33 protein-coding genes (2 of these 33 only partly in view) are annotated in these 57,671 nt (G+C 41.9%); 16 read left to right on the forward strand and 17 right to left on the reverse strand.

Annotation, left to right across the window (positions count from 1 at the left end; genetic code table 11):
* The 3 genes in view from ACWU4D_RS03120 to ACWU4D_RS03130 are tightly spaced (at most 36 nt apart) and all read left to right on the forward strand, a layout consistent with a single transcriptional unit that may run on beyond the window.
* Positions 1-705: the 3' portion of a TonB-dependent receptor plug domain-containing protein gene (locus ACWU4D_RS03120; protein WP_456049914.1), read on the forward strand. It extends 1,362 nt beyond the left edge of the window; 705 of the gene's 2,067 nt are visible here — the last part of the coding sequence; its start codon lies off the left edge, out of view; it ends in the stop codon at positions 703-705.
* A 36-nt stretch (positions 706-741) separates the two neighbouring features.
* Positions 742-1,257: a YfiR family protein gene (locus ACWU4D_RS03125; protein WP_456049915.1), complete on the forward strand. Its 516-nt coding sequence runs from the start codon at positions 742-744 to the stop codon at positions 1,255-1,257.
* Positions 1,254-3,305 carry an EAL domain-containing protein gene (locus ACWU4D_RS03130; RefSeq protein ID WP_456049916.1) on the forward strand — a complete coding sequence of 684 codons (2,052 nt, stop codon included), beginning with the start codon at positions 1,254-1,256 and terminating at the stop codon, positions 3,303-3,305. Before ACWU4D_RS03125 ends, ACWU4D_RS03130 begins: the two co-directional genes overlap by 4 nt.
* Positions 3,306-3,682: 377 nt before the next feature.
* Here the strand turns inward: ACWU4D_RS03130 and ACWU4D_RS03135 are convergent, their stop codons facing one another.
* The 10 genes from ACWU4D_RS03135 to ACWU4D_RS03180 form a co-directional block, all read right to left on the reverse strand.
* Entirely contained in the window at positions 3,683-5,158 is a 1,476-nt protein-coding gene (locus tag ACWU4D_RS03135; RefSeq protein ID WP_456049917.1) for a sodium:solute symporter family protein, read from the reverse strand.
* Positions 5,159-5,388: 230 nt separating this feature from the next.
* A complete protein-coding gene (locus tag ACWU4D_RS03140; protein WP_456049918.1) occupies positions 5,389-6,372 on the reverse strand; it encodes a LysR family transcriptional regulator in 984 nt (327 codons plus the stop codon).
* A gap of 158 nt (positions 6,373-6,530) precedes the next feature.
* Complete coding sequence (locus ACWU4D_RS03145; protein WP_456049919.1) at positions 6,531-7,451, reverse strand: 3-keto-5-aminohexanoate cleavage protein; 921 nt, start codon at positions 7,449-7,451, stop codon at positions 6,531-6,533.
* Between the two features lie 43 nt (positions 7,452-7,494).
* Positions 7,495-8,673, reverse strand: coding sequence for an acetyl-CoA C-acetyltransferase (locus tag ACWU4D_RS03150; RefSeq protein WP_456049920.1), 1,179 nt, complete (start codon positions 8,671-8,673; stop codon positions 7,495-7,497).
* Positions 8,674-8,821: 148 nt separating this feature from the next.
* Positions 8,822-9,793, reverse strand: a complete 972-nt coding sequence (locus ACWU4D_RS03155) for a cyclase family protein (protein WP_456049921.1) — start codon at positions 9,791-9,793, stop codon at positions 8,822-8,824.
* Between the two features lie 79 nt (positions 9,794-9,872).
* A complete protein-coding gene (locus tag ACWU4D_RS03160) occupies positions 9,873-10,826 on the reverse strand; it encodes a 3-hydroxyacyl-CoA dehydrogenase family protein (protein WP_456049922.1) in 954 nt (317 codons plus the stop codon).
* Between the two features lie 42 nt (positions 10,827-10,868).
* Positions 10,869-11,684, reverse strand: a complete 816-nt coding sequence (locus tag ACWU4D_RS03165) for an SDR family NAD(P)-dependent oxidoreductase (protein WP_456049923.1) — start codon at positions 11,682-11,684, stop codon at positions 10,869-10,871.
* Positions 11,685-11,747: 63 nt separating this feature from the next.
* Positions 11,748-12,101 carry a hypothetical protein gene (locus ACWU4D_RS03170; protein WP_456049924.1) on the reverse strand — a complete coding sequence of 118 codons (354 nt, stop codon included), beginning with the start codon at positions 12,099-12,101 and terminating at the stop codon, positions 11,748-11,750.
* Entirely contained in the window at positions 12,101-12,757 is a 657-nt protein-coding gene (locus tag ACWU4D_RS03175; RefSeq protein WP_456049925.1) for a 3-oxoacid CoA-transferase subunit B, read from the reverse strand. The genes ACWU4D_RS03170 and ACWU4D_RS03175 overlap by 1 nt, the downstream gene beginning before the upstream one ends.
* Before the next feature lie 5 nt (positions 12,758-12,762).
* Entirely contained in the window at positions 12,763-13,413 is a 651-nt protein-coding gene (locus tag ACWU4D_RS03180) for a CoA transferase subunit A (protein ID WP_456049926.1), read from the reverse strand.
* 506 nt (positions 13,414-13,919) lie between these two features.
* Here ACWU4D_RS03180 and ACWU4D_RS03185 point away from each other — a divergent pair.
* The 6 genes from ACWU4D_RS03185 (at position 13,920) to ACWU4D_RS03210 (ending at position 21,158) form a co-directional block, all read left to right on the forward strand.
* Entirely contained in the window at positions 13,920-14,735 is an 816-nt protein-coding gene (locus tag ACWU4D_RS03185; RefSeq protein ID WP_456049927.1) for a fumarylacetoacetate hydrolase family protein, read from the forward strand.
* A gap of 202 nt (positions 14,736-14,937) precedes the next feature.
* Positions 14,938-15,375 carry a MarR family winged helix-turn-helix transcriptional regulator gene (locus ACWU4D_RS03190; RefSeq protein WP_456049928.1) on the forward strand — a complete coding sequence of 146 codons (438 nt, stop codon included), beginning with the start codon at positions 14,938-14,940 and terminating at the stop codon, positions 15,373-15,375.
* A 67-nt stretch (positions 15,376-15,442) separates the two neighbouring features.
* Positions 15,443-17,107, forward strand: coding sequence for an FAD-dependent oxidoreductase (locus ACWU4D_RS03195; RefSeq protein WP_456049929.1), 1,665 nt, complete (start codon positions 15,443-15,445; stop codon positions 17,105-17,107).
* A gap of 11 nt (positions 17,108-17,118) precedes the next feature.
* Complete coding sequence (locus ACWU4D_RS03200) at positions 17,119-18,861, forward strand: FAD-binding protein (RefSeq protein ID WP_456049930.1); 1,743 nt, start codon at positions 17,119-17,121, stop codon at positions 18,859-18,861.
* 589 nt (positions 18,862-19,450) lie between these two features.
* Complete coding sequence (locus ACWU4D_RS03205; RefSeq protein WP_456049931.1) at positions 19,451-20,776, forward strand: MFS transporter; 1,326 nt, start codon at positions 19,451-19,453, stop codon at positions 20,774-20,776.
* Positions 20,777-20,945: 169 nt separating this feature from the next.
* Positions 20,946-21,158, forward strand: a complete 213-nt coding sequence (locus ACWU4D_RS03210; RefSeq protein ID WP_456049932.1) for a hypothetical protein — start codon at positions 20,946-20,948, stop codon at positions 21,156-21,158.
* Between the two features lie 128 nt (positions 21,159-21,286).
* Here the strand turns inward: ACWU4D_RS03210 and ACWU4D_RS03215 are convergent, their stop codons facing one another.
* The 3 genes from ACWU4D_RS03215 to ACWU4D_RS03225 form a co-directional block, all read right to left on the reverse strand.
* Entirely contained in the window at positions 21,287-21,475 is a 189-nt protein-coding gene (locus ACWU4D_RS03215) for a hypothetical protein (protein WP_456049933.1), read from the reverse strand.
* A gap of 361 nt (positions 21,476-21,836) precedes the next feature.
* The gene (locus ACWU4D_RS03220; protein ID WP_456049934.1) at positions 21,837-22,694 is read right to left on the reverse strand and encodes a 4Fe-4S dicluster domain-containing protein; all 858 of its coding nucleotides are present in this window, start codon (positions 22,692-22,694) and stop codon (positions 21,837-21,839) included.
* Positions 22,695-22,696: 2 nt separating this feature from the next.
* On the reverse strand, positions 22,697-25,660 hold the full coding sequence (locus ACWU4D_RS03225; protein WP_456049935.1) for a molybdopterin-dependent oxidoreductase: 2,964 nt from the start codon (positions 25,658-25,660) through the stop codon (positions 22,697-22,699).
* Positions 25,661-25,933: 273 nt separating this feature from the next.
* On the opposite strand from ACWU4D_RS03225, the gene ACWU4D_RS03230 reads away from it, so the two are divergent.
* Both ACWU4D_RS03230 and mobB read left to right on the forward strand, forming a co-directional pair.
* A complete protein-coding gene (locus ACWU4D_RS03230; protein ID WP_456049936.1) occupies positions 25,934-27,466 on the forward strand; it encodes a sigma-54 interaction domain-containing protein in 1,533 nt (510 codons plus the stop codon).
* 125 nt (positions 27,467-27,591) lie between these two features.
* The gene (gene mobB / locus ACWU4D_RS03235; protein ID WP_456049937.1) at positions 27,592-28,092 is read left to right on the forward strand and encodes a molybdopterin-guanine dinucleotide biosynthesis protein B; all 501 of its coding nucleotides are present in this window, start codon (positions 27,592-27,594) and stop codon (positions 28,090-28,092) included.
* Positions 28,093-28,205: 113 nt separating this feature from the next.
* Here mobB and ACWU4D_RS03240 read toward each other — a convergent pair whose 3' ends face one another.
* The 3 genes from ACWU4D_RS03240 to ACWU4D_RS03250 form a co-directional block, all read right to left on the reverse strand.
* Entirely contained in the window at positions 28,206-28,943 is a 738-nt protein-coding gene (locus ACWU4D_RS03240; RefSeq protein WP_456049938.1) for a sulfite exporter TauE/SafE family protein, read from the reverse strand.
* A gap of 235 nt (positions 28,944-29,178) precedes the next feature.
* Complete coding sequence (locus tag ACWU4D_RS03245) at positions 29,179-30,396, reverse strand: MFS transporter (RefSeq protein ID WP_456049939.1); 1,218 nt, start codon at positions 30,394-30,396, stop codon at positions 29,179-29,181.
* Between the two features lie 131 nt (positions 30,397-30,527).
* Complete coding sequence (locus ACWU4D_RS03250) at positions 30,528-31,613, reverse strand: ABC transporter ATP-binding protein (RefSeq protein WP_456049940.1); 1,086 nt, start codon at positions 31,611-31,613, stop codon at positions 30,528-30,530.
* A gap of 317 nt (positions 31,614-31,930) precedes the next feature.
* Here ACWU4D_RS03250 and ACWU4D_RS03255 point away from each other — a divergent pair, with 317 nt between their 5' ends.
* The 5 genes from ACWU4D_RS03255 to ACWU4D_RS03275 all read left to right on the forward strand — a co-directional run bounded on the left by ACWU4D_RS03255 (position 31,931) and on the right by ACWU4D_RS03275 (position 39,629).
* Positions 31,931-32,851: a carbohydrate ABC transporter permease gene (locus tag ACWU4D_RS03255; RefSeq protein WP_456049941.1), complete on the forward strand. Its 921-nt coding sequence runs from the start codon at positions 31,931-31,933 to the stop codon at positions 32,849-32,851.
* The gene (locus ACWU4D_RS03260) at positions 32,851-33,702 is read left to right on the forward strand and encodes a carbohydrate ABC transporter permease (protein WP_456049942.1); all 852 of its coding nucleotides are present in this window, start codon (positions 32,851-32,853) and stop codon (positions 33,700-33,702) included. The genes ACWU4D_RS03255 and ACWU4D_RS03260 overlap by 1 nt, the downstream gene beginning before the upstream one ends.
* 180 nt (positions 33,703-33,882) lie before the next feature.
* Positions 33,883-35,109: an ABC transporter substrate-binding protein gene (locus tag ACWU4D_RS03265; RefSeq protein ID WP_456049943.1), complete on the forward strand. Its 1,227-nt coding sequence runs from the start codon at positions 33,883-33,885 to the stop codon at positions 35,107-35,109.
* Between the two features lie 108 nt (positions 35,110-35,217).
* The gene (locus ACWU4D_RS03270; RefSeq protein ID WP_456049944.1) at positions 35,218-37,332 is read left to right on the forward strand and encodes an alpha-galactosidase; all 2,115 of its coding nucleotides are present in this window, start codon (positions 35,218-35,220) and stop codon (positions 37,330-37,332) included.
* Between the two features lie 350 nt (positions 37,333-37,682).
* Positions 37,683-39,629, forward strand: a complete 1,947-nt coding sequence (locus ACWU4D_RS03275; RefSeq protein ID WP_456049945.1) for an ATP-binding cassette domain-containing protein — start codon at positions 37,683-37,685, stop codon at positions 39,627-39,629.
* Between the two features lie 72 nt (positions 39,630-39,701).
* Here ACWU4D_RS03275 and ACWU4D_RS03280 read toward each other — a convergent pair whose 3' ends face one another.
* Positions 39,702-57,671, reverse strand: the 3' portion of a protein-coding gene (locus tag ACWU4D_RS03280) for an Ig-like domain-containing protein (RefSeq protein WP_456049946.1). The gene runs 5,676 nt beyond the window's last position; only the last 17,970 of its 23,646 coding nucleotides appear in the window; its start codon lies beyond the right edge, outside the window — the gene reads right to left on this strand; the stop codon is at positions 39,702-39,704.

Here is a 57,671-nt window from a genome sequence, read left to right on the forward strand (position 1 = left end):
GAAGATATGTATGTGACGCAAATGCTTAAAGGCAATGAAGATGTCGAGGCTGAAACATCGGTGTCCAAAGAAATCGGTTATCGCTACAACAGCACTGACTGGACGGCAGATATTTCTTTGTTTCATACCAATTCAAATAATGTTACCGCACTAGAATCGTCATTTGACTCTGATTCGAGTTACTCGTTAGCAGACGTGTTTGTTGGTTTAGCTATAAATGATCCTACTGCACTACTCGACTACATAAACAATGCCTACGTGAATCAAACCTTCATCACCGATGTTGAGCTTGAAACTTACGGCGGTGAGCTTGTGCTGACTAAGCAGTTTACCGACAATATCAAGTCTGAGCTCGGATACTCTTATATATCAATCGATTATACCCTGCCGAACAGTAACGTTGCTACTCTGAGTAACGATTCGATAATTAGACAATGGCTATTTAAGACCTCAGCACGAATTAATGATAATCATATGATTTATAGTGTTTTGCGTTACGAAGATGGCGAAGCCTATGAAACCGACGATTTTTATGCGTTAGACTTAAATTGGAATTGGCTGATGTCACAACAAATTATGATTGGATTGTCGGCGAATAACTTATTAAATAATTCGTATATAGAATATGCTGACACCAATATGACGTTTACGATTCCAAGTTACATCGAACCAACAGTTACAGCAAAATTACTACTCACATTTTAATCGGCTAAGTAAAGCATGTTAAGACGCGCGCTGTTCATGATCCTATTACTGGTAACACTGTTGCCAGGGTTTTCGCGTGCCGATGATCGCGAAAAAGCGCTAAAAGCCGGATTTATCTACAATTTTGCCCGATACAGTGAGGGAGAATGGTTTAATAGCGATAAAGAAAAGCAGTACATAATTTGCACTACTGACCCAGTTTTTCAGCAGGTAGCAACTGACGTATTGAAAGAACATAAAGTAAAAAGCAAGTCCGTTTTAATAGACTATATCGGTACACCTGATTCACTCCAGAAAGCACATTGTCATTCGATATTTATTAGTTTAAATACACCCAATACTAAGCAATATCTACAAAGCTCTCAATTAAAGCGAACAATGGTTGTCGGAGAATCGAGAGATTTTATCAAACAAGGTGGCCATATTAACTTTTTCATTGCTGGTGGTAAGGTTCGTTTTGAAGTCGCTCCTAATTCATTGGAAGAGAATGGCATTAAATTAAGTTCGAAGGTTTTGAGAATGGGTCGAGTTATTGAGGATGTCTCGAAATGATAAGACTATGGCCAAAGATTAAGCAAACACTTCAAACGCAGCTTACGATACGTTTGATGATGATTGCTGTAATTTCAACCACGATATCGTCTCTTGTTTTCTCGGTTTATGAATACAATACAGCTGAAAGCTCTGAAACACTTCGCTTACAATCTATTGCAGACATACTAGCGCCAAATTTGACTGCCTCTCTGATATTCGATGACAAAGACACTGCCAATGAACTCATCCAGCCATTAAATGATCAGCCCAGTATCGTAGAGGTAACAGTTCACGATTCGAATGGTGACATTTTTGTTGCTCAAACGAACATCGAACTGCCGCAACAATCACAAATAAAATTAAAGCAAATTAGTGCTCCTCTTGTTATGGAGGGCACCTATTACGGTGAATTGATCATTCAAGCGGATGACAGTTTAATTGATCAGCATGTGCAATTTTTTGTGATTTTTATATCCATAATACTAGGGATAACCCTTTTTATCAGCTTTGGTGTATCGGTCGCCGTCAGCCGTCACTTTACCACACCGATAAGCCGGCTTGCGTTTACTGCTAATCAAGTGACACAAAGTAATAACTACTCTCTGCGAGCGGAGCACTCTCGTGAAGATGAAATTGGCGATTTAACACGATGCTTCAATTCAATGCTTGCCACCATTGAGCAACGAGACCAAACACTAGAATGGCAAGTATCAAAACGAACAAAACAATTGAAAGTTGCCAATATTCGTCTCAAGGATCAAGCCTATAAAGATATTTTATGCGATCTCCCAAATAGGCGTTATCTGATTGAGTTAATGAGCGAATTAATTAACGACTTTATTGACCATACTTTCACTTTAATGTTCATCGACCTGGATGGATTCAAAGAGGTCAATGATACCATGGGGCATGATGCTGGTGACCTGCTCATTATTTCAGCGGCAAATCGAATTAAAGCCAGTTTACGCTCTAAAGATACACTCGCCCGCCTAGGTGGCGACGAGTTTACGCTTCTAGTAAACGAAACTTGCGATCGCACCGCAATATCTCATATCGCCGAAAAAACTCGAGAAGCATTATCAATGCCCTTTGAAATTCTTGGTGAAGAAGTCAACATAACAGCAAGTATCGGAATCTGTTCCTACCCTACTTCAGGGACGACGGTTGAAGCGATCATGAAGAAAGCCGATCTAGCAATGTACGCTGCAAAAGACGCGGGCAGAAACTGTTACCGCTTTTTCGAACAACCTATGCTTGACAAAATGCAACTCAAAAGACGTATGCTATACGATTTGAGGACTGCCATCGAAAATGATGAGTTCGAGTTATTCTTCCAACCAATAGTTAATATTCGTAATGGACGAATTGAAAAAGCGGAAGCCCTAATACGTTGGAATCACCCAGAAAAAGGACTAGTTTCACCTGATGATTTCATTCCACATGCAGAAGATAATGGATTAGTGAACAATATCGGATGTTGGATCACGGATCAGGCTATAGCTGCGGCGAAACGATTCCGTCAAGTGTACGATCCTAATTTTACCATTTCAATCAATGCGTCACCTGTGCAATTCCGTAAGGATAGCCTCTGGTTTGATGATCTTATTTACAAACTAAAACGGGCGAATCTCGGCAAGCATGCCATTGCTGTTGAAATTACCGAAAACACATTAATGGAGAATGATCAGTCTGCTCTGGATAAAGTATTTGCACTGAACAAAATGGGGATTGAAATAGCTATCGACGATTTTGGAGTTGGTTATTCGTCGCTTTCATACCTGCAGAAACTTGACGTCGACATAATTAAAATCGACCGTAGTTTTGTCAGTCAACTCAATCAAGATATTGCAAGCAACACCCTTTGTAAAACGATGGTGAGTATGGCAAATAATCTAAATATTAAAGTGGTAGCAGAAGGTGTAGAAGAACATCAACAGCTTGCCTTGTTAGCTCAATATGGATGCGAATATGGCCAAGGCTTCCTTTTCTCTAGTCCTCTCAATATGGACCGCTTTGAAGAGCTACTTTCTAGCGATACATCACCATCCTTCCGATACAATATTTAGCGCTTGGTTATGGGGTATGTAACTGCCCTACAGGGTAAACTCAATATAAGCTCCAACGACTTAGCGTATTGGTAGTATTAAAACACACGCACTAAAAAAGCAGCTCATCAAAGTGAGCTGCTTTCAGACGTTTTATTCGGTAATGCTTAAGCATTATATGTGTTGATAGTCGTTGTTAGTCACGTCCGAAGTAGATTGTGCAAATGTAAAACACAACACCTGAAACTATAACACCAATCATCCATACATCTGTCTGGTCCATTACTTATCACCCCAAATTGAAGTTAATATTCGTGAGACAATATATCCCGTTACGACAATCGCTATCATCATTGCGAATGCATTTAAAAATAGTTCTCCGGCAAAGTTCATATTCATTAACCTCCAACAGTTGCGTTTTTTTGTTTACTTAGCATTGCTGATTTAGCTTCGCCAGTTACCGCCAGTAATACAATGGTAAGCACGCAACCCACTACCGCGGTGATGTGTGCATTCTGTAAAGGAGCACTTGCTGGTATTACAGAAATGATCGCTTCTTTAACAGGGCGAATAGTCCATGCTAAGTTACAAGCCCATGAAATTAGGAGAACGGTAGTAGCAACGGTAGCATTTCGTTTCCAGAACAAGCCTGCGATAGTCACAAAGAATAGTGGTGCTAACCAAGCAAATAGCCAGTTAATCGAAGGTACGATTGCTGGTTGATTAAAGAAGGTAAGAATCGCACCCACAACACCAAAAATAAGAATCATACGACGAATAGTTTGTTTTTCTTCAACTGGCGTCATAGGCGTTTTACGGTTGGCTTGAATGATATCTTTAGTAAATATTGTCGCTGGCGCTAAAACGGTCATCGCGTACGTTGATAATAGCGCACCAAGGAAGCCAGCTTGTAATAATACTACTAACCAGGTAGGTAAAAGTTTAGTAACCAACGTTGCACCGGCTAATTTCGGTCCTAACTCTGCAAACTCAGGAATAGTAAATGCCGCTAGACCAACTAAAACTGGGAACACACCGAATAAGCCGTTGATTGGTGCAGCGATCCATAATGAGCGACGTATAACTTTTTCGTCTCTCGCCGACATTGCAGCGGCCATACCTTGTTGGTTGACTGATTGCGAGAAAACAACCGAAAATACTGTAGCAATACCGAAGCCAAATAACAGGTCAGAGTTACCAAAAATGCTGAGTTTAAATTCCTGACCATTATTAACATAAAACTCTCTAACGCCGTTCCAACCTTCTGGTAATACGAACGCTAAATAGAATCCTGCAATAATAATAGAGCCATACATCACAACTGCATTGACTAAGTTAACCCACATGGTTTGCTTAATACCGCCCATACTAACGTAAGCAAGACCAAGAATCGCACCGACAACAACTGATACAGGAAGTGTCCAGCCACTGGTTGCCGATAAAGCAATACCAAGAGCTTGTGTTTCAAGAGACACTAGACCAAATACAACCATACCACCAATACATGCAGTTAGGTTTCTCATTTGTTTTCCAAACATTTGGCCTTGTAGTTCTGGGATTGTTGTACAACCAAACCTACGAACCCAAGGGCCCGTTCCAAGACAAATAACACACATTAAAATAGTGTGAGCAAAACAGAACCAAAGTGCGACCGCACCCATTCCATATGCCACTTCCATTAATCCATATACGTGCGCAGAGCCGAGATAAGTAATAGCTAATGTTACAGAGAACATAGCCATATTTGCATCAGCTCCCCCGCGTGCCATATCTGTTACTTGTCCAGACGCCTTTTCTCTCTGATTTAAGTACCACCCAATCCCACCAATAACGATGACATTATAAATGAGTACCATTAATAACACCGAGTTCATAGTAAACCTCTTATTTTATTTGTCTCAATCGAGCCCAATTTGCTTCAATTTCACCGCAATTGTGCCTCATATATATCGATAAAAAATAAGGTCTGGTCACCATTTCGATTTAATTAGAATGCATATATAGGAACCCCATTCCCATTAATAAAAAATGTTACAATAGAGTAATTTAAATGAAAAAAAGTCAGAACCTTTGTTCTGACCTAGTATTATTATATGAATTTTAATTAGAGAGGATTTGTAAATTTATTCGTTTTATCTCTGTGATGTTCTAAGAAAAAATCTTTGAATGATTTTATACAATGAGTCATAAACCGTTGTGGTAAATAATATACATTTAAGAACCAATCATCGGTTTCATATTCATCTAATAGAGAAACTAAAGAACCGTCTTGAATATATTTAGAAACAATAAATTCTGGAACATATGTAATACCAATAGAATTTAACGCAGCAGCCACTTCCATTTTACCATCAGATAACTCTATGAATTTCACTATCTTAACTGGCATGACTTCACCATCTTTTTTATACAACCACTCATTTTGGTTTTGCAGTGCTTTAGAGTACAAGCATCGATGGTCAATTAAATCAGAAGGAACTAATGGTTCACCATGTTTACGGATATATTCAGGTGATGCGACAGTAATAAATTTTTGAGATAATAAATTTCGCCTAACTAGTAATAATTCAGCATCTTTATTAGAGGCAGAGCCCGCAATTGCAGAAATAATAAAATCATGGTCTTTGTAATAGTCCATTGATCTTGGCGTGACCATCATTTGAATATTAACCAAGGGGTTTTCATCAAGAAATTCACCCACGATTGGTAATACAACATTTTCAGCATAAATAGGTGTGCAACAGACACGAATATTACCACGAGTTTCTTTGGTAAATTGGGTCAATTCATTAATCATTAAATGAATATCACCTGTTATATCGGAGAATTTATTATATAAAAATGAACCCGCTTCAGTTAAACGCTCATTGGGATTATTTCGTTGATAGATACTTAATCCAAGTTCATGCTCAAGATCATTTAACCAACGAGAGCCTGTGCTGGTGGAAACATTAAGTGCCTCAGCCGCTTTAGTGATTGAACCAGCATTGATTAACTCAATAAAAAATAACATTCTTACTAGTTGCTGCGGATCAATCGCGTTTGGATTTGTGACTATATTCATTTTTTTTAAATCGTCGTTAAACATTGTAAAGCCCAAACTACGTACATTTACGAATAGCGCTCATAGTAATACCATTTGGCGTTCTATATGAAAAAATTCGACAGTTATGAGACATCGCACAAATGAAAAAGGGATTATATATAATAATCCCTTTTTAAACTTAATAATCAACTAATTGATTATTAATATGATTTCCACGATGGGAAGTTTGCTTTGTTAAGATTTAGAATTTGACGAGCTTCATCAGGCGTCGCAATTTCCATGTCACAACAAGCCAACATTTCTTTAGTACGGTTTACAAATTCGACATTGGATTTCGCTAACTGACCACGACGGTAGTAAACGTTATCTTCCATACCAACACGGATGTGGCCATCAAGTGCAATACAAGCATTGATAATAGGTAAGTGACCGCGACCAATACCTAAACCACCCCAAGTAAAGTTGTCACCCCAATGACGACGAACTTCATCTAACATTTGTAAAAGGATATGAACTTCAGCTGGAGAACCGCCTGGTGCACCTAATACAAACTGGAAGTGTGGACGAGTGAATGGGTTATGAACTTCTGCTTCACCAGCATCACGTGCTTTTGCATTCGCTTTATCGATAAACTTACGATAGAACAGTACGTTATGAATCATACCGATATCGAAAATTTCAATTTCTGGGGTAACGTTTACTAGAGGCATTTCTTTAGCAAGTTTACCCAAGAACACAGGCGTATTTTCAAATACAGTTGAGTGTGCCCAGTTCATAGTACCAGCGTCAAACGTTGCGATTTCAGGGCGCAACTCTTGGAAAGGCATCATGCGGATTTCATCAGCAAGTCCTAGCCCACCAGACGTGGTTAAGTTAAGAACGATGTCACACTTCGCTTCACGGATATACCCAACAGTTTCAACGAATTTTTCAAGATCCATTGTTGCATTTTGGTTGTCATCACGTACGTGGATGTGAGCAATTGAAGCACCAGCCGCATGACATGCAATGATTTCATCAGCTTCTTCGCGAGGAGTTACCGGTACATCCGGAAACTGTTCTTTCTTAGGCCATGCACCAGTACAAGCAACGGTTACAATTCTTTTGTTTGCCAAAGACATAAATATTACCTCTAAGTAAATTTTAAATGGTTAGAAACTCAGCTTAGCTGCGCTCAACGATAAGTGCGGCCGCTTGGCCACCACCGATACACAACGTTGCTAGTCCATATTGAGATTCACGCTTTTGCATCTCATGAAGCAGTGTTACAAGTACGCGAGCACCAGAACAACCGATTGGGTGTCCTATAGCGATTGCGCCGCCATTGACGTTTGTTTTTTCAGAATCAAGGCCTAGATCTGCACAAACAGACATTGCTTGAGCAGCAAATGCTTCGTTCGCTTCGATAAGGTCTAAATCGCTAACTGACAGTTCAGCACGCTTAAGGGCCAATTCAGTTGCGGGAACAGGAGCGTATCCCATAATTTCTGGAGCACAACCTGCTGTCGCTTGAGCTTTAATCGTTGCCATTGGTGTGAGACCAAGCTCTTGCGCTTTTTCTTTGGTCATCAGAACAACTGCCGCTGCACCATCATTGATACCAGAAGCATTTGCAGCTGTGACTGTACCGTCTTTCTTAAACGCTGGACGTGGTTTAGAAACCGTCTCCATTGAAGCTCCAAATTTCGGAAATTCATCGGTATCTACTACTGTATCGCCACGGCGAGTGCTGATTGTATGTGGAGCGATTTCTGCCTTAAAGCGACCTGATGTGATAGCAGCTTCTGCACGATTTTGAGATTGAACCGCGAACGTATCTTGAGCTTCGCGAGTAAACCCAAATTTCTCCGCCAAGTTTTCAGCCGTAATACCCATATGGTATCCACCAAAAGCATCGGTCAATCCGTCACGTAACATGGTATCAACCATCTTACCGTCGCCCATTTTAGTCCCGGCACGCATCCCTGACACAATGTGACCCGACTGAGACATTGACTCAGTCCCACCCGCTACGGCAATTTCAGCTTCGCCACAACGAATTTGGTTTGCTGCATCCATTACGGCTTTAAGTCCTGAACCACAAACCATAGAAACGACGTTTGCAGTACGGTCTGCTGGAATACCAGCATTAATAGCAACTTGACGAGCTGGGTTTTGGCCTAAACCAGCGTTTAACACATTACCAAAAACCAAAGTGTCAACTTGCTCTGGTTTAACACCAGCGTCTTCAAGCGCTGCTGTTACCGCTGTTACACCTAAATCGACAGCGGACACACTGTTAAATGCGCCAAGAAATGCACCAACAGCTGTACGTTTTGCGCTGACAATGACTATGTCTTTCATTTTACGCCTCATTTCATTAAACCAACCCGAATTCGCTTTACTCCGATTCGATTGGCCATAAAAAGAGAAACTTCATCGCTTAATTATTAAGTAGGTAGGCAACTATCAAATACAGCAAAGAAGTTTCAAATTTAAATTAACTATCTAATTAGTGATCGCCGTATGGGTATACGCGGTCTGTAACATCGTTTACATCGTCTTTATCAATAACAGCCATTAGACGAGTCATAGAACCATCGCCACAGTAAAGGTTCAGTGGAGCACCGATGATTGTGCAACGCTTACCAGCGATCTTAGCAACATTACCACCAACGTTTTCCCAGCCTACTTTACCGTTACCTAATAACAGTTTGTGACATGGTTCCCAAACACCGTTACACATACCTTTTTCTTCTACTAAACCGTAAAGCTCTTGGTACGCTTCTTCGCCGTGAACTTCTTTATATAGTTCGCGATCAAAGTGAGCAAACTCTTCAATACCAAATTTCTCGATATATTCGTGACGTAGAGGAAGACCTGAGTAACCTTCTAGACCCATAGACAATTTACCAGCAAGTTTTTCGCCGATAGATGTATGTAGAGGGTGGTCAAGTGCTTGTTGGTCAACGCCCAATGCTTTGATGTCGTGCTTCATACACCAGTGGCCAACAGATGCGCCTACACCAGTTGCGTAGTGGTAGTACTGTTTGCTGTCGTCCCAGATTTCACACATACCAGTGTAAATAATCACGATCATGTCTTTTAGTTCAGCGTGAGTTACACCTGTTTTAGCAAGTGCAGCATCCATGTGTTCTGCTTTGATTAGTGTCCACTGTTCAAGATCAGAAAGGTCTAAACATACCGCTGGACCACAATAAGCATTCAGATCCATTTCATGAGTATAACGAGCGCGGCGGCCGTCAAATTCAGTTTCAATTACGTGACGTGGAGAATCTGCGTGAGTACCACAGTGCATTGGCATTTTGAAGAACTGAGTTAATACGCCAGATTTCGCTAGACCGTGTGCACGAGTCACTTCTGGTTGTGGGAAGTAAGGCCACTGAGGTGACTGAGAACCAACAGGGTGAGAAAGGTCGACAATCACTTTACCTTCGAACGGGTTAACGTAGTTGTTACTCATTTTATTGCTCCAATGAATTATTCTTAATTAGATTTTACGTAGAATCAACGTACCCAAAAATTGGGTACGTCATAGCGTGTTAAGCTTTCGCTTGTTTACGATATTTAGTTTGATCAATTAGGTACTTAAATAGATCATCTTTAGACTGTTTTGCTTCAGCTTCGGTCCACTTCTGGAAACCTTCACCTGTTTTAAAGCCTGATTTGCCTTCTTCAACAAGACGTTGCAATGTTTCACTAGGCTCTGTGCCTGAATACAAGTATTCAAACATATACTTATGGATGTTCAGGCTAAGTTCCGTTGACACCATGTCCGCATTTTCAAATGGGGCAAGTTGAGGAACACGGAACCCAAATGAATTTTTAATACATTCATCGATGGTTTTTGCATCAGCAATGCCGGCATCTAACATATAGAAAGCTTCACGCCACAACGCATGCTGCAGACGGTTAGCTAAGAAACCAGGTACATCTTTTTTACATTCTGCTGGTGCTTTACCACAATCGGTGAGCAAGTCCATACAAACATCAATAGCTTCATCACTCGTCGCTTCAGTACGAATAACTTCAACTAATGGAATAAGTACCGCTGGGTTCCAAAAGTGCATACCCACAACGCGATCTTTTTTCTCTACAACTTCAGCTATCTCAGTAATAGATTTCACAGATGTACCCGATGCAAAAATACACTCTGGGCTTGCGTGCGCTTCCATTTCTTTGAACGTTGCGTGCTTGATATCCATAACTTCTGGTACAGATTCAAAAATAAGATCAGCGTTAGAATATGCTTCAATCGCATCAGCTGTAATCGTAACTTTATCAAGAATGTTATGTTTTTGGTCAGCATCAAGCAGGCCTTCACGAATGAACATATCTAATTGAGATGCCATATCTTCGTGAACAGAACAATTTGCAACGTTACGTGTTTTAATCGTGACATTACGGCCGCCCGCTGCAAAGATTTGCGCAATTCCCACGCCCATCATTCCAGATCCGCCAGCTATCGTAATATTTTTAATGTCAGTGTGTTTCATAATTCACCTTTCGTAAATTTCAGGAGGACAACCAGCAAGCAATTAACCCGCTGTACAGCCACCGTCTACGTAGACAATTTGACCGTTAATAAAGTCAGATGCATCAGATGCGAGGAAAAGAACCAAACCAAACATGTCTTTAGTTTCAGCAACACGTCCCATTGGTAAGCGAGCTAGGAAAGGAGCAATACGCGCTGGATCTTCACAGATTTCTTGAGTTAATGGGGACTTAATCAATGTTGGTGCGATTGCGTTTACATTGATGCGGAAACCTTCTTTCACACCTTTGATTGACCATTCTGTAGACAATTGCTTAGTGATTGAATCAACAGCGGCTTTAGATGCAGAGTACGCAGAGTATCCATCTGGGTGACCACAGAATCCACGAACACTTGATGTGTTGATGATTTTGCCTTGGCCTTTTTTCATGAAGTACTTACCAAAAACTTGGCAAGGAACAAGAGTACCAGTAACATTCACGCTCAATACTTGTTCGAATTTGTCTGCAGGCATTTCTCCAGCTGGAGCACGGAATGCCATGCCAGCATTGTTAATTAAAATATCGATACGGCCGTACATTTCATCAACTTGATCTACGATAGCTTGCTGTGCTTCAACACTTGTTACGTCACCAGAAATAGCAGTACATACACCACCTACTTCTTCAACTGACTTTACAGTTTCTAGCAGTGTTTCCATTTTACGAGCAGTTACAACAACTTTCGCGCCATGTAAAGCAAATGCTTGAGCGTATGCTGCGCCTAATGTGCCGTTACCACCAGTAATAACAACAACGCGGTCGGTAAGATCGAAACAGTTTTTTGCGAAGTCGTTATCCCATGTTTTTGTCATGACCATTATTCTGTACCTTCTAATATTTTTAAATTTAATTTATTAATCTGTTGTGTTGCTTAATAACTTTTACGCTGCGGTAATTGTGACGAGAACCTTAGCAACAGTGCCACCACTCACCCACATTTTGCGCTGTTCATTTGGCAGCATGGAGATTGAATCAAGTGGCCCTGCAACAAAGGTTTCACCCGCTTCGTTTTCCACTGTGATTTCACCTTCGATAACAAAATAGGTTTTTTCAGTCTCACATCCGAATGTGCCTTCGGCGTATTGCCACTCAGCGCCACCATCAGCTTCAAAAATTGAAAGACCTTGCCAAAACTTAGCTAGGCCAGTTTCTGGACCCTGAATTTTTTGACAAGCAACATTAAAATGCGCTGGTGGTTGATATTCAGATACGTCTTTAGCTTGAACGAGTTTCATTATTCTTCTCCAAATATTTCAATTGATTCAGGTATGATTAATTCAGTACCTGTTCGGTCAATAACTTCTTCAACGGTTGTGTTGTAAGCAATCTCTTTAAGTACTAGGCCAGCTTCAGTTGGTTCGATAACTGCCAGCTCGGTAACAATTAGATGAACACACTTGGCTGCAGTGAGTGGTAAGGTGCACTCTTCAAGAATTTTAGGCTCGCCATTTTTGTTGCAGTGAGTCATCATAATAATGACGCGCTTAGCCCCGCTTACTAAATCCATCGCGCCGCCCATTCCAGCGACCATCTTTTTAGGAATCATGTAGTTTGCAAGGTTGCCTTCGCGGTCAACTTCCATCGCGCCAAGAACGGTTGCATCAACATGACCACCGCGAATTAAAGTAAATGAGAATGTTGAGTCAAAATAAGCAGCACCTTCAACAGCGGTCACAGGTGTTCCACCAGCATTAGTCAGGTCCCAATCTTCTTCACCTTCAGCAGGCGTCGCATCGAGGCCGACCATACCGTTTTCAGATTGGAAGACTACGTGTTTATCAGCGGGTACAAAATCCGCAACTGATGTTGGCATTCCGATGCCTAAATTTACTAAATCACCAATGTTCAGCTCTTGAGCAACACGTTTAGCAATCATATCTTTCATGGACATATCAATTACCTCACGATGAAATCAATTAAAACTGAAGGAAGAGAGAAGTTATTTGGATCAACTTCGTTAGGTTCTGCGATTTGGTCAGGTTCAACCATGACAAGCTCGGCAGCGGTTGCCATTACTGGATTAAAGTTCGCAGTTGTTTTATTAAATGACGTGTTTCCATAAACATCAGTCAAACTTGACTTTAGAAGCGCCACATCGGCTTTAATTGGCTCTTCAAGTAAATATTCTTGACCATTAACCGTAACTTTTTGCTTACCTTCTTCGACAAGAGTATGAAGGCCTGTTTTGGTCAAAACACCACCAAGGCCCGCTCCAGCAGATCGTATTTGCTCGGCGAGCGTACCTTGTGGGACCAGATCAACTTCCATTTCACCAGCATTCATTTTCTGACCAGCAATACGGTTCAGTCCAATATGAGAAGCAACCAAGCGCGACACTTGACCATTTTCAATTAACTTACCAACGCCTTTACCAGGCAAGCCTGCATCGTTGCAAATAATCGTTAGGTTTTTCACGCCAGAGTCAGCAACGGCATTGACTAACGCTTCTGGAGTACCTATTGTCATAAATCCGCCGACCATAACAGTCATGCCATCTTCGACTTTTGCAGCGGCTTCTTTGGGGGATAAAATATCTTTCCTGAGCATTGTAAGAATTCTCTTCTTGTTTCAACTGCAACAAACTCTACTCCGATTGAAACAACTCAGAACAGCAAAAATAAGATCGAACATCCTATTTATGAAATGAAGCTCATGATATTGGTCACAAAAATCATTCTCAGTGACGAAATATCACGATATGAAGACTGTTTTTCCCACCAGTGAAACGAGCAGCTGTCATTTATGAAATATTGATCGAATTATTCGTGCGCTAGGTCAACTTTCATTACCTGATTACAATTTCACCTATATACACATATAAACAAAGGTTTAAAAATTCTTAGGGAAATTATGAAAAGTTGGCTGTTTGTGTAGTTAAATACGAAATTCGGGATAGGAATTAATCAAGCAACAATGTATTTTTTGCGTTGCTGGGTTTAGCACTCAACCAAAAAAGACATCTATTTATTATTCATATCTGATAAGTTAACAGTTATATGGTCGATGCGCGCTCACACCGAAGAGCTTCAAAAATTCTTAGCAAGGAGAACTCCATGGCAAGATATCTGTTCTTTATTACATTATTACTCGCTGGTACTGTCCAAGCGGCACCAGAGCAATATGTTCGCTACCAATACCAACAAAACACTTATTATGGAAAAGTAGAAGGGATTTCAATCCAACCGATAATCGGTGATATTTTTTCTGAATATACTTTGAGTAGTAAACCACTATCGTTCCAAGACGTTGAACTTTTACTTCCAACAGAGCCAGAAAAAGTCTTTGCCGTAGGTATGAACTTCGCCAGCCACCTCTCCTCTCCTTCTGAACAAGCACCGCCACTGTTTCTCAAGTTGCCTTCATCGCTGATTTTATCGGGTAAAACTATCGACGTGCCTAAAGACGCTCACAACTTACATTTCGAAGGTGAGCTTGTTTTGGTTATCGGCCGAGAAGCTAGAAATGTCTCAGAAGCCAATGCAAAAGATTATGTATTTGGCGTAACGGTAGGTAACGATTTAACCGAACGGAGTTGGCAATCTCAAGACTTGCAGTGGATGAGAGCGAAAGCCAGTGATGGTTTTGGGCCACTGGCGAATACGATTACCCGCGGGATCGACTATGAAAATGTCGTATTAACCACACGTTTAAACAATGAAGTGGTTCAACAAGAGAGTACTCGATTTATGATTCACAGCGTAAGTAAAGTCGTCAGCTATCTTAGTCACTATTTTACCCTAAAGCCCGGAGACTTAATATTTATGGGGACACCGGGACGAACGCAAGCTCTTTCTGATGGCGATATAGTATCAGTCGCTATTGAAGATGTGGGGATAGTGGAAAACCAGATTCACTTTACTTCTGATTAAACGTTAACAATCGTTCCAGATTGTTAAAATTCACTCATCACTTAAAACACAATTACCACAGAAGTAAAACGCCATTAACATTATGGAAATAGCAAATTTGATCTAAAGCTCATAACAACCACAAAGAGTAAGTATTTGATTGTAATTGCTTCTTAATTTTAGTTTCCTAGGGAAACGAAATTTACCAAATTTAAGATTGATGATGAAAAAGTGTTACACAAGCGATTGCCCTCTCAACCTCACAGGTGTCGTTCATAAGCATTTAAAAGAAGGTTTGGCAAAACGAGTTCGTGAGCAAGGCCTTAATGTTTCAAGCCAACAGCTTCACTTACTGTTGTACTTGTTTGAAGAAGACGGACTGAGTCAAAAACGTTTATCCGAACTGACAAAAATGAATAAAATTTCGGTCGTCAAAGCTCTGAATTTACTCGAGATGAACAACCTAGCAATACGAGTCCAACGCAGTGATGACCAGCGAAATAAGGACGTATTTTTAACACCTGAAGGTCACAAAATACGAGCCATAGTCCACAGAACCATTGATGAACATAAAGATAGCGTATTTAAAGGCATCAGCGCAGAAGAAGCTGAAGCCTTTAAATCAACATTAAAAAAGATGATTAACAACGTAACAAACTAAAAATTTTGCCCAATTAGTTACCCTGGGCAACTAAATTACAAATATAAATAGTATTGGAGCACGAGCAATGCCTGTAAGAAAGATATATACGGAAGATTGCATAGGTTGCGGAACCTGTGTTGAATCTTGCCCAATGGATGTATTTCGGCTTGACACCTCAGAGAATCAACCGGAAATTTCACCATGCAGTAGTGATTGTCCACTAGGACTAAATCAACGTGAATATCACTATCTCATCAAATTAAACCAAATAAACGATGCCGCTGCTGCATTGCAATCGCGCCATCCAATGCCTTCTATTACTGGTCGTGTTTGCCCTCACCCTTGTGAGACAGAATGTAGCCGTGCTCAAGTCGATACCGCCATCAACATTAACGGGATTGAACAATATTTAGGTGATATCGTTTTAGATAATGGTGTTGTGCCACCTTGTAACAGTGGTGATAAAGTCGCCGTTATTGGTTCTGGGCCAGCAGGCCTAAGTGCAGCCTATACGCTGACTCAAAAAGGTTATCAAGTTACCGTATTCGAAAAAGATGAAAAACCGGGCGGTCTTCTTCAATATTCAATTCCCGCTTTCCGCTTGTCTAACGAAATTATCGCCCAACAGATTGATTTTTATAAAAAAATGGGCATCCAGTTTAAGACTGGTGTTGCGGTGGGTAAAGACATAACTAAAACTGAATTAGAAGCGCAGGGGTTTAAAGCGTTTATTGCGGCAACCGGTGCAGCAAAACCAATGCTGTTAAAGGTACCTGGTGCTGACTCTAAAGGAATAACTACAGCAATTGAATTCCTAAAAGGTGTGCGTACGGGTAACGTTGACTCTATTGACCAACGTGTTGCTGTAATCGGTGGTGGTAGTGTGGCGTTAGATGCAGCTCGTACCGCTGTTCGTTTAGGTGCAAAAGAAGTGCATGTAGTTTGCTTAGAGCGTATAGAGCCTGGACACAAAGATAACATGCTTGCACTCGCAGAAGAGATCAAAGAAGCAAAAGAAGAAGGTGTAATTTTCCATACTCAGCGTAGTGTTCAGTCATTCAGTCAAACAGATGGAACATTGTCAGGCGTCTCACTACTAGAATGTGAAAGCGTTCGAAATGCCGATCTTTCATTTAACCCTTCAATTGGTAGTGAGGTTGTTGGACAACTTCAAATTACAACAGTAATCATGGCCATCGGCCAAACTGCTGAAGCAGAATTGGTACCATCTGAAGTTGCAACTAACAAACGAGGGTATATTCAAGCTGATAAGCAAACTCTACAAGTTGAATCAGATATATTTGGCGCTGGTGACGGTGTAACAGGACCAACAACCGTCGTCGTGGCTCTTGCCTCCGGTAAACGTGCTGCTGTAATGGTTGACCGCTACTTAAAAGGTGAAGAGTTGGCACAACCGGAAGTAGAACAAGAGATTGCAAAACCTGTTCCACAAGGCAACAACTTATACATTGAAGAGCGCCAAGAGCGTACGTCTACCGATGCACAAGTTCGCGTCGCGAATTTCGACGAAACTATGCAATCATTCACTAGAGCGCAAGCTCAAAGAGAAGCTGAACGCTGCTTAACCTGTGGTAGCCGCTCAAAAATTGCTTACGTTGATGACTGTCAAGTATGTCGGCTTTGTGCACACTTCTGCCCTGCAGATTGTATTGAAATCTCAGAAGGCGCATACATGACATCGTTACATAACTTCGATGTCGTCAATCTTGGCAAAGACCTAAACCAATAAGGAGTTCAGTTATGAGTAACAAAAAGAATATGAAGCTTAACGTTATTGAGACCGAAATCTTTGTTATCGGTGGTGGTTTTGCTGGCTGCTTTGCTGCAGTAAAAGCAGCTGAAGCAGGCGCTAAAGTTACGATGGCAGTGAAAGGTCGTACTGGTCGGTCTGGCCTTACACCTTGGGCAAACTCTTGGTTTGTTTACGATGAATTCCACGGAAAGATCACCCGAGATGATTACCTAACTCAGTTTAAATTATCAGGTGAATATTTAAACAACTTAGACTTCTCTAATCTTTTAATGGATGAAGCGCGTGATCGTTTTGATGAACTTCGGGAATGGGGTGCAACTACCGCATTAGATTATCCAGAAGAAGGTCGCCCGTATTACTATCAACACGGTACAGTTTCCCGGTCTATAGAATACTGTGCCGCAGGCGACCCTATGCGTCGCAAAGCAGTATCAGTCGGTGTCGAAATGGTTGAGCGTGTGATGATTGTCGAGCTTATCAAAGAAGGTGAAAAAGTGGTTGGCGGCATGGGTTTCCATATGGAAACAGGTGAACCGTATGCAATTCTAGCAAAAGCCACCATTCTTTGTTCAGGCCCATCTTCACTTAAACCCGTTGGTATGGGATACCCATGTTCGTCTACCACAGCCGACGGTGATGCGATGGCTATACGTGCTGGTGCACAAATTTCTGGCAAAGAGTTCAACGATGCCCACCCTTCTCGTCCATTTAGCTATCTAGATGAAAAAGGCTTGAAACGAGCATCGGGTGATGCAACGAGTAAGAAAACGGTATTAGGTTTAGGTGGCGGTCCACCGAGTCAAGACGGTCCACTTGATCCTAAAGATTTCAATGGCGGACAAATGGGCTTACGCATCGATACCGCAATTGGTATCAACATTGGCGGACAGCCGATGGATCCTCAATACTTAAAAGGCCCGGGCGGAACTTGCCATATAACAAGTGGCTCAGGTACAGCCGAACGCATGAAAACCGGGTATTCAACCACGGGTATGGGAAACCATAAAGGTGAAGGAGTCTTTCCACAAGATATCAACGGCCGCTCAAACCTCGAAGGCTTATGGGCAGCTGGTGATGCAATGTGTTCAATGCAAAATGGCGCCGGATATGCCGGTTTTGGTTCATCATCTTCAGGGTCTGCAGTACAAGGAGCTCGCTCTGGTTGGGCTGCAGCTGAATATGTAAAAGATCAACCAACGCCAAGTGTCGATGTTTTAATTCTTGAGGAAATGAAAGAGCAAATTTTATTCCCTATTAACAATGAACAAGGATTCAACCCAAATTGGGTAACTCGAATAATGCAAGGCATCATGTACCCTTACTATGTTATGTACACCAAAGAGCAAGATCGCTTGGAAATCGCGCTAAAGCAAATCAAATACTTGCAGAAAAAGTTCGCAAATAACCTGCGCGTCGAGGATTTTCACGAACTGCGCAATGCTCATGAATGTCGCAATATGCTACTTAACGCCGAAATGAAGCTTGTCGCTGGCATGGAGCGTAAAGAAAGTCGTGGTACTCACTACCGTGAAGATTATCCATATCGTGATGATTCTAAGTATCTCGCATGGGTTAAACTGACGCTAAACGACGAGGGTCATGTTCACCCTGAACTACACCCAATTCCTCAGGAGTGGCACCCAGATTCATCGTTAAGCTATCGAGAAAAATACGCATATGTATATCCAGGTGAAGATGAGGCACGTGAAAAAGCAGGGATACTTGATTAATTTAATCAAGCTTTAGAATTAATCACGTTATTTTAATATCAAAGACAGGTCAAAATAATTATATTATTTTGACCTGTCTTTTAATAATATATAAAAATAGAATTAGAAATTAATTAATATTCCTTATTTGAATATATTAACATTGTATTATCACACTATACCCATCTTTTAAAACTTCATTTCAATACAACTTATTTCAAAAATATATGTCATTTATTTGTTTTAAATCAATAAACAAAAACCGCATGTTAATACAAATAAATCTTATTTCCATATAGCCGAAAAGCCTTAATACAAAAGGCACCACCATAAATGGGAAATGCATTCTCATAATTAGAAAATGTATCAATATAACCGTGATGTGACTCTTATTATTATTTACTCTGTGAACCAGATCTCGATCAATATTGTTATTAAATATCTAGAGTGATTTTTTAATACTTTAATTAATACCTGAAAAGAGTATGGTTAATAATATATTAAAAAGTTTTATTTATTGATTGTAATATAATTACCTATTTACATATTAAACATTTTGTTCAACTAATCTAATTTAAATCACTACAATTTAACTTATAAGAGAGGAAACATGGAAAAGGTGCTGCAAAAAGGCTTTAAAGCTAAGGCACTCGGTGTGATCATCTATGTATTTGTCACAATGTACTTGCAATTAACTATCGCAGGTCCAGACAGTATGAACATACTAATGCCTGCGCTCGTAGAAAAGTTTGGGATGGCCCCTGGTGAGATTATGGGTGGCATTTCAGCGGTTCGTTTACTTGGTGTTGTTGCGGGGGTTGTTACCGGTGCGCTCATCATGAAGATGGGTTTCAAAAAGATTGGGGTACCTTCAATTGTAATCGCAGGTCTTTCCGTGACGATGATGGGACGAGTGGACTCTTGGATGGGGATCATGATAATCCAAACTATCCTCACCATCATCACTCCTGTACTCATGTTCATACAAGGTGGTCTAATTGCGAATTGGTTCATGCGCTATAAGGGTGTTATCTTTGGTATTGTAACCATTTCTGCACCATTAAGTACGGCAACATTCACCCCAATTGGCTTGCCCATTTTTATGGAAGTGGGCTTTGTAACTTTTTATACAGGTCTCGGCGCCATCATTGCATTTTGGGGTATTCTCGGTATCTGGGCGATGAAAGAAAAACCAGAAGACCATGGGTTTGATCCAGATGGAATCCCATTTACGGCTGAAGAAAAAGCCGAAGTAGAAGCGATACGCCACAAAGAAAATAATCAAATTACACAGTGGACACTTAAACGCCTATTAGTGTGTAAGGAGTTTTGGTATGTCACCATTCCGTGGGGTCTTATCGGCGGGATGATGATGGCTGGAATTATGAGTCAAGTTATTCCTATTCTAACAAGTTCTGGTATGCAGTTAGAAACCGCTCTTACTCTAATGTCAATTATGGCCATCGCAGGTATGCCACTCAGTTATTTCTGGGGGTGGTTAGACGATAAAATTGGTACTCCTAAAACCAATGCTGTCTTCTCTCTTGCTTATGTCATTGGATCCGCTGGATTTGCGTTTGGTGGACCGGACAGCATGTACTTGATCTACCTAGCCTTGTTCTGTATCTCTCTCGGCGTCGGTGGTATGCCTAACTTAATGCCATCACTGATCGCATATGTATTTGGTCGTGATGAGTTTGTTAACGTTAACCGATGGTTATATGGCTTCCAGATGATATGTATGAGTGCAGGTATGACTTACCTAGCAGTGATGAATGATATTACCGGATCGTACACGTTATCTTTCATGACCTTCATTCCTATTGCAGCGGTTTGTTGCTTCATGTTCTTATCGATTAAGAAAACCTATGACCCAGAGCGTATTGCACTTGAAGAAAAAGAAAAGCTTGCTTCTACTCGTGAATCGTTAAGCTGATAACGACATCCCCTGTAAGTGTACGCTTACAGGGGTTTCTTATTTTTTATACTCAGTAATTAACTTAATTTCTTCTGATTCACGCACTTCCACACAACCTACTCATCCAACTCGGATAACATTCATTTTTTCTCAACCTCTAAAATGCTAAACATCAAATAGTGTTGGTGTGGAACCTAAGCTGCCTACTCAACCGCTCGGCTTCTTTTTTGCGTTTAATGTGCTATTTGACGCTCTCGTTGCGCCAACTACGGTTATGCTGATGACTCTAAGTCTTTCAGGAACGCAATTTCGCTTTAGCAACAGAAACAGGCTTGTGTCGGCATTAATTCGATTTACCGCAATGAAGATGGGATCGTGTGGATGTATCTCGTATCTTTAGACCCAGAGAACACGATTCGTCACTTGGCGATACTTCCAATATCTGTGGGATTTTCTGAAAGTGTATGATGGTATTGAGATCGTCGTCGCCCTTTCGCTATCAAATAAATAGTCGATTAGACGATGATACTAAGCTTCGAAATCAAATTGAGTTGCGGCATTTCGAGAGGCTGCTGAATTATTTTTAGCAGTAACAAACCATAACTCATGAAATTGAGTTTCTCTTTCTCGGCGAGAATTTGAATAAAGATTTATAGCAACACATATGCAACAAACAACAACCGCTAGCAATAGCATAATAATATTAACAATGACCATAACCACTCCAAAGATTTTCATTTATTGATTTATATCAATAAATATAGCATATGCAATGTGATCTACCTAACAATTTTTAAGCATAATGAGCTAAATAGGAATGATTTTCTTTTAATAGGATGGTTAGTCTCTGATTCTCCAGTAATAAACTAAAAGTCATACAATTATCAAATAAAGTCGTCGGAAGGCAATTAGAAGAGTTAATTTGAAGAAGTTTGCAAAGAAAACTAGCGACGATCGAGGCAATTAAAGATTATTACAAGATAAAAGTGCAGGTAATAAAAAGACCCATAACTCCTTATACTATGAAGTTATGGGTCTTATCTTAAGTTATAGAGACTTAGTACTTAAGCGTTAGACACTAAGCCAGTGCAATGACACCTAAGTTAACGCTCTCTTTTAATTCAAATGATACGCTACCTGACAATGCATCTTTCGTTGCAGTTATCGTGTATTCACCTGAATTTGCATCTAGTGCATCAAATTTAAAGTCACCAAAGAAATCCGTTGTTAATTCTTGGATAACTTCGTCACCTTTAGACAGCACAACCTGAGCAGCTTCAGCACACTCTTCGATACCGTCGATAGTCATTACCACTGAACCAGCAACGTGCTCTTTAGTGTAGCGATATAAGTTCTTATACCAAACTCGTGGTTGAGTTTCATGTTCTTCACCCAACACGTCAAGGCCATCTTTCGCCGCTTTCGCTTTCATCTCTTCATCAGAGATTTTCATCGATTGCATCGCGCCTGTACCACATGACTGAACACAACGAGGTTGTTTCCAACCTGCATCTAGTAAATGTGCGTCGAAGAACCATTTTTGCGGTAATTCTAACTCTTCATTCCACCAGATATGACCATGTGGACATGATTTAACTAGACGTTTTTGACCCTTAGCTTTGACTGGGTCAATAATAACAATGCCGTCCTCACGCTGGTAGATTTCACCATCTTTACATGATTGAACACATGGAGCGTCAGTACATTGACCACACATCGTTGGGACGTAAGCCATATCGACTAAAGATCCAGTACCACGTTCGCGTTTTAGGATATTAATCCAGCGATGTCCATGACGAGGTTGAGACTCTGAGTAACCAGGGAAAGTATTACCACAGTACTCATCTTTATCTGCTAGAAAACAGTTATTGCAGTTTTCACATTTCTCTACATCAATAACCAGATTCCACTTAGCGATAACTTGTTGATTTTCCATGATTACTCTCCCTCCCAAACTCTAATATTAACCAGACATGAGTTACACGCTGTGGAGTGTGATTTTTTGATAATTGGTCTGCTTGGTGTCAATGTGTTCATAGAGCCACCTTTATCTGGAGATTTTCCAGGTATACCAATTGGTTCATAAAGCGCTGACGATTCATATGAGTGAACGGTACCTGCAGGCACACGACCAGTAATATCCGCCGCACAAAGAACAGAACCACGATCATTGAATACTTCAACAATCTGATGATGTTTGATACCACGAGCTTCAGCATCGGCACCATTAATACGGATAACCCAGTAGTAGTAACCATCGATTTCTACGCGGTGATCAACGATATCATTGATATGTGAATCTTTACCGTCAGCCATTGTGTGGAAACTATAACGGCTGTGTGGTGTGATCATCTGTAGTGGGTATTTCTCATATAGCTCACCAGAATGTGGACCTTCCCAAGATGGGATGTACTTAGTCATTACTGGACGCTCAGGATCATCAGGAGCAAAGCGTTTCAAGCTGTTACACACAAATTCAATCTTGCCACTTTGGGTCTGCAACCCACTTCTGAATGAATCACTGTATTCTGCTGGTAATGGGTTCATTTCAGGCACATCTTTCTTTCTGCCTTCGTAATACCAATTCCAAGAAACTGGATCGCGATCTTCCTCTTTCGGTGGCGGAACGATGTAATATCCTTTCTTAAGGAATTTCGTCCAAGAAATTTTCTCAGGTAGATCGGTACCGTTATACAGCCTTCTTACCCATTCAAGTTCAGACGAACCTTCAGAGAAGTACGCACCAACACCTAACTTAGTCGCAATCATACGGAAGATTTCGTAATCCGATTTCGACTCGCCCAGAGGTTCAATACACTTGTGTTGAAGCGTAATAACACGGTGGTTACATTGGTTATAGTTATGGTGGATATAACCGCCACTACTTGCGAACTCACCGATATCCCAACGTTCAAAGTTGGTACACGCTGGTAGGATAATATCCGCAAACTTCGCTTCACCTTCCAGCCAAATTGATTGGTTTACCACAACTTCCAACTTGTCACTGCGATACATATTCGCGAAACGGTTGGTGTCATTCATGGTACCAAAGTGAGAGCCACCATATTTGTAGTACATCTTAATTTGCGAGTGACCAGGTGCTGGATATTTGAAATCACAGAACTGTCCCTCAATGTGCTTGGTATCCGTTAAGTAACCTTCTGCTTTACCTTCCATAACCGCTTCAGGGATACGTAAACGAGGCACTTTCTGTTTGACCGGGTTCATCGTCATAACTTGTGGCATACGTTGGTACATGTTTACACCAACACCTGTACCTTCAAAGTCACCAGATAAACCACCTTCTGAGTATCCAGGGAAGTAGAAGCGAGTATCAACTGGCGTACCTTGTTGTAGGTTACCCATGTTGACACCAGGCTTACCAATTCCTTGCATCGCCATTAGACAAACCATTGAACGTGCCCACTCAGCACCGGTTGCACTGCGACATGCAGAACCAAAGCCTTGAACACCACCCGCTGCAAGATACACTTTCTTATTACCCCATTTACGGGCTAATGCACGCACATCACGTGCTGGGATACCTGTCTCTTCTTCTTGCCATTCAGGTGTTTTTGGAATGCCGTCTTCGTTACCGATAACGTACTCTTTCCATTCTGCAAATCCTTCGGTCTTATCTTCAACGAAGTCTTTGTCGTATAACCCTTCTTGCATCCAAACGTAAGCAATTGCTAATGCCATTGCGTTACTTGTACCCGGGTTAGTACCAAACCATTTACCACCAAGCAATGCTGCTGTGTGGTTATAGAATGGGTCAATGTGAACAAATTCAATACCCAACTGCTTCGCCCATAGACGACGCTGTGTACCTTCCATCGCACCGTATACACCAGAAGTAGATTCTGGATCACTCGACCAGAACACGATCATCTCTGCGTGTTTTAGTGCATCTTCAACGGTTGAATAGGTATCTGGTGAACCTAGACGAATCGAGTTTCCCCAGTGGTGCATTGCACCCCAGTAGAAGCCTTCCCAACTATCTGGGTTATGGGCAACATAAGAGGTACCAATGATGTTAAAGAAACGCATACGACAAGATAACCAATAACCCAAGTTACCCCATAAGTGGTGCGAACCCGTACCATTCATTATTGCGCCTGGACCATGTTCAGTTTTAACACGTCCAATTTCTTTCGCGACAAGATCCGTTGCTTCATCCCAACTAATACGTTCATAGCCAGAAATACCACGGTTTTGTGGATTACGTTCACCATCTGGATCAAAATCGACACGCTTCATAGGGTAAAGAATTCGGTCTTTTGAGTAGATAGTAGATTTGATCGCTTGTGTATGTGGGCTAACGGTTACCTTTTTCGTTGGAGTAAACTCTCTACCGCGTGCTTTGATAGTCCATGGTTCTGGATCGTCATCAGCCAAATCGATCGGAGTTATACGAATAATTTTGTCGTCTTTAACATACACGAAGACTGGACCACCATTGGTATTGCTGACAAAACGCATCGTACCGTCAGGCATTGGTGTACCATATTTAGCTTGATTGTCGACAATTGCACCTAGAATATCGGTGAACTGGACAATCAGTTTCTCATCACCAATGGCTTCAACTTTGAACAGTTTCGCCATATCGATAACATCTTGATAGTCGCGCCATGGCACCATCATTTTCATTGCATCTGCTGCAGTGTTAAACATCATTACAACATCAGCATCAAGATCTTTACCTGATTTGGAAGACATTTTCCCATCAGTAATCTTAAAAATACGTCCTGTTTTTGAGGTACGAACACAGATACAAGCGGTAAGATTTTCTTTAGCGACAAGCGCTTTGAATTTTCTATCCGTCTTACACAATAACTTTACTGCTTGGGCTAAACCGAGCAGAGTTACCTTCAATTGCTTCTCTGAAGCTATATTGGCCATTTTCAAAATTATGCTCCCAGTTACTACTCTTTATTTTTTCTGATCTATTAAGAGCAATAAACGAGCCAAACCTTTAAAAATTAATTAGTTAGAAATCCATGATCAATGTCATACAGAATATTAAACTAATCATGATCCACATCAATTCAGAGCCTTTAGTCACTTTTTATATCCTATGATATTTCCTACTCTGTGATATATCACTATGATATATCATAACTAAACAGGTATAATTTCGGCTTCAAAACAGCACAGTATTTAGCATGGAAACGAATGGATAATAACCTATTTTATCGCCAGGCCGTTGAGGCATTAACTGGAAGTTTAAACATTGAAGAAAGCTTGAAAAATTGTATTAATTTCTTGCGTGATGTTATCCCTGCAGATGTGTTGTCTGTCCATTTATGGGACGAGAATTTATGTTCCCTACGGATATTAGCCACAGCCGATAAACACCATGGGCACCTATGCAGTATTATCATTCCTGTCGAACAAGAAATGCGTCATATCACGCGCTGGGAATATGGTTTGGGTGTCAAAATCATCAATGACTTTGTCGATGATCCCATCAGTTCATTAGTCGAAGATCATATGGCGACTATCTACGGTGATGAGCACTACTCTCACTTGATTTCTCGAGTTAAAATTGGTGACGAGAGAATCTGTGACCTCGTTCTTTTAGCGAAAGGTAGAGGACAGTTTAAGCCAGAGCATGCACAACTGTTCTCGACTCTCGATTCCCCGTTCGGTATCGCGGTTTCTAACAGCTTAAAGCATATCGCGATTAAAGATATGCACTCCAAGCTACTTGATGAACATGAACAACTGAAATCAAAATATAACCAGATTAATCATTACGACGTTATTGGTAGCAATAGTGGTTTAAAGCGTACTATTCAAAAGGTCGATGAAGTTTCTAATACTGATGCTCCTGTACTCATTCTTGGTGAAACGGGCGTAGGTAAAGATGTGATTGCCAATATGATCCAACACAATTCATCTCGAAAATCCCAGCCTTATATCAGAGTGAATTGCGGAGCTATACCAGAATCGCTCGTTGACAGTGAGCTATTTGGTCATGAAAAAGGTGCATTTACCGGCGCTTCGGAACAAAAGATTGGCCGCTTTGAACGAGCGAACAAAGGAACAATATTTCTCGACGAAGTCGGTGAATTATCGAAAGCAGCTCAGGTTCGCCTACTTCGAGTACTGCAAAATGGTGAGATAGAGAGAGTCGGTGGAAAGAAAACACTTAAGCTTGATATTCGTGTTATTGCCGCAACAAACCGCTCACTAGAAGATATGGTTGCGAGCAATGAGTTTCGTCCAGATTTATACTATCGTTTGTGCTTGTTCCCAATTAAGATCCCACCTCTGCGTGAACGCCTCGAAGATATTCCATTGTTTGCCAATTATTTTATCCAGCAATGCCGCAAGAAGTTTAATCTTCCGCCCTCAGAAGTTGCGATTGGTGAAATCGAAAAGTTGCAAAGTCATTCTTGGCCAGGAAATATTCGCGAACTCACCAATGTTATCGAACGCTCAGTGATTGCGGCACACGGTAGGCCAATAATTTTCAATCTAAATCGACATTCAGACGTGGTTGACTTTACACCAGCGGTTAATATCAATCCAAATACCGCTATGTTAACTCTCGAAGAAATTAATCGTGAACATATAAAACGGGCGTTAGCAGTGGCAAATGGAAAGATACAAGGACCAGATGGCGCAGCACAATTGCTCAATATTAATCCACATACTTTACGCAGCCGAATTAAAAAATTAGGCATCTCATATAACGAATAATCCACACTTGCTTTATCAGTATTACTCGTTACTCTAGCGAGGCTAAATTATTCACATTGAGTAACCTTAGTTTTGCGTTACTCAAGTTTCTCATCTCCTATTCTCAAGCAAAAAAGGATAGTTTCATGAATCCGATCTCGATTGCTTTTACCGGCCCATCTGGCAGCGGTAAAACCACCACAATATTACGCATCGCTGAACAACTGACCAAAGATTATCGCTTAGCCATTGTCAAACACGACCCAAGTGATAAGGCTCAGTTCGACAAAGAAGGTAAAGATAGCTGGAAATTTAGTCAAACCGGCGCTGAAATTGTTGTGACATCGCCAACTCGAACAACCTATTTATCACAGCGACCTAGAGAAATTGAGAATATTATCGAGATGTTAGCCGAGTTTGATATTTTGATTGTCGAAGGCTTGAAAACCTTGCCTTTACCGCGAATCGCGATCTTTAGAAATGAGATTGATATTAGTTATTTTTCTTGCTCAGATGCTATTGCCATCGATGACACAATTAACATTGCCGATTATGACGTACCGCAGTCACTAAAGATATTAGATTTGAATAATACGCAACAGCTAATTGATTGGTTATTAGAAAATGGGCAAGCTGTTGTTCGATAAAGGATTTGTTGTTTAAGACGTTATTTATTGATGCACGTTTAGTAAGAATAATCATGCAGCCAGAGAGATTCTACATCGTCACTGGCTGTCAGGTTCAATGGGATGAAATAGGACTAACCCGTCAGGCCTGTATAAAACAACTTCCCACCGGAAATCAGCAAGAAAAAATAGCAAACTTGATAAACTCGCTCTTGGCTGATCACTTTAAGTAACATCGTCCCGATTTTAACGCCAATGGGAGCCAATGGAATCAAAACTAAAGACGTCATTAAGTTTTGATGATCAAAATTACCTAGGTAGGTGTAAGGAATCAGTTTAATCAAATTCATTAAACCGAAAAACACTGCCATCGTACCGACCATCACCATTTTATCGAGCTTTTTCGGCAGCAAATACATACTTATTGGACCACCACCAGCATGAATCATGGCACTCGACAATCCAGATAATGCACTCCAAAACTGTCCTGAGTATTTGTAAGTTTTAAATGTCGCCCCTTTTAGATAGTACTGTGCGCAAAACAACAGTGAGATAGTACCGACAACAAGTTCAACAGCTTGATCGGAGACAAACCCCATAATAAATGATGCCACAATGATTCCCACAATCGCCGGCGGTATCATCATTTTGATTTCACTAAAATCACAATTTTTATAGTGATAACGAATAGCAAATGCATCCATTACACATAGAATTGGCAACAACACAGAAGCAGCTTGCACTGGTGACGTCGTAAAGGCCATCAAAGGCACCGCAATAACGCCTAGTGCGCCACCAAACCCACCTTTACTGATTCCATAAATTAATACAGCCGGTATAGCAGTTAAATAGAAAAGATAATCTGTAATCATAATGAATATTCTTATATAAACTTACATTTACGTATATCAAGTCAATGCTTAAAACACGTTCGCCGCCAGAATCGAATACTGGGGAAGGATTGAGTACTGTGGCGCTAGATTAAATGACTTCAAGTTGGAATACTTATATATGCAACACATTATGATGTAAAAAATATTCGATCAGCAGAAATTAGTTTTTGATATATAGAAGATTGCTGAACACCCTACTCTATGATCAGAGCAATTAATCAAGGTTCTGGTTGTATCGACCACGCGTTAACACCATACGATCTCTCGCGGCCAGATTAATGAATACACCACAGATAGAAGCAACAACGGTGATCATTACCAACGAGGCTGTCCATGAGTCCGTAGCACCATGCAAATAACCAATAATTGATGGGCCTGTTGCCGCTAAACCATAGCCGATACTTTGCGACATGCCTGATAAAGCCGCAGCTTGAAGGGGTGTTTCTGTTCTTAAACCAATAAACGATATTCCGATGATAAAAGTAGAACAATTCGCTAGACCAAATACCCCAACCCATAGAATGGCAAACTGTGGTAACAATATCATCCCAACTGCTCCCAAAACACTTAAGATTGCGGTTAGTGAAACAAGTTGTCGTTGACTACGAACACGAGACAAAATCGGCACCAGTAATAGCCCAGGAACCATGGTTGAAAACTGAAGGAAGCCGTAGATATAGCCTGATGTTATTTCATCATAACCAAAGTCATGTAAAATCTTGGGTAACCAACCGGCAAAAGAGTAAAAGATAAAAGAGTTTAATCCTACACCTAGAGTAAGATGCCAAGCGACAGGACATTTCAGCATTTTAAACATCAACCCGCTAGAATCTGACGTTGTTGTATCTGATGAAGAGGCACCACTCATCTTTTGCGGAATCCATATCATCAAGGCGATAATAGGAAAAAGTAGATTTAAAAACAGCGCTAATTGCCATCCCGTGAATCCATACAACTCTATCCCAGAAATCGGTACCATTAAACTCGAGCTTAATGTTGAACTTACGCCCATAGCGAAAATATAAAGTGACGTTATAACGGCAATTTTGGTCGGAAAATTAACCTTGACGACCACAGGAAGCAGTACGTTACCCACGGCGATTCCCGCACCAAGCATGACCGTTCCAAGGTATAAAAATGACTGAAAACCTAATGAGCGCAGTGTGATGCCAAGTCCAATCAAGACCAAGGCAATGGTAAGTGAAGGGTATAATCCGATACGACGAGAAAGAGACGCAGACATCGGAGAGAAAATAGCAAATGACAACAGCGGTAATGCCGTAAGAAACCCCGCCGCTGAAGAACTTAACGATAATCCTTCCATAATTTGACCAAGCACAGGCGCAACGGCAGTAAATGGAGCACGTAGGTTTAACGCGACAAACAAGATACCTAAAAATGCTAAAATTCTTACTTTATTGCTATTTGACATCGTTGTTTCCGTTATGGGTGGTCGAGTGAATCTGCACATTGTGATTAAATTGCCGACACTCTAACACTGAAATAGAAAAACCCACATAAATGCGGGCTTTTAACGTCAATTAATTTTAATTGATTTGATATCTAGCGTTCGATAGCGATGCCATTTTCATCGAATAGATAGACTTCAGAATCATTGCAACTCAAGGTTAAAGTTTCCATACTCTTAACTTCTTTGTCACCCGCTAGGTGAACTTTAAACCCTTCAACTCCTGAAGATTGACCAAACATGTATGTGCTATTGCCTAAACGCTCTACCACATCACTTTGGAATGTAAGTTTGATTTGGGCTTCGTCGCCAACCAATAGATGCTCTGGTCTAACTCCAAACGTCACTTTATCACCAACAGAGAATGATTTATTTGAACACGAGACAATGAACTCACTATTATCACCCGCACTTAAAGTAACGGAGTCTGACGTCAAAGATTTTACCGTCGTCGGTATAAAGTTCATTTTAGGCGACCCAATAAATCCCGCTACGAACAGGTTTGCTGGCTTGTGATACAGATCCAAAGGTGAACCAACCTGCTCTACTCTGCCATCCCTTAAAACAACAATTTTATCGGCGAGAGTCATCGCTTCAACTTGATCATGAGTCACGTAGACCATAGTATTCTTTAATTTTTGATGCAATTTAGCGATCTGCAAGCGCATCTCGACACGGAGCTCTGCATCCAAATTCGAAAGAGGTTCATCAAATAGAAAGACTTTAGGATCACGAACTATGGCACGTCCAATCGCTACCCGTTGACGCTGTCCACCGGACAACTCTTTCGGCTTACGCTTACGTAACTGGTCAAGTTGCAATGTTTTAGCGGCGGCATCAACCTTAGCCGCAATTTCATCAGCAGGGACGCCGTTCATTTTTAGACCGAAGCCCATATTTTCTTCAACCGTCATATGCGGGTATAAGGCGTAAGATTGAAACACCATTGCCACGCCACGTTCAGCAGGGTCAACATCATTCACTAGCGTATTATCAATATTAATCTCGCCTTCAGTGATTTCCTCTAAACCAGCGATCAAACGTAACAAGGTTGATTTTCCGCAACCAGAGGGACCGACAAACACGACAAACTCACCATCATCTATTTGTAAATCAATACCATGGATTGTCTGAACGCTATCAAAACGTTTAATGACTTTTTTTAACGTAATGTCTGCCATTACAGGCTCCTTTACCCACTTCTACTAAATGGAATGTTTGTAAATGTTCGTTGATGAGCAAAACATACTCTTTTTGCTCGTTGTTGTGAGAAATCAAATTGAAATTGTTGATCGTCATCATACTTCCGAAGCCAACTTGTACGATATCTGTGGAAACGTTTACAAAACGTGAATTCTTCGGTATTAATTTTTTCGTCAATCTCTATGATTTGGATCATACCAGTGCTAATACGTACTGGTTTATATCGCCTTTTTCAGCTCACCAAACACGTCGAAAGACAGGAATTAACATTACCTATTCGATGAAGCGGCAATAAATGGAGCATTCTGTGACAGTTAGCTACCCAAAAAACAATATGCCTTCAGCGCGCAATAAAAAGCTGGTGGGCATCAAATTAGCGCCTTGGCTGTTTTTAACTCCCGCGATGATTATATTTGCGGTCTATGTGATTTATCCGATTATCAGCAGTATTTCATTGAGCTTTTATCAGTGGGATGGATTAGGTGAAAAAACCTGGGTTGGATTTGAAAATTACATCGAGTTGTTCGATTCCGAAGCTTTTTATACGTCGCTTGGCAACAACATCCGTTGGTTAATATTTTATATGTTAGCTCCGCCAATTGGTCTCGCGATTGCCCTATTCCTTAATCAACAAGTTAAAGGAATCCGCGTTGTTAAGTCTCTCTTTTTCTTTCCATTTGTTATCTCTCAAGTGGTAGTGGGTCTTGTGTTCGCATGGTTTTACGACCCAAGTTTCGGTTTACTCAATATCGCGCTCGGTTGGTTTGGTGTTGAACCAATCGCGATACTCGCAAATGAAGATTATGTTACTTACGGAATTATCGCCGCCGGACTTTGGCCACAAATTTCCTATTGTATGATTTTGTATCTTACTGGCTTGAATAATCTCGACCCCGAGCAACTCGAAGCCGCCCGTTTGGACGGTGCTAAGAAATTGAGAATGCTTTGGTATATTGTAATTCCACAACTTAGACCTGCTACGTTTATTGCCATAGTTGTTACCATTATTGGCGCACTACGTTCATTCGATCTAGTCGCCACGATGACCGCCGGTGGCCCGTGGGGCAGCTCATCCGTTCTTGCTTATCAAATGTATGAAGAGTCAATTTTTAACTATCGTATGGGCTATGGCGCAGCGGTATCCGTTGTACTGTTCTTAATTATGGATATCTATATCGCTTACTTCTTGTGGCGTATGTTGAGGAGTGAAAAATAATGTATCCCCAGCCAATTGAAAAAGCCGGTCGCTTCACCAATATTAGCTACCGCGTTGCATTACCGATTTCCATTGTGATGTGGCTATTGCCTCTCCTTGCCGTAATGATGACCTCAATTCGTTCAATCGATGACATCAATAAAGGCAATTACTGGGGCTGGCCAACTGATATTCAGTTTATTGAAAACTATTCGCAAATATTTACTGCGACACCTATGGGTCAATATTTAATTAATAGTTTGTTTATTACATTACCCGCTGTTGCTGGTGCCGTCGCACTTTCCACCTTGGCCGGATTCGCCCTTGCGAAATACAAATTTAAAGCCAATATTTGGATTTTTGCAGCTTTTATCGCGGGTAACTTTGTTCCATTCCAAATACTAATGATTCCAGTACGCGACCTCACCATCGCATTTGGTTTATACGATACCCATTGGGCGTTAATCTTGTTTCACGTCGCATTTCAAGCTGGGTTCTGTACCTTGTTTATGCGTAACTTTATCGTCGGGATTCCAGATGCTCTTATTGAAGCGGCACGAGTTGAAGGCGTGAGAGAATGGAAAATATTCTGGCACATCGTATTGCCACTTGTCCGCCCTGCTCTAGCGGCATTGTCGGTACTCGTGTTCACCTTCATCTGGAATGACTATTTCTGGGCATTGGTATTAGTACAGAGTGACGAAGTTCGCCCAGTAACCGCTGGCTTAAGTGCATTACAAGGTCAATGGTTGGCATCGTGGCAGTTTATGTCTGCAGGCGCTATCGTCGCCGCGATTCCACCAGTAATCTTGTTCTTTACCATGCAGCGCCACTTTATTACCGGATTAACCTTGGGCGCAACCAAAGGATAATTGGCTTTGTGTGACAATACCGGGTATTTGGAATGCCTAAAAAAGAGTATTGTCATGCAGCCTAATCAAAATAGCTATGTGTATTTATTACACCTTAATAACGCTATAAACAACTGAAATAAAAATAAAAACTCTAACGGAAAAACGTGAATCAAAGAACCGGAATAAGGGACTTCTAATATGAAATACATCAAACATATCACGCAAACCATGATGCTTAGCGCTGCATTAACAACAACAGCATTTGCAGGGGAATTGGTGATAAACTCTGACCAATCAGATCCAGCGCCAAAAGCGGCATGGGCTGAAGTCGTTAAACGTTTTGAAGCTGAAAATCCAGATATCACGATCAAATATAATCTATACGATAAAGAAGCCTACAAAACTACGATTCGTAACTGGCTTGCGACGTCACCGCCAGATGTGGTCTTTTGGTATGCTGGTAACCGTATGAAAACCTTTGTTGAACGTGGGCTGTTCGAAGATGTTAGTGACATCTGGCAAGACCAAAACATGTACGATGATTACAAACCGGCCACACCAGCAATGACGGTTGATGACAAGCAATACGGCGTTCCATACACCTACTACCAGTGGGGCGTGTATTATCGTAAAGACCTGTTTGAGCAAAATGGTATTAGCGAACCTAAAACGTGGGAAGATCTAAAATCAGCGGCAGCAACCCTTAAAGCAAAAGATATTGCACCGTTTGCCATTGGCACCAAATACCTATGGACCGCAGCTGGTTGGTTTGATTATCTCAATCTTCGTACCAACGGTTTGGACTTCCACATTGATCTAATGGATGGAAAAATCCCTTACACTGATGAGCGCGTTAAGAAAACCTTCGAGAACTGGAAAGAGTTAATTGAACCAGGCTACTTCCTCGATAACCATGCGTCTTATTCATGGCAGGAAGCGCAACCGTTCCTATACAACGGCAAAGCGGCGATGTACCTTATCGGCAACTTCATTACACCTAGCTTCCCTGAAGAATTAGATGGCAAAATGGGCTTCTTCCAGTTCCCAATTATTGACCCAGCCGTTGCGGTCGCGGAAGACGCTCCAATGGATACTATCCATATTCCATCTAAAGCGAAGAATAAAGAAGATGCACGTAAATTCCTGGAATTTGTCGCTCGTACCGAGAATCAACAATTGATCAACGAACAGTTGTTGCAAATTCCAACCAATACCAAAGCAGAAGCAAAAGACAACGAATTCTTGAATAAAGGCGTTGAAATGCTAAGTAATGCAAGCGGTACTGCACAGTTTTATGACCGTGATACTTCTCCCGCTATGGCGAAAGAAGGTATGAAAGGTTTCCAAGAGTTTATGGTAAAACCTGAACGTTTAGATGCGATCTTAAAACGTCTAGAAAAAGTACGCCAAAGAGAGTTTAAATAAGTCTTAAGCGCTTCTTCGGAGAAAAGAAACCGCAGTCGAATTGGCTGCGGTTTCTTTCTAAATACAATCTGTCCTTCCGTTTTAGTTTTACAAGTTAGGGTTATCAATATGGGAATAATTCATCTATCTAACGCACAAACCAGTCTCGTCATTCTAATTAACCCAATGCCTCAAGTTCTCTATTGGGGTGCAAGACTTGCTCATGTTGATCACACAATCGAACAACTCACTCAACGCGCTATTCCTCAAGCTCGTTTAGACAAAGATATTCCTATAACCCTCTGTCCTGAATTTGGTCGTGGCCTTTATAGCTCTCCCGGTATTGAAGGTTTTCGCACCGATAAAACCGGAAACAATATCGATTGGGCACCGATTTTTTCAGTCCAGAGTGTTGAACATGATGATCACTCAGCAAGGTTTGAATGTAACGATGAGCTTGCGCAGCTTAGTTTAACCATTAACCTTATACTCGATGATGCGGGTGTATTAACGAAGAAAATAACCATAAAAAATGATGGCGAACAAAGCTATCAGCTTGCGCAACTACACAATACTCTTCCCCTACCACACCGTGCCAACGAATTAATGAGTTTTCATGGTCGTTGGAGCCGAGAATTTCAAACCCAACGCGTTTCCCTAGATCACGGTGCGTTTAACCAAACCAATCGCCGTGGCAGAACCTCGCACGAATACTTCCCCGGAGCCATGGTAGGCTGTAAAGGATTTTCTGAACAAACTGGCGAAGTGTGGGGGTTTCACCTAGGTTGGAGCGGCAACCATCAATTGCGCTGTGAAACCAAAAGCGATGGACGCCGTTTTATTCAAATGAGTGAATGGTTAGCGTCCGGTGAAATTACCCTAGAACAGGGTCAATCGTACTCAACACCGACACTGTATGCTTGCTATAGCCAAGATGGTCTCAATGGGATTCGCAAGCAGTTTCATCGCACGGTTCGTGAACATATATTGCGCTTTCCAACACAGAACAAGCGCCCTGTTCATTTAAATACATGGGAAGGAATCTATTTCGACCACGATCCAGATTATATTCAGAATATGGCGCAACAAGCCGCACACATGGGTGTTGAACGCTTTATAATCGACGACGGCTGGTTTGTTGGTCGCAACGACGATCACGCCGCCCTTGGGGACTGGTTTCTAGATCAAACCAAATACCCTAATGGACTTGAACCCGTTATTGAACAGGTTAATAAACTCGGTATGGAGTTTGGTTTATGGGTTGAACCGGAAATGGTCAATCCCGACTCCAATTTGTTCCGTGAACACCCCGATTGGGTACTTGGGATTGAAGGTTACGATCAGCCTAGCGGTCGTAATCAATTTGTGCTTAACCTGCAAAACCCTGCCTGTTTCGACTATTTGTTCGAACGGCTCGATGATCTTCTTTCGACCTACAATATCGGTTATTTAAAATGGGACATGAACCGAGAATTGGTGCAAGCAGCGCATCAAGGTCAATCGGCAACTCGTGGTCAAACTCTCGCCTTTTATCGACTGATTGATCTTCTTCTACGTAAACACCCTAAAGTTGAAATTGAATCCTGTTCATCAGGCGGTGGCCGTATTGATTTCGAAGTCCTTAAGCGCACTCACCGATTCTGGACCTCAGACTGCAACGACGCTCTAGAACGCCAAACCATTCAAAAAGGCATGAGTTATTTCTTCCCACCTGAAGTAATGGGCAGCCATATAGGCCCCGCGAGCAGCCATACAACTCGACGCCAGCACAATATCAATTTACGCGGTATCACCGCACTCAGCGGACATATGGGCGTTGAGCTCGACCCTGTTAAAGAGAGCGACAAAGAAAAAGCCGCATTCTCTCGCTATATCGCACTGCACAAACGTTTTCGGCCTTTACTTCATTCTGGCGAGGTGTTTTATTTGGATTGCTGCGACAACACTCGCAACGTCTATGGAGTTAAAAATGCCAATGAAATGCTGATCACAGTCTGCCAGTTGACGATGCCAGACCATGCTATCCCTGAGCCGTTGCGACTGGATTACCTAGATCCTAATAAGCAATATTCGTTAGAGCTTGTTGATTTTCCAGAAGCAAGCTGGCAACTGATGAAACAAGTGCCACCGTGGATGAAAACGTCAATGAAGGTTAGCGGTGATGTATTAACTAAGATTGGTTTAACCATGCCAGTGCAAGACCCAGAATCGGCTATGATGATTTCTATTAAAGAAATTTCCTGAGTTTATTTATTCAACTTATTTTCATTCCGACAAGTCTTTCATTCACGATATTTACCATAAATCGTATTCGGAACAACCAATTCGTATCAATTAAACGGTTGTTCCTTTACTTTGCCACTTTACTTTCATTCTTTTAACAAAAAATTACTAATTAAATCCACAAGTTATCAATTCTTATCCTATACTCATAAAATACTAGATAAAACTTTGTCGTTCGCAAAATAACTATCCAATGTATTTAAGTGTCCCGCTCCAGGGTTATATAAGTCATTTCACTCATCGAGTGGGTTGGATTGCAACGTCTACAGTTAGCACAGAATATAAGTTGACGTATTCTCTTTGAGGTTTGCATGAAATCAATTATTTCTTTACTGATCAAACAGTCTCAAGCGAAATTCGATTGGAAAGCGTTTCGCCATATAGAAGCTGAAACTCTTGATCAGTATGTATCTCAATTAACCCCTTTCTTTAACGATTCATTGTTTGAATATTCGATTGAGAAAAGAGAAGTCAAATCGGTTAATGACTTACCCGAAGCATTCATTATATCGGACTTAAAGCCCTGCTACGTACAGCGAATTGGGGTTAAGTTGGTTAGCGACGAACATGAAGAAGTGGACGAAGAAACCTTAATTGGTAAAGAGATCGTTTTCATTGAAAGCTATCCAAAAGTCCTTAAGACTAAATCATTCGTCGAAGTCATTTATCAACTTTTTCCCAAAATCAACTTATTGCTGCTCGTCGCGGTACCCTTTATTCTTATTCCAGCATTTTACAGTAACTTATTTAATACTCGTCTAATTTACAACTCACAAATTGCCACCTTGGTATTTGTTACCGCTGCCTTCTTGATCTTGTGGGGTTGTGAATACGGTTTGAAATACTATATAAAACATGTGCACTTGAGAAAGATTGAACATAACTCATTAAAATTCGAGCGTTATCTGCTCGCGCTAATGCCGGGGTTCAAACAAAAAGACAGCCTAACAAAGGTTAGAATGGTCGAGTCAAACCGTAAAGTGATTTGGGACAACCTCCCTGGTCTAATTATGGATGTGACCAGTTTTCTATTAGTCATGGCTCTGCTTTTTCTGTTTATTGGTAGTTATACGTTTGGCTTATTGCTTTTCTATGTGGTTATTATTGCCGCCTCTACGTTTATGCGCTATCGCAACTACAAAGTCTACCTAGAAGTTGAAGCCGCGCAGCAAGATTTATTAAATGAACGCATTTCCTACTACCGAAATAATAAGCAACTTCGCTTTTTAAACACTCAAGCTCTACTGGATAACTTTGAAAAGTCGTGTAAGAAATCCTTTTCAGGGGACCACAGCCTTGCGAGTTTTAACTTCAACTGGGAAGAGTTCGTCCGTGTTAGTTCTTTCTTGGCGAGCTTTTGCTTATTCACCGTGCTGTTTTATACCTCTAAGTTTGATACCAGTGTATTTAATGTGCTGTTCGCACTTCTTATTTTGAATGGCCGAGCTGCTTCAAGTGTAATTAACTTAGTCACTAAAACCTTTTTCATTCTAATTTCGGGACATCATCTAAGGCTTGCGGTCGATGATTTATTCGAAAATCTAGAGCCTAAATTAGTCTCAAAAGGGCTGTATGTTGATGGAATTAGCAGCATCACATTAAAAAACGTTGATATCACCACAGAGCAATCTCCATTATTGTCAAACGTAAACTTAGAGCTAACTAAAGGGAATACTTACGGATTCTTTGGCAATATTGGCAGTGGAAAATCGACATTAGTGTCTACGATTGTCCAATCTCATTCCGAATATAGTGGCACCATTTTATATAATAACTTTTACAACGGCGTCGATATCGACCCGAACGTGTTCTCAAAACAAGTGGTTTTTATTGAACCGGCTACCGACTTTATTCGCGGCACCATTTACGCTAATTTCTATTTACGCGGTGTTACTGATGTCAACAAAATCGCAAAGATATGCAGCCTAGTGTTTCCTCATGCCAACATCGATTATGAGTTCATCTTCCAAAAAGACATTACTCAGATTCCTATGTCGACGGGGCAGAAACGTAAATTGCTTATTTTAACCAGTATCGACACAAACAAGAGTTTGATTGTACTCGACGAAGCTATGTCTAACCTATCGAATGCCGATGTTACCGTCTTACTACAGTACATAAAAAAAGAAGCGCCTCACGCGATTTTAATTGTTATATCACACGATAAAGCGGTGCTGAATTTACTGCCTAATTTGTTTGAAATTAAAGATCAGAAAGTGATATCAGTAAAAAGTTCAATTGTAAAAGTGTCTCAATAACACATAGTTTTTAATTAAAAAAGCCAGTCACATTAGTCATGTGACTGGCTTTTTCTATCTCACCAGATGAGTTTAGATATCAGTATCTATCTGAGTTTCATTTCCGGCAACGTCAGTGATGGTGATAACAACATCCGATGTCGTACCCGTATCATTATCACTCACTGTTACTGTTCCCTCATTATTAACAAGACTACTCATGTCAACAGTCAATGCTGTATCATCGCTCAAAATAGCACTAATCGAACTAATACCACTACCTACTTCACTAACGTCAAAACTCACCGCACCAGTACCAGAATCAGTCGCTAAATTCTCGTACGTTGGAGCCGTAGTATCAATATTTAATGTTCCTGATGCTGCATTACTCAAGCTATTGCCAGCATCGTCAGTAATCGAAACCGAGTAAGAATAACTGCCATCATCAAGTGGAGTGCCAAGGGTGATACTCCATGAACCATCACTTGATGCGGTAGCTTCGTAGACATCGGAACCAATCGTTAATGACACAGTTGCACCACTTTCAGTTTCTCCCTCAAAGGTTGGCTGGCTGTCATTGGTCCAAGAACCGTTCGAAAGGAAGCCAGTATCATCCGTGTCACCACTGGTTACATCATCGTAAATGGTGAAGTTAGTTAAAGTCGGGTCAACCGTATCTACATTTAACAGAACATCGAGATTATCCAGGCTGTTTCCTGCACTGTCGGTCGCTGTTATATCAACGGTATACGCAGCATCATTATTAGTGAGGCCTAAATCATCAGCACTAACACTCCAATTACTATTCGCCGCAACATCAATTGAGTGGTCTACACTTCCGTTGTTGTCGTAGTCGAAATCCAAGGTCACCGCTTCGTTTGTGTGGCCAGAGATTTCATTGAGTGCGCTCGACAATGACACAATAGGTGTTGATGTGTCGATGGTGTACGATCCACTTAATGATGCTGTTCCCAATGTTTCACCGCTCGCACTGACTTCCTTAACCTGTATGGCTCCCGAACTGTAACTTCCATCTGATAACTCAAAACTTGAGCCACTACCAATAAACCAAGTTGATCCATTGTCAATTGAGTACATCCAATTGTTTCCAGAAGTCACATTAGACACATTCACAGTTGCATCTGACGTCACACCATCACTGTTGCTTTCGCCCGTATCGCTATTTAACGCAATCGCAATGGTTGAAGAACTCGCGGTTACTGTTACATTTGAAAGCGTACTTGTGGTCGAATTGCCAGCGCTATCCGTTACGCGAGCGTATATGGATGAATACGTACCCGTACCTAACGTGAAATTATAGGTTGTGCTTGAACTCGCGTTGCTTGTAAGCGGTGTCCAAGTAGAGCCATTGGTTGAATATTCTAACGTCGCACCATTTTCAACACTTGTAATATTAATCTGCCCATCGGAGGTAATGCTATCTCCTACAGTTCCAGTATCATTATCTAGTGCTAAAGACACTGAATCCGGTGCTTGAGTATCGACTGTAACATCCGATGTTGATGAAGTTACTGCGCTCTCATTATTGCTGCTATCGATCTGTTTGACTTGGATATCACCAGTCGAATAATCGCCATCGCTTAACTCAAAACTGGTACCAGAGCCAAGATACCAAGTTGCCCCGTTATCTACCGAATACATCCAACTGTTGCCACTACTTATACCTGAAATAGTTACGGTAGTGTCGTTGGTTGCATCAACACCTGTATTAGACGGTAAAGTAAGAGTTGGAGCCGAAATCGTACCTGTAACGGTAATATCAGATAATGAGGTCGTCGTTGAGTTACCCGCGCTGTCCGTCACCGTCACGGTCACACTGGTGTACACCTCTGGGTCAAGTTCAAAACTCGTCACTGTTGATGCGAAGCTGCTCGAGGTGACCGTGCCACCTGATGTGGTGTAAGAATACGTCCACGTTGCACCACCTTCGATGCCCGAAACATTTATCGTACCGTCAGAAGTAATACTGTCGCCCACTGTGCCAGTATCATTGTCTAATGTTAGCGACACCGCATTTGGCGCTGAATTATCAATCGTAATATCCGATATTGATGAGGTTTCGGAACTTTCATTGCCGTTATCATCAACTTGTTTTACTACTATATCGCCGGCAGTATAAACACCATCACCAAGCGCAAAGGTTGCACTGTAAGTACCATCGCCTTCATCGGTTAAGCTGGTTGAACCTGCATACCACGTACTCCCACCATCAATCGAATACAACCACCCATTTTCGCTAGACGAAATTCCGGATATTGTTACGGTCGAATCGCTAGTTACGCCATCACTATCGCTTGCGCCAGTATCACTCGGTAATTCTATCGATAACGTAGATACTGTCGATGAGTATTCCACTGTCATGTATTCAGTTGTGGTATTACCGTAGATATCGGTAATAACCGTTTCAACTTGATACGTACCATCACCTGAAGCATCAACAGAGGCAAAATTAATCGTTTGAGACCCACTATCATCAACAGTTATTTCCACAGGTGTTGATATAGCCACACCACTTTGGAATAAGGTAGCGACCACTGTAACTCCCGTTGTGCTTGAAGAACTAAACTCAACATCAAAGGTGTCATCAGTCGTCGTATAGGCATTAGTTCCATCTTCTGTTCCACCTATTAAGCTGTAGCTGATTTCACTATCACTTATCGAAGTCTTAACCGTGAAACTACCGTCATCGGCAGTCTGCTGGGTTTCGTTTCCAGCTGAATCTTCGATATACACGGCATAGCTATAGTCGCCATCAGTTAGATTGTCTAACGTTAAAGACCACTCTCCAGTACTTGAATTAAATGAAACACCATCGGAAGTAGAAGATCCATCATCAGACCTAATCACATAACTTGACTCAGAGCCCAACGTATCGGTTACAACCAAAGTCACTTTGTTATAGTCGTCATCAGATAAGTTAATTGTACCGCTGAATTGAACACTGTCCTCTGCTGTAGTAGAACCAGAGGAAATGGTCGTTTCTACATTAGAGTCATCGACTTCACTCAAAGTCACAATATTGCCAATCGCGATATCTGGGGCTTCAGTGTCGATAACAAACGTACCGGTTTCGGTAGCCACATTCCCAGAACTATCTGTTGTTGTAATCGTAAACTCATAAGATCCATCGGAAAGCGCGCCACCGCTGTTACTTATGGTAAAATCGCCATTTGCATCGACAATAACGGACACATCAGCTTCGGTAAACTCTGTAATACCCGACGTTGCTGTCGTATTGGTCAGAGCAATAGTTACCGTCGCGCCTGGATCGGTTGTACCGCTAATAATATCGCCAGTGACATTAGCAGCGTTAAAGTATTCACTTCCTGACTCTTCTTGACCTAGTACTTGAATATCCGTCAATTCAACATCAGTATCAGCGACAATTTCTATCGTGTCAGTACGCCCTGATGATTCGATAATAATTTGATAACCATCGACTAAATCATCCAAATCTAAGCCAGTGTTGTTAATTTCCCATACACCGTTGCTATCAGCTGTGCCCTCGAACTCATATACGCTATTTGAATCAACATCAGTCACGATATTGCCATCAGCATCAGCAAGATACACTATATAGGTTGCTCCTGCTGCTGTTGTGCCACTTAGCGCTAAGGTCAATCCAGTGGTGACATCACCATTGATAACCAATTGTTCCTGACCATTCTCATCGGTTGTTACAGTAAGTGAATCAGTCGAAAGATCGTCAACGTCGATGGTAACCGTACTCGGCTCAATCGTTACGGTACTTTCAGTTAACGTTTCATTTCCAGAAATATCGGTCGCTTTAATTTGGTAGGTATAGGCATCGTCAGACGCGGCAAGGGTAATATTGAAGCTATATGCGCCACTTCCGTCAACATCCACATCATGCCATTGCCCACCAATGAATACTTCAACGGTCGCGGTAATATCGTCAACAGCCCCTTCAATCAAGACCGTATTATATTTCGTCGTTAAGATAGGTGCCGAATCACCATTGCCGGTACTTGAATCGGCAACATCGTAAATACTACCATCATCACCATCAACGACACCGTCGCTATCAGCAAGCCCATCACTGTCAGCGGTTAATGATGAAATGGTTATGGTTGACAACACGGGCGCCGTTGCATCGACTTCGAAACTAACACTCACTCCAGCAGTTTCATTGCTTCCACTGACATCCTCTGCCGCCGTAACGATGTAGGTATAGTCTCCCGAAACAAGCTCACTAAACGTATAACTCCATGCACCATTGTTATCTGCGGTAGTTGTTCCAATTACCGTTGTACCATTACTGCCATAAATGGTCACAAATGCATTGTCTGTGGTTACACCAACTAAGGTTGGAGTCGTGTCATTGGTAATATCATCTGAATTACTGTCCGAAGTCGCAGAGAGTGATGCTGTAATACTTATCGTTTCATCGTAATTTAGTATTTTTTCAAAACGAGTTTCATTGCCGTGTGTATCCGTCGCGGTAAATACCAATGAGTATTGGTCAAATTGTTCGGATTCTACGGCATTTATTGCATCTAGCAAGGCATCGAAGTCAACGGTAAATGAACCACCAACCAATGAAATATATTCAGAATAATCGGTACCATTAACAGTTAGCGTTAGAGAATCTAAATTACTTCCCGTATCGGTGATTTCACCAGAAATAATCATCTCTTCTTGTGCACCGACTACCCACCAGTCATCGTCGAGAGCAAATGTATCAGCGCTATCACCATCACTGGTATTTTCGTCTGCGCTAAACGAAACTGTACTGAATATAGGAGCAGTAGAGTCGAAATTGACTAGATAAGGAGTGCTCGCCGCGCTTTCATTACCCGCGAGATCTGTTGCTGTAAAGCTGTAGTAATACTCACCATCTAGCTCATCGGTATAATCAGTGGTCGCAGTATTAGCAGAATCGATGTCCAAGACCCAATTACCACTACTATCTGCAACCGTAGTAATAGAGTAATCGGTCCCTCCACCAGAATTGGTTGCACTAAAGTAAAGCGTAACGGTCGCATAAGGTTCCGTCGTCCCAGAGAATGTCGCTTCGTCATTAATTAAATATGTTTGATCTACAACCGACTCACCGTTGATAGACACTAATGTCGGTGCTGTTGGAATTGCGTTATCAACAGTGACACTGTTAGACAACGAGTTCGTTAACCCATTCTCATCACTGACGTTAATAGTATAGGTGTATGTACCATCGGATAAACCACCAAAGTTGAGCGTCCATGTTTGCACGCCATCATCAGCTGTGGCGTCGTTTAACGAGAAGCTGTATAGGCTCGACGAAATTGGGTCGCCATTTTCATCCACTACAGTGATGCTGACATCATCTGTATCTATATTATCAGCCAATTGACCGACTGCATTAAAAGTAGACAATTGAGTATAGAAATAGGATGTACTACTACCTTGATATTGACCATCAATTTCAGCGCCTGAACTCACATCTTCATATTCAGTAAACGTCAGTTCAACAGGTGTGATTGTGAAGGTCTGTAAACCATCCGTTTCGGTCGAAATGGTCGAACTACTTTGGTTTCCTGCCAAGTCTGTAATTGACACAGAGTAACCAAAGTGAGTTGTATCATTTACATTTAGAGTGGCTTCAGCAGCCCATGTATTATTGCTTAATACCGTTGCAGTTGCGATTGTACTTACGCCGCCAGATACGATATTTCCATCAACATCAATTTCGTATACCGTTATCGTAATGATTGAACCTTCTTCAACTTCACTAGAAATATCCGACACCGCGCCACTAATGTAGACCGTTTGTGCGGACGTAATGTAGTCACCAGATTGTCCATAATCGTAAGAAGTATTAGAGGTAACGTCATAAAGAGGCATTACTGATGTGATGGTACTTGCTAACGGTGCATCACTATCGATAGTAAGATCATCGATCGTCTCACTAACCTGATTACCCATTGTATCAGTTGCGGTAATCACTGCTGAGTAATCGCCGGATGCTAGCTCACTATCGACCTCAAGAGACCAAGTACCATCAGAACCAACTTCTGTGTTCACCGTTGTAACAGTATCCCCATTGGAATCGACAATCTCGATTTCAATGGCTGCACCTATTTCCCCTTCACCTTCAAATACAGGTGTTTGATCATAGGTTACATGATCGCTATCATCTGACCCAGTGTCGCTGCCATCGGACAATGCGACATTGCTCAAGTCCGTAGTGACATCAAGAGCGAAATACCCTTCGTCGACCGTTAACCCATCAACTTCCGGAGTTTCTATAATCACATTCGATGCTTCATTCCCAGCGTCGTCAACGGCACTCACTTCATATCTATATTCTGCTTGTCCGTTGGTATCGACAGCAAGCTCATCGACTTCAACCGTAATGGTCGCAACCCCTTCAGCATCAAGATTCACTGTACCCATTTCGACGCCATTTACCGAATACGTTCCTGAGGTACTATCCGACTCATTTTCAGTAATAGTAATTTCATAGGTATATTCAATATCGGCGTCTTCGAGATCAGTAATTGTTAAGGTCGCCGTCGTACCCGCTTCTGCTGAGACCGTAAAGACCGGAGAGGCCTCACCAAGCAGTGGTACGGTATAACTGGTATTGCCATCGATGACTTCTGTTGTCGTTGTAGAACGATCTTCTAATTCAGACTTCAGATCAGCGTCAGTTTCATCCGCCCAAGTGTCATCTTCAACGGATAGGTCTGGTTCAAGTTCGACTGAGACAATCTCTGGCCCAGCAGTATCAATCTCGATTTCGGCATCAACGAGTGTACTATTGCCTGCTTTATCTTCTGAAGTGACTGTATAGGTATAGGTTCCATCTGATAGTTCTGCTGCACCTTCAGAAAGTAAACTAATGGTCCATGAACCATCGATCGCATCAGCGGTGGTTGAATAGGCGTTTCCTGCAATGACTAATGTCACCAAAGAGCCAGTTTCGGCAAAACCAGTAAAGGTAGGTTGAGTATTACTGGTCGAATTATCATTCGTATTACCAGTATCCGTATCGCCACCGTGGTCAAGGAAATCATTTGCATCACCGAAGCCATCATTGGTTGGCGTCTCAGGCGCTGTCGTATCTAAGGTTAATTCAAGAGCATTCCCTTCTGAGTCCAATGTCTGCGTCGAAGTATTTCCTGCAATATCGGTAAGTACCACTTCGTACGAGTAGACGCCATCTCCATAACTTTCCAAGTCAAGTATTGCACTCCAGTCAGTCCCATTAATTGTGGCGCTAAAACTAACATCGGTGAGTGTTGTCGTCGTTCCATCAGCGGTGACGGACAACAAAACGACGTCTACGCTTTCAACAAGTGTTGTTTCTACACCATCGACGTCAACAATTTCTAGGGCAGAGAAGCTTCCTTCTATTGTTGGAGAAGTTAGATTGGTCGTATTGTCATTCCGGTCTGTATCTTCAGAGTCGATGTAAACTTCTGCAGCGGTATCAGTATCAAAACTCAGACCATCCACTATCGCAGCATCTGGTGAACTTTCATCAACAATAAATCCATAATTAATCGTCGTGGATTCAGATGACAGTGTTGTCTCGGTCCCATCAATCGTAGCAACCAGAGTTGTACCATTGTTACTTATGGTTTTAGTGATACCCACTGTATTGGTTGAACTAATCTCGTATTCGTAACTTGTGCCATCACTCAGTAAATCTTCTTGATCCTGTGTGAGGGTATAATTCCAATTGCCGTCCGTATCTATCGTAACACCGGTTATAGTTACCACGTCACCAGTGCTATCACTAATGGTAATAGACACGGTAGTTCCTACCTCGCCAGTACCTTCAAATGACATATTGGTCGCATCAAGATCAGTATAATTATTAATATCATCAGCCCCGGAGTCAGAGTCTGTGGTCATCGCTCCGGTCAGGCTGTTAGTAGTATCAACGATAAATGTTTGAGTGTCGCTTACTGAACTATTACCAGCTCTATCAACAACGGTAATATAATAGCTAGCTTCTCCATCACTCAGTACTGTACCCGATAAATCAATACTCCAATCGGTATCACCTTCAGCAACATCGACGTCAATATCGTATGAGGATCCACCGGCATCCGTGACAGTTAAAGTAAGGGTGACAGCGTTAGCATCCGACACCGTTCCTTCGAAAGTTGGGCTCGCGTCTGCTGTATAACCGTCCTTCACAGTATCGGAGATCATGTCGAAATCCGTTATCGTTGGCGCGGTAGTGTCCACTTCAAACGTCGCACTGTTAGTCGGTGTTATGTCGGTCGTATTACCGGCAATATCGGTCTCCGAAATAGCATACGTGTACTCACCATCTGCCAACCCTGAGAAACCATAATCAGCCGACGAAGTATCTAATGCCCAAGAATAGTTGCCATCTCCGTCACCATCTACGTCACTCACTCGAGTGGTAAATACGCCAACGGCAGAATCTCCGTCGTAAATCGTTACCGTAACCAGAGATCCCGCTTCACCATTACCACTAAACGACGGTTTAGTGTCACTGCTGATCTGATCGGAGTCACTGCTACCTGTATCGTTATCTGTAGTGTGGAGGTAACCTTCGCTGGTCGATGCATCAACACTGAGATCAATGTCAAATGACAGTTCTTCAGAGCCTCCATCGGTTAAAGTAGTAACGTTACCCGAACTGTCAGTTGCGATAACTTGGTACGCATACGTTCCTTCAGTAAGGTTACTATCACTGCCAGCACTGATCGTGCTTACGATATCATCAACCGATACGCTCCAATCATAGGTATCAGAATCATTTAGTACATCACTAACAGTACCGCTATAGCTGTAACTATTTGGGTCCAACGTGACGGTACTACCGCCTGTTGTAACCGACACTAATTGAACTGAAATTGAAACGGCGCTATCGACTGTTCCTTCAAGGGTTGGGTCTACATTTGTTACATTATCTTGATTTTCTGAAGAGATATAATTGACATCATCGCTTGGGACACTTGTTGAGTCAGTGTCATCACTCACACCTAAAACGGTTACCGTACTTTGGGTCGTATCATAGATAACATCACCTTCGATGGTTTTCTCATTTCCCGCCAAATCCGATGAAGTTATAGTGTAATGATATGTCCCTTCGTCAATTAAAATATTCGAATCACTTAAGGTATAAGTCCAATTTTCAAGCGTTTCATCATCACTGTCTGTGGTGATAGTAAAGGTATCTGTGTATGAATACCCTGAATCATTTGTAATGCTAATTGTAACGCTATCTGCATCTTCTGCTTCACCGCTAAAACTCAGTTCCCCATTATTTGTGGTTGAGGTAGGAAGAGTTACGGTTACCGCTCCAGACTCGTCAGTTGCAGAAGTACTTGTATCACTGCCATCGATTTGAGTTGCTGCAATGTCGGCAGTAAGCTCATTGGTTAAATCGACGGTAAACGATGACGGGCTAGACGTGGTGGTAAGACCCACTTCATCGGTCATCGAAACTGTATAATTCCACTCACCTTCTGTCAGCTCGTATTCTGCCGGAAGTTCAATGCTCCAATCTCCGGTATCATCTATCGCCTGAATAACTTGATAGATATCGTCACCATTTGTAATAGTTAACGTAATCGTACCTGTTTCATCTGCCGTACCAATAATGGTTGGCGTTGCTACATTCGTGTACGCATCAGAATTAGAGTCTCCACTATCGCTCTCACTAAGTAATCCTAAAACCGTCAACGTTGGAGCAGTACTATCAACAACAAACTCTTCGGTATCAATAGTGGTCGTGTTATTAGCAATGTCGATTAACGTTACATCGTATTGATAGGTACCATCAGCCAAACCTGATCCAATAACATCGCTGTAGCCGTCGGTACTACTGTTAATTGTCCAAACGTAAGTATCGTCTGTATCGACGTCTGAATCTTCCACAGATGCACGCGTAGTAATCGTACCGAGCTCTGTACGCGAACCATCACCGTTAACTTGATAAATGGTCACTTCTACCACCGCATCTTGCTCGGCGGTCCCTTTCAATAAAATATTACCTGAGTCAACCGCATCATATTCCGAAGAATCAGCCAATGTGACGTTAACAAGGTCATCGACAGTAGCACTCGCGGTATCAGTATTAAATTGACTATCCAAAACAAAGCTTAAGATATCTTCACTGTCAGCGTTATCTGCATCAAGTTCGATGGCAACCGCGTCTTCGATAGTGACACCGTCATAAGCAATAACTTTGTAGCTATAGGTCCCGTCAGCACTGCCATCACTTTCCAGAAGATCACTTAACTCTACGGTCCAGCTGCCATCATCTTCAACGACAACGGTATATGTATTGTCTGCTTCGGTAAGGGTAGTTTCAGTGCCGTCAACATCTGTGTAACTCGTCAGTACAACAGAAATAAAGTCGGCTCCACCCGTTGTTGTTCCCTCTAAAATCGGGGATAGATTGGTGATGTTATCGTTATTTTCATCGCTATAAGTAGTCGTATCATTATTTGGTTCAGAATCAGAGTCATCAGTTAGCCCATCGGAGGACACTGTGACTTCTGAGTCAGTTTTTATTTCAAAATCACCTTCATAGGTTTTTGTATTTCCAGCCACATCAGTAGATGAAATGGTGTATGAGAAATCTCCGTCAGTCAGCTCTCCATCAGCATACCCACTCGCAACCAATAGCGCCTTAGCCGCATCTGAGCCTAAATCGTAATCCCAATCACCATTGGAATCGGCGGTTACCGTTGTGACTAAAATCTGCGTTGTTCCATCTGAAGCATAAATGACGAGGCTAACGGAATCATCAGATGCTTCAATTGAGCCAGAAAATGTTGGAGTCAAATCGTTAGTAATTCGGTCTGGATTGGTCCAAATTTCATTGTCATCAGTTGAATCAGTCGCATTGTAGTTCGCTGATTCATAATCATTAACTTGAGCCCCTGAATCCATATCAGCATTCAGTTCATTGGTAGTATCAACGTCAAAGCCCTGCGCTTCAGATATAGCCGAAGAGTTGCCATTGATATCACTAGCACTTACGTAATATTCGTAACTACCGTCTGTTAAAGCTGCGATGCTAGAATTATTGGAAAGATCATAATCCCAAATCCAACTACCACTGCCCGAGTCATACGAAGTTGTAATACCTTCAACAGTGACCGCTTGTTCTGTTATTTGATCGCCATCATTATTAGTGGGTACGATCGTCAAGGTAATCGTCCCTTCTTCACTGATCACGCCGTTAAAAGCAGGTGAAGTATCCTTCGTTATACCATCAGACGTAGAATCCCCAGTATCAGCCGATTCGCTTAGCGTAAACGACTCAATGGTCGGGCCCGAGATATCAACGATGATTTCGGTATCGCTTCCCTCAACAATCGTTTCTGTGTTTCCTGCAGTATCAGTTATCGATACTTGGTATTGGTAAGTTCCGGCGGTTAATGAATCGGCATAATCATCATCGTTGATACTCCAAGTTCCACTTTCTGACACTGAGGCTGTTGCCGTAGCACTCACGTCCGTTGAAACTACGCCATATTCATCAACTTGATAAATCTCAACCGTCACTGTCGAGTCGGTTTCACCTGTACCGCTAAAGTTAAGTGTTTGATCGTTTGTAACGGTATTACCATCAATATCTTCATCTGTTGTAGACTGAAGAACAGCAGTTTTTGGATCAACCAAATTATCTAGAGCAAATGTCAGTTCGTCACTAGAAATAACACTAATATTGCCAGTTATATCAGTAGCAGTAACCGTGTATGCGTATTCTCCATCTAACAAACCTGAATCATCATCCAGGCCGGTCAAGCTTACTTCCCACGTACCATTCGCTACTGTCGCATCATAGGTATAACTGCCCGCATCTAACGGAACACCATCTTTACTCACTAACGTAACAGAAACCGTCATACCCTCACTATCTTCAACGGTACCTTCTAAGACTGGGGTAAGATTGGTTATATTATCTGAATCGGACGTCCCCGAATCTGAACCAATGGTTAAACCAGAAGACGTTAATCCGCTCGGATTACCAGTATCAAGGGTAAACTCGCCCTGAACTTCAGTGTTGTTACCCGCTAAGTCACTTGAAGTAATACTGTAGGCATACTCGCCATCCGCCGAAAGGTCGGAGTCAACGTCAATTGTCCACTCTCCAGATTCTACCGTTGCTGTTGTGGTATAAACTTCAACAGCACCGTCTCCATCATCATGAGTAATCGATAAAGTAACGACATCGCCTTCTTCTCCTGTTCCGCTGAAACTTGGAGTAGCGTCATTTGTAATTCTATCGGGCTGCTCTATTAATATTGAACCATCACCCAGAGTTGACGTAGCTGTAGTACTAAGGTCGTTTGTATCTTGTTCACCTGATTCCATTTCTCCAGATAAGGTATTTACAGTATCGATGGTGAACGACTCGGTGCTCGCTGCGTTAATTTCACTGACATTACCAACACTGTCGGTTGCGACAACACTTATGTCATATTCACCATCAGTCAGTTCAACCGAAGCCCCGGTGTCATCAGTGTCACTTGCGAGATCGATAGACCAATTTCCGTCAGTGTCCACACTCGTTGTAAAGTCATAACTCGTATCAGAGTTAGTAATAGTTATGACAACCGTCGTTCCTGAATCAGCATTACTCACCGCACCAGAAAAGGCTGGTGTGGTATCATTGGTATAATCATCATATTGAGAGTCACCAGTATCGCTGCTAGTGACCAGATCAATAGAATCTATAATTGGTAAGGTAAAATCGAGTTCAAATGAACCAGTGATCAAATCTTCTTCTGAATTGGTGTTGCCGGCGATATCAGTAATCGCGATCTCATAGGCATAATCTCCAGATTCTAGATTCAAGCCACTGTAATCGCTCGCGACTATGACCCATTCGCCATCACTGTTGACAGTTGCAGCTTCAGTACCCTGTGAAATAGTAGACCCATCACCATTAACCAAGAAGAATTCAACGGTGACCGTTGCGCCAACTTCACCTGTTCCAGAAAATCCAGGTTCAGTCGAAACCTTAACAACATCACCTGTTTCGTCTGCACTCGAACTGTCGTAATTCATCGTTCCTGTGAATTGATCAATCACAGTATCAACTTCAAAAGAACCACTCACCGTATCAGATGCCGAACCAAGGTCGTTGTAGGCCACCACATCATAGGCATAGACACCATCAATGGTTAAGCCATCAATTTCCGCTTCCCACTCTCCACTTGTAATCGTTGCGGTATATGTTCGATCAGCTTCATCACTCGTTAATGCAATGCCATCGATAGACGTTAATATAATGTCTACGCTGACTGCTTCATCACCTACTGTTCCTTCTAGGACTGGGGTTAAGTAAGTAATATTATCATTCTGTTCTGACACACCACTCGGCTCGGAGTCGGATGCATCCGTTAAGCCTTCGGTGGTTAATGTCGTCACAATGGTTTGATCAACCGTTACCGAACCCGTATAGGTTTTAGTATTTCCAGCTAAGTCCGTTGATGTAACGTTATAAGTGAAGGCTTCGGAAAGTGAGTTATCCGCCTGATCTAATAATGCTTCGGTATCGAATGACCAGGTTTCAGACGTACCATTGCCCTGTGTTCCTGGAAGAACGATGGTTTCTGTTGCAACGGCATTGCTATCACTATCGTAAACGGTAATCTCTACGGTATCACCCGCTTCACCGCTACCGGTAAAGTGTAACTCGGAGTCATTAGTGATTTTGTCCGCTAGCTGTATTGTGGTGGTATCGCCAGAGATGACCGCAGGACTATCTACCGCACCGTTGTTATTTGTTGCATCGATGTCCACTTGTAGCGTATTTTCGAGGTCTAAAGTGAAACTGTATTCGCTGCTGGCGAGTTCATTCCCTGCAAGGTCTGTCGCAGTGACCGCGTAATAGTAAGTACCTGATGAGGTCATTTCATAGTCAGTACTGGATAAATCGATTGACCACGTATCCGTTACCTCTTCCACATCATAGGTAAAGCTATCAACTACATCACCATCGCTATTTTTCTGGTAAATAGTAAAACTTATATTGGACGTTTCATCTACCGTCCCTTCAAATACAGGCTGTATATTAGATGTATAGTCATCTGAATTGTACGTACCGGTGTCAGACTCACTACTGTTTTCAAGTTCTGCGGTAGCGATGGGATCGGTTAAATCAACGGTTACCTGCTGTGCATCAAGCGCTGTTGTGTTACCAGCATCATCAGTTAGCGATAATGTGTAACTATAATCGCCTGCATCGAGTACAGTGGACTCTTCGGCAAGATCAATAGTCCAAGAACCATCGCTATTAATTACTTCTGTGGTATACGTTTGACCATCTATCGTTAATTCAACGCTCGCTCCAACCTCACCAAAGCCACTAAATGTCGGAGATTGTGCCGTAGTTATGCCGTCATCTTGATGTAATCCTGTATCACTTTCTTCAGTTTGAGCCAAGCCTCCTGAAAACGCGAATTCGGTTTCTGCAGTAGAATCATATTCAAAACTGCCAGTTTCGCTACTACTCACATTACCAGCAACATCTGTAGAAGTGACACTGTAATAGTACTCACCATCCTCATTAAGGTTACCATCTAAGTCCAACAACCCAGCATCGTCAAGTGTGTCGTTACCTTGTAAATTGAGGTTCCACGCCCCATCAGAATCAGCAGTAGTAGTCAGTGTGATTTCCGTTCCGTCGACAGTGGTCAATATCACGCTTACTTCAGCATTTGCTTCTGTAGTTCCTTCAAGAGTTGGGGTTATGTTGGTGATCTGGTCGCTAAGGCGTGCGTCATCATCCGCCACACCTTCCGGTGCAGAATCAGATGATGAGCTGATACCGGAAATATAGACACTCGATTCATTATCGATACTTATTGAACCTGAAATCGTATCCGAAGTGTTTCCAGTCTTATCCGTCACCTCAATTTCATAAGTATAATCATTGTTTTCTGATAACGAATCAGAGAGGGTATACGACCATTCACCTGTATCGCCTCCAGTATCAACAAACGTTAGCTGATCATTACTAGCAGCGGCGTCTTCACTGTTTATAAAGGTAGCGCTATATACTTCTCCACCATCTAACAATATGGAGATAGTCACTTCTGCATCCAGCTCTGTCGAACCAGTAAAAATTGGATTCACAGACTGAGTGACGCCGTCACTTGAATCATTTCCTGTATCAGTACTATCACTTAGTTGTGCTGTTGCATCGACAGAGCTATCTATGGTTATGGTTCCAGTTAAATCATCAACAACCGTACCATTTCCCACTAAATCTGAGTCTAATGCGGTGGTGCTCGTGATCTGGTTTCCAGCAACATCAGTGACAGTAAAACTGTAATCGTAGTCACCTTCTGCATCTAACGCATAACCGGATTCCCATGTTTCACCAGAAACTAAGTATTCGGATGAGACGATAACCGTCCAACTGGTAGGATCCACGCCATCAAACACCGCCTGATAGGAGTAACCATCTATTGCAACAACCACGGTCGCGCCTTCTTCTGCAGAACCGCTAAATGTTAATGGAAGTTCATTGGTTATTTCATCGGTGGTGAATTCCGTTGCACGCCCCGAATCTGAGGTTAACTCTGATGTAAAACCACCAACTTGAGTATCAATGATAAAGTTTTCTGAAGTCGTGCTCCCAACATTATCTGCAGTATCCGTCATAACAACTTGGTAGCTGTAGCTGCCGTCGCTTAATGCAGCCTGTTCAGCGGCGGTTAAGGTGTACGTCCAATTGTTACCATCACTATCGTAGCTGTCGCTAATGGTAATGTCGGTATAACTACTGATATTACCCTCACTATCAGTGATGACCAATTCGAGTGATGAACCAACTTCAGCAGTTCCTGCAAAGATAAGCTGTTCATCAGCTTCAATAAGTAGCCCTGAACCCTCTTCGATATAATCACTGACAATACTTGCCGTAATCTCTCCAACCGTATCTATGGTTAGGGTCTGGGTATTACTGACTGAATTTCCAGCTTTGTCGGTTGCAGTTATGGTGTAATCGTGGTCGCCTTCGGTTAACGTCGACGTCCATTGTGCGCTCCAAGACCATAATCCGGTGTCAGCATCATATTCACCTATTTCAGCAGTAATTGTCTCACCGCCAATTTGAATCTGTACAATGGCATCACCGTCGTCAGTCGTTCCACTAAACAAAGGCGAGTTGTCATTTGTGATGTCATCACCTTGTATTCCTGTATCGGAACTCAGATCCAAGATTGTTGTCACTTCAGGGGCAGTTCGGTCAACCGTTACACTCTGTACACCTGATGAACCGTAGTTTCCGGCAGTATCGTTAGAATCGATATAATACTCATAAGTACCTTCGGCAAGGCCAGAGACATCAATCGCCCATTCTCCATCTTCAACTACAGCGTCATAAGTACTGCCGTTTATATGAAGGATCACTTTCTGGTCTTCGTCACCCGTTCCAGAGAACACAAGTGTATCGGCGTTAGTGATCGAATCCGTTGCAGCCTCGAGTGTGTCGGTATCGCTGCCAATATCTCGTCCGCTATCACTGCCAATATCAAGGGAGCCATCGACAGTATTTTGTGTATCGAGTACGAAATCCATGGTCTCGGTTGTCGTATTCCCAGCGCCATCAGTGTAGGTAACTGTCAGCTCGTGGGTGCCTTCTCCAGAGATCTCCGTTAAGTCAACATACCAATTTCCATCATCTCCGACTGTTGTTGTTACAGGAGCTGCATCTGATCCGGTTTCAACAACAGAAACAGACGCACCAATTTCGGCGCTGCCAGAGATACGAGGCGTTGTATCCGCTGTAATTCCATCGGCATCGAGGTCGGCATTAGCTGGATTGTTAACCAGTGATTCATCAACCGGAGCACTGTCGCTTGAAGTATCTAGGTGAGCTGAAACTGAAATAACTGGGCCACTGTTATCAATAACCAAACTGTCCGAGATAGTTTCTGACACATTTCCAGCAATATCTTCTGCGACAATGGTATAGGTGTAGGTTGTATCATCACTGAGAGCATCAGAGTCTGTAAACGCAATCGACCATGCTTCGTCCGATACGGTTACTGTTTTAGTGATATCGCCAGACGTATCAGAGCCGTCAGCTTCGTTATGTAATACCAAGGTTACGGTAGCGTCATTTTCGCCAGTACCTGTAAAGATTGGCGTCGTATTTTGCGTAACGCCATCGGTGCTACTGTTGCCGGTATCGATGACTGTTGAATCTTGTAGTTGACCAGAAAGCGATGTCTCAGTATCGATAGTCATTAATTCAGATATAACTGAACTGTTTCCAGCAGTGTCTGTTGCGGTTAATGAATAACGGTACTCTCCGTCACCCAGTGTATACATTTGGCCATCATCAGCCGTTACAGATTCGGCGTTGATATCCCAAGTACCGCCTGAATCTACCGTTGTAGTATAAGTTGCAACGATCTCAGTAAGCTCATTATCCGTTCCTGCTCCAGATATAACGGCTTCAATAGACAAAGTGACAGTATCACTTTCATCACCTGTTCCAGAAAACATCGGAGTATTATCACTGGTGTAATTATCGTAGCTGAATGGATTTGCGTTGGCATCGGTTGCTTTGGTATCAGAGGAGTCATCTAAGCTACCAGAGAAATTTAACGAGGCATCAATATTTAACGTTCCAGTAATCGTATCGGTATTTCCTGCTTCATCTTCTGCGCTTAGTGAATAACTGTATTCACCATCGACCAAACCATCAGCGAGACCGGCGCTATCCCAAACACCGTCATCAATTATCCACGTTCCATCTGCATTCACGGTTGCCGCAAGGCTCACGCCACCAATTAATAAGGTAACCGAACTTCCAACTTCAACCTGACCAGAAAAGTTAGGAGATGTGTCTTGTGTGAAAGGTTCAGCATCGTCGGAATGTTCTGAATCGAGCAATGCACTAAATTCACTGATTCCGAGATCAATTGTAAAGCTTTCCCCTGATACGGCTTCACTATTTCCAGCGGTATCTGTCGCCGTCACGGTGTATGAATAATCACCTTCGACTAAGGTATCTGTCGTTGGAACTGTATACTCCCAGGTATAATTTCCGTCACTATCGGTGGTATCCGTAACTTC

This window comes from Vibrio phycocola (assembly GCF_053850235.1).

Excerpts from the sequence above, each read along its gene's own strand:
- ACWU4D_RS03245 (WP_456049939.1), bottom strand. The coding sequence starts at position 30,396 with ATGTCAAATAGCAATAAAGTAAGAATTTTAGCATTTTTAGGTATCTTG.
- ACWU4D_RS03220 (WP_456049934.1), bottom strand. The coding sequence starts at position 22,694 with ATGGAAAATCAACAAGTTATCGCTAAGTGGAATCTGGTTATTGATGTA.
- ACWU4D_RS03205 (WP_456049931.1), top strand. The coding sequence starts at position 19,451 with ATGGAAAAGGTGCTGCAAAAAGGCTTTAAAGCTAAGGCACTCGGTGTG.
- ACWU4D_RS03265 (WP_456049943.1), top strand. The coding sequence starts at position 33,883 with ATGAAATACATCAAACATATCACGCAAACCATGATGCTTAGCGCTGCA.
- ACWU4D_RS03150 (WP_456049920.1), bottom strand. The coding sequence starts at position 8,673 with ATGAAAGACATAGTCATTGTCAGCGCAAAACGTACAGCTGTTGGTGCA.
- ACWU4D_RS03275 (WP_456049945.1), top strand. The coding sequence starts at position 37,683 with ATGAAATCAATTATTTCTTTACTGATCAAACAGTCTCAAGCGAAATTC.
- mobB (WP_456049937.1), top strand. The coding sequence starts at position 27,592 with ATGAATCCGATCTCGATTGCTTTTACCGGCCCATCTGGCAGCGGTAAA.
- ACWU4D_RS03140 (WP_456049918.1), bottom strand. The coding sequence starts at position 6,372 with ATGTTTAACGACGATTTAAAAAAAATGAATATAGTCACAAATCCAAAC.
- ACWU4D_RS03195 (WP_456049929.1), top strand. The coding sequence starts at position 15,443 with ATGCCTGTAAGAAAGATATATACGGAAGATTGCATAGGTTGCGGAACC.
- ACWU4D_RS03215 (WP_456049933.1), bottom strand. The coding sequence starts at position 21,475 with ATGGTCATTGTTAATATTATTATGCTATTGCTAGCGGTTGTTGTTTGT.
- ACWU4D_RS03250 (WP_456049940.1), bottom strand. The coding sequence starts at position 31,613 with ATGGCAGACATTACGTTAAAAAAAGTCATTAAACGTTTTGATAGCGTT.
- ACWU4D_RS03225 (WP_456049935.1), bottom strand. The coding sequence starts at position 25,660 with ATGGCCAATATAGCTTCAGAGAAGCAATTGAAGGTAACTCTGCTCGGT.
- ACWU4D_RS03270 (WP_456049944.1), top strand. The coding sequence starts at position 35,218 with ATGGGAATAATTCATCTATCTAACGCACAAACCAGTCTCGTCATTCTA.
- ACWU4D_RS03160 (WP_456049922.1), bottom strand. The coding sequence starts at position 10,826 with ATGAAACACACTGACATTAAAAATATTACGATAGCTGGCGGATCTGGA.
- ACWU4D_RS03190 (WP_456049928.1), top strand. The coding sequence starts at position 14,938 with ATGAAAAAGTGTTACACAAGCGATTGCCCTCTCAACCTCACAGGTGTC.
- ACWU4D_RS03185 (WP_456049927.1), top strand. The coding sequence starts at position 13,920 with ATGGCAAGATATCTGTTCTTTATTACATTATTACTCGCTGGTACTGTC.
- ACWU4D_RS03240 (WP_456049938.1), bottom strand. The coding sequence starts at position 28,943 with ATGATTACAGATTATCTTTTCTATTTAACTGCTATACCGGCTGTATTA.
- ACWU4D_RS03260 (WP_456049942.1), top strand. The coding sequence starts at position 32,851 with ATGTATCCCCAGCCAATTGAAAAAGCCGGTCGCTTCACCAATATTAGC.
- ACWU4D_RS03255 (WP_456049941.1), top strand. The coding sequence starts at position 31,931 with ATGGAGCATTCTGTGACAGTTAGCTACCCAAAAAACAATATGCCTTCA.
- ACWU4D_RS03145 (WP_456049919.1), bottom strand. The coding sequence starts at position 7,451 with ATGTCTTTGGCAAACAAAAGAATTGTAACCGTTGCTTGTACTGGTGCA.
- ACWU4D_RS03175 (WP_456049925.1), bottom strand. The coding sequence starts at position 12,757 with ATGTCCATGAAAGATATGATTGCTAAACGTGTTGCTCAAGAGCTGAAC.
- ACWU4D_RS03155 (WP_456049921.1), bottom strand. The coding sequence starts at position 9,793 with ATGAGTAACAACTACGTTAACCCGTTCGAAGGTAAAGTGATTGTCGAC.
- ACWU4D_RS03125 (WP_456049915.1), top strand. The coding sequence starts at position 742 with ATGATCCTATTACTGGTAACACTGTTGCCAGGGTTTTCGCGTGCCGAT.
- ACWU4D_RS03165 (WP_456049923.1), bottom strand. The coding sequence starts at position 11,684 with ATGGTCATGACAAAAACATGGGATAACGACTTCGCAAAAAACTGTTTC.
- ACWU4D_RS03180 (WP_456049926.1), bottom strand. The coding sequence starts at position 13,413 with ATGCTCAGGAAAGATATTTTATCCCCCAAAGAAGCCGCTGCAAAAGTC.
- ACWU4D_RS03200 (WP_456049930.1), top strand. The coding sequence starts at position 17,119 with ATGAGTAACAAAAAGAATATGAAGCTTAACGTTATTGAGACCGAAATC.
- ACWU4D_RS03230 (WP_456049936.1), top strand. The coding sequence starts at position 25,934 with ATGGATAATAACCTATTTTATCGCCAGGCCGTTGAGGCATTAACTGGA.
- ACWU4D_RS03135 (WP_456049917.1), bottom strand. The coding sequence starts at position 5,158 with ATGAACTCGGTGTTATTAATGGTACTCATTTATAATGTCATCGTTATT.
- ACWU4D_RS03130 (WP_456049916.1), top strand. The coding sequence starts at position 1,254 with ATGATAAGACTATGGCCAAAGATTAAGCAAACACTTCAAACGCAGCTT.
- ACWU4D_RS03170 (WP_456049924.1), bottom strand. The coding sequence starts at position 12,101 with ATGAAACTCGTTCAAGCTAAAGACGTATCTGAATATCAACCACCAGCG.